Source organism: Mesorhizobium sp. LNHC221B00 (assembly GCF_000502935.1).
GTDB lineage: Bacteria > Pseudomonadota > Alphaproteobacteria > Rhizobiales > Rhizobiaceae > Mesorhizobium > Mesorhizobium opportunistum.
Genome location: NZ_AYWR01000023.1, coordinates 52,782 through 108,670, shown reverse-complemented (window position 1 = coordinate 108,670; position 55,889 = coordinate 52,782). Strand labels below are relative to the sequence as shown.

Below are 55,889 nucleotides of genomic sequence, written 5' to 3'. Positions count from 1 at the left end.
ACATATCCAGGATCGGATCGAGGATCATGATGCTGCTCCCCAATAGGAAGCCGGGCTGGTCCAGTTCGGGTCGGCGCCTGAAATCTTGTAGCGGCCGATGCGGTTGTTGAGGATGCCGCCGACGAACAGAGAGCCCTTGTGCTCGCGCATCGAAGTGACCATCGGATGCGCGCCGCCGGTGAGGTCGCCCATCGCCTCGACGATGCTGCCCTTCTCCGTGAATTTCACCACGCCGCCGGTGTTGATGTTGGGAAACAGCCATTCATCCTGCGGCAGCCGGCGGGTCATGCGCTTGCGCATGTCGGGATGGCGCAGCGACAGGTCGAAGCTCGGCGTGCGCATGCCGAGCCACGCCATCCAGTAATTGCCGTCCGAGGCGCGGTTGATGTTGTCGGGATATCCAGGCATGTCGCGAATGACGCATTCGGCGGTGCCGGCCTTCGGCCCCTCCAGCCAGTAGCGATGCACGCGACAGGCCCAGCTTTCGGCGAAGAACAACGACTTGCCGTCATGCGCCATGCACACACCGTTGGTATAGCGATAGCCGTCGAGCAGCGTCCTAGTCGACCCGTCCTTCGGGTCGTAGACCAGCAATCGCCCCGTAGCGCGGTTCTCGATCGAGTCCAGCGCCCAGTCATGGGCGTCGTATCGCTTCGTCGAATCCGTAAAATAGATGCGGCCGTCAGGTGCGATATCGCAGTCGTTGGGATCACGCAGCCGCGCGTCGTCGACGATCGAGGTCCACGAACGCGATGTCTCGGCCGACAGGCGTTTCACCTCGCGGTCCGGCGAGACGGAATAGAGCCCCATTGCGCCGACGCAACTGATCAAATTGCCCGATTTGTCGAAGGCGAGGCCGAGCGGAAAGCCGCCGATATGGGCAAACACTTCCGACTTGACGTAATCGGGCGCGAAAAAGCGGACGATCTCACCATGACGCGTGCCGCAGTAGAGATTGTCGTCGCGGTCGAGGATGACGTCCTCCGGCCCTTCCAACTCGTCAAGCCCGATATGGTCGGCCGCCGACAGCCGGTTGTCGAGTTCATAAGGCGTGCCGGAGCCTGGTGCTGCGGACTGCGTCTCGCCCATCTTGAGATAGACCGGCGCGACATAGACTTCGTTCAGCACCTTGTGCCGGTTCTTCAGCCAGCGGATGTCTATGGTCACCGCCACCGCCAGCATGATGCCCAGCACCATCTGGTTGGTGCCGGTGCCGTAGCCCAGCCGGATCAGACCGTTGGTCATCGTCAAGACGATGATCGCGCCCATCAGGCCCTTGATCACCGAACCACGCCCGCCGCCGAGGCTGACGCCGCCGACCACCGCAGCCGTCAGCGCCATGATCTCGAGATTGAGGCCGGTGCCCGGCCCTGCCCCGCTCAACCGGCAGGCGATGAGGAAACCGCCGATCGAGGCACAGAAACCGGAGAAGACATAGGTCATGAACACGGTGCGGCGCACGCGAATGCCGGCATTGTGCGCCGAGCGCCTGCTGCCGCCGACCGCCAGCACGTGCCAGCCCGGCCGCGAGCGCGTCAGCGCGATATGGGTGACGATGGCCAGGATGATGGCCAGCCACACCGACACGGAGAGCCCCCAGAAGGTGCTGTCGCCGATGAAATCCAGCACATCCGAGGTCGCCGTCGAAAGCTGGACGTCGGCGGCGTAAGTGGTGACCAGGATGTCGAACAGCGCCCGTCCGAAGATGAAGGTGACCAGCGTGGTGAGGAAGGCCCGCAGGCGCAGGTAGCCGACGAGATAGCCGTTGATGGCGCCGAAGACGAGTCCGGTGGCAAGCGATGCGGCCAGCGCCAGCCAGATCGACTGTTCGAGGATGAAGAAGACATAGACGGCCGAAAAACAGGACAGCGCGAAGATCGAGCCGACCGACAGATCGATGCCGCCGCCCAGCATCACCACCGTCATACCAGTGACCACCATCGAGAACTCGCCGAGCTGGCGGGTCGATTCCTGCAGCGAGGTCAGCTTGAAGAAGCCCGGAATGATCGAGCCGAAGGTCGCCAATGTCACCACCAGCGCCAGGAACGGAATGGCGTTGTCGGTCCAACGTTTGGTCAGGATCTCGCCGACCAGATGGTCGGGCACGAGATTGTAGCGCCAGGACTGGAGGCGTTCGCGAAAGGACATCGGCTCACTGCGGCAAGAGAAAGAGGTGGCCGGGCAATCCGGCCACCTCATTGACTGGTGTTTGTAAGGATCGGCTTACTTCGCCGCCGCTTCGGCCTGCAGCGCCTTCAGGTCCCAGCAGCTGTCGGGCTTCAGGTCCGCCTTGGTCGTCGCCTTCTCCAGCGTGTAGATGTAGGTGTGCGAGGTGCCGGCCGGCTGGCCGCTCTGCAGCAGGAACTTGATGATGGCGTTCATGTCACCCGACTGTCGGGCAAGGTCGGTCATCACCACGGCACCATAGGTGCCGTCGGCCAGCTTGTCGCAATCGGCCGCCTTCTCGCCGCCGCCGGTGGTGACCAAAAACACCTTGCCGTCGAGCTTGGCGTCGCGGATCGCGGCGGAAGCACCGGTGGCGTCACCATCCCAGAAATCGATGATCGAGCAGATGTCCGGGTTCTGCTGCAGCATCGTCGTCGTCACGTTGCGCGAGGTCGTCGCATCCCAGTTGGAGTCGGGCTTGGCCACCACCTTGAAGTCGGGATGCTTGTCCAGCACCTTCATGATGCCGGCATATTGATAGAGGCTGGACGAGTTCGCCTGGTCGCCCTGCACCAGTCCGATCTTCTTGGAAGAATTTTCGCCGCAGCCCTTGATCGCCGCTTCGGCCTCGAGCTGGCCAAGCCGGTCCCAGTCGCTGCCGACAAAGGCGTCGGCCGGGAAGTTGGCGGGATTGTCGACCAGAATTACATAGGTGCCGGCGGCCTGCGCCTTCTTCATCAGCTTGGAGTATGAGTTGAGGTCGGGGGCATGGATGATCAGCACGTCGGGTCTGGTGTCCGACGAAATGGCGTCGGTGATCGCCTGCGCGCCGGCATCGACGACCCAGTTCGGATCGCGCGTTTCGAACACGCCGCCCCAGGCCTCGACTTCGGTTTTCAAATAGTGCGACCAGCCTTGCGCCAGATCGAAGCCCATCGCCAGCGGCACCAGCATGACGCGCTTGCCCTTGAGCGCCTGCGCATAGGCGGCCGGACCCGGATCCTCGGCGGCAAAGGTTGGCGCCACGAAGGCGGTAACGGCAAGCGCCGTGGCCGCGGCCATCAGTGTTCTGATCAGTTTCATGTCGTCACATCCTCTGTTCGGTTTTCATTGCCGGCCGATCGTCGCGATCGCGCCGGGTACCCCTAAATGTCGCCCTGCTGGGCGGTCTGCTCGTCACGTGGATTGATGATGCCGTCGACGATGATAGCGCCGAGCAGGATCGCCGCCTTGATCAGGTTTTGGTAGAGCAGCGGAATGTCGATGATGGTCATGGCGTTCAAGAGAATGCCGATCAGCGCCGCGCCGACCAGCACGTTGCGCACCCCGCCTCGTCCGCCCGACAGGCCGATGCCGCCGATCACCGCCACCAGCACGATGTCGTAGAGCAATGTCGAATTGACGATTCGGGTGTTGATCGAATGCAGGCTGGCCGCCGTCAGCAGGCCGGCGATCAACGCCACGAATGCGGACAGCACATAACGCAGCACCAGCATCGGCCGCACTGGAATGCCGATGTTGCGCGCGGCCACCGGATTGTCGCCGGCGAAATAGATGTAGCGGCCCCATTTGGTGTAGCGCAGGAACAGGAAGAACAGGAAGGCCAGCCCCGCGAAGACGAACACCTCGATCGGAATGTCGAGGAAGCGCAGGCCGCCCAGCAATTCCACCCAATGGCCCTGCGGCACCGGCACGGCATCCTGGGTGATCAGCTGCGAGCGCACATAGCCGAAGACGAAGGAGCCGGTCGCCAGCGTGACGAAGATCGCCGGCACATCGGCATAGGCGACGAGAAAACCGTTGAGCAGTCCGATCGCCAGCACGCCGGCCAGCACATAGGCGAAGGCCAGCCCGTCCGAGGTCCCGGTGTTGAGCAATTGCAGGTACCAAGCGACCGACATCGCCATGATCGCCACCGCGGAGAGGTCGATGCCGCGGCCGATGATGACGACCGCCATGCCGAGCGCGAGGATCCCCAGCACCGATACCGAGCGGACGATGGCGACGAGGTTGTTGGGATCGATGAAGCCCGGCAGGCCGATCGCTGCGGCAACGAACAGCACCACCGCTATGGCAAAGACAATGCCTTCCTGATTCAGGCTCCTGAAGTTCGGCCAGCCGGTCGTGTTCATGTCTGCATTCGCCCCGATGGCAGCGCTGCCATCCCGAAACCAAAAGCTAATCGGCTCGGCGCCGGTTCGTCAAATGAATCCGCGTCCGGAACGAGGCCCCATGTCGATATTCGTCGAGTGGACGCATCGATTGCCTAAGCTGGCGCAATGCATGGAAAAGCCTGCATTTTTTGGCAATTGATTGCGCCGTGTCAGCTGTTCGCGAAAGTGCTGGATCAAGGCGAAAGGACAAGACGGAATTTATCTCCGCGCCGGGCGGAAAAATTCGATTTTCAGTTCGTCGGCGTGTGGCCGGAAACCTCGGCGCCGGCGCCGGGCGGCAGCACCAGAAATCGCAGCGCGGCCACCAGTCCGATGACGCCGATCGCCAGGAAGGCGATTCGGAAGTCGACGAGGTCGAGCGCCGGCTGTGCCCTGGCGATCTGCGACAGATTGAGGATGGCCGCCGCCACCGCGACGCCGAACAGCATCGCCACCTGCTGCAGCATGGACGACAGCGTCGCCGCCGAACTGCGCTGCGCCGCTTCGATATCGGCGAAGGCCAGCGTGTTGAGCGCCGTGAACTGCATCGAACGCGACAGGCCGGCGACCAGCATCAGCGCCACCACCAGCGCCTGTGGTGTCTGCGGCGAAATCGCCCCGCAGGCCATGATCGAGGCCGATGCGATCAGGCCGTTGACGACCATCACCGATCGGAAGCCGAAACGCCGCAAAGTCGGCGTCGTCACTGTCTTCATGCCGAGATTGCCAAGGAAATAGGCCAGGATCATCATGCCGGCATCGACGGGGCTGAGGCCGAAGCCGACCTGGAACAAAAGCGGCAGCAGGAACGGCGTGGCGTTGATTGCCACCCGGAAAATGGTGCCAGCGGCGAGCGTCGAGATGGCGAAAGTCAGTACCTTGAACGAGGAGAGATCGAGCAGCGGATGCGGCGCGCGCCGGAGATGCCGCGCCGCCAGCCAGCTGATGACGATGCCCGCCGCGATCAAAAGCACCGTCGGCAGCACGCCGTCCTCGGGATGGGCGATGCGCTCGAGGCCGTAGAGCAGCAGCGCGAGCCCCGCCGATGTCAGGAAAAACCCCGGCCAGTCCAAAGGCTTCGGGTCGGCCTCGCGGTCGCCGGGAATGAAGCGCGCGACCAGCGCCAGCCCGATCGCGCCCAGCGGTATGTTGATGAAGAAATTCCAGTGCCAGGACAGATAGGTGGTGATGAAACCGCCGAGCACCGGCCCGACCACCGGCGCGAACAGCGCCGGCCAGGTGATCAGCGCCGTGGCATTGAGCAGCTCGGATTTCGACGCGTTGCGCAGGACGAGAATGCGCCCGACCGGCGTCATCAGCGCGCTGCCCAGCCCCTGCACCGCGCGGGCGGCGACAAACTCGGTCAGGTTTTGCGAGAAGCCGCAGGCGAGCGATGCCAAAGTGAACAGCGCGATCGCCACCAGGAAGATGTTGCGCGCGCCGAAGCGGTCGGCGAGCCAGCCCGACAATGGCACGAACACCGCCATGGTCAGCATGTAGATGGTGATGCCGATGCTCATCGCCACTGCCGGCACACCGAAGGAGGCACCCATCTGCGGCAGCGACGTCGAGATGATCGTCGAATCCAGCAGTTGCATGAAGAACGCGATGGCAACGATCAGCGCCACGCGCCGCGCATTCGTGGCCGTTTCGGACAAGGCTTCAGTCTCGGGAATGGCAGTCATGACGGATCGGTTTGAACAGCATTTGGCAAGCTGCGTCCATAGATAGCGCAACAAACTTTCGTGTCGCGCCGTGGCCTGCTATGGGATGAGCGGGGCAATCGAGGAAAGTGCACGCATCGACATGAAGGCGATCTATATCGACTACCTCAATGCCCTCGACATCGATGCGCTTGCCATGACCGATGGCGAAATCATTGCCGCCGTCGAGGCCGGCCTTGTCGCCCAGGGCAAGGGCCAGACGGTGATCGAACCACGTGTTCATCTCGAACCGGATCCATCCTTCCACGGCCATTTCAATGTCTTGCGCGGCTACGTCGCGCCACTCGATACAGCGGGTGTGAAAATCGTCGGCGACTACGTCGACAACTACCTGCACGGCCTGCCCTCGGAATTCGGCATCCTCAATTTGTTCGATCCGCGCACCGGCGCGCCGCGCGCCATTCTCGACGCCACCGTCATCACCGACATGCGCACGGGCGCCGTCACCGCCATCGGCGCCAAACATCTGGCGCGCAAGAATTCCAAGGTGCTGGCCCATATCGGCGCACGCGGCACCGCCTACTGGAACGTACGCCTGCTCGATCATCTCTTCGACTTTGACGAAATCCGCGTCCATTCGCGCCGCCCGGAGAGCCGCGACGGCTTTGCCGCCAAGCTCTCCGCCGATCTCGGCAAGAAGTTCACGGCCGTGGCCGACTGGAAGAGCTGCGTCGAAGGCGCCGACATCGTCGTCGAGGCTTCGCGCCTGCCGGAGCCGCAACCGCTGCTCAAGACCGAATGGATCAAGCCCGGAGCTCTGGTCGTGCCCTACGGCACGATGAGCGCGGTCGAGCTGTCGCTGACCGACATCATGCAGAAGATGGTCGTCGACGATTGGGGCCAGTGCAAGGGCGGCAAGTTCGGCTCGCTGCGCGCCCATGTCGAAACCGGCCGGCTGAGCGAAAAGACGCTGCATGCCGAACTTGGCCAGATCGCCGCCGGCCTCAAGCCCGGGCGCCAGAGCGACGACGAAACCATCCTGTTCTGGCATCGCGGCCTGTCGCTTTCAGACATCGCGCTGGGCAAGGCGATGCTGGCCAAGGCAGGGGAAAAAGGCATCGGCCAGAGGCTGCGCTTCGCATGAGCGCGCTCGTCCTTACCGGAACTGGTGTCAGCGTCGGCGATGTCGCCACCGTCGCTCGCGAGGCGCGCAAGGTAGAGATCGGACCCGATGTCGTCGGCAGGCTGGAGAAAGCGCGAAAGGTGCTCGACCAGGCTGCCGCCTCCGGCCAGCAGATCTATGGCCTGAACACCGGGCTCGGCGCCAATCTCGGCACGACAGTCCAGGGTGATGCCAGTGCCTTCCAGCGCCAGTTGCTGGAAGGGCGCAGCGCCGCGGTCGGCGAAGCGCTGCCGGTCGAAGCCGTGCGAGCAACCATGGTCGCCCGCGCGGCGATGCTGTCCACCGGCGGCTCCGGCCTTTCGCCCGCCGTGTTTGTCGCTCTGGTCGACGCACTCAACGCCGGCGTCCATCCGGTGATGCCGTCGCTCGGCTCCATCGGTGCCGGCGACCTGGTGCTGATGACCGCACTTGCCCGCCTGTTGATCGGCGAAGGCGAGGCCGACTATCAGGGCCGTCGCATGCCGGCCGCCAAGGCGCTGATGATGGCGCGTCTCGGGCCGATCAGCCTGGCGCCCAAGGACGGACTGTCGCTGATCAACGCCTCGGCGGTTTCGGTGGGCAGCGGCGCGCTTGCGGTGACCGATGCGCTATCGGCGCTGACCCAGCAGCAGCACGCAGGCGCACTGACGATGGAAGGGTTTGGCGCCAACCGCACCATCCTCGATCCGCGCCTGCACATGGCCCGCCCGGCCGCCGGACAAGCTGAAGCCGCCAAGGCGCTGCACGATCTCCTCGCCCGTGACGAGGCACCAGCCCCGACAACCATACAGGACCCGCTGTCGATCCGCTGCATGCCGTCGATCCACGGCGCGCTGATCGAGGCGATCGGTCAGGCAAAGCGTGCCGTCGAGATCGAACTCAACGCCGCCGCCGACAACCCGCTGGTGCTCGGTGACGACGAACTGGTGTTGTCGACCGGCAATTTCCATACGGCCGCGCTTTCGCTCGCCTTCGAGACGCTTGGCCTGGCGATCGCGCAAAGTGCGGCCGCCTGCGCGGCCCGCTTCATCCAGCTCACCGGCCCGGGCCGCAACGGCTTGCCGAAATATCTGTCGCCGGTCGGCGGCGCCTCGGCCGGCTTCGTGCCGTTGCAGAAGACGGTGACATCGATCCTGGCCAGCATCCGCCACAAGGCCAATCCGGTGATGCTCGATTTCCTGCCCGTGTCGGAAGGCGTCGAGGATCATGCCACGCAGACGCCGCTGGCGGTTTCGAAATGCGCCGCCATGATCGCGCTGTGGCGGCGGCTGATCGCCTTCGAACTGATGGCCGCCGCGCAGGCGGTCGACCTCCGCGAGGGGGTGGTGCTGGCGCCGCGCACGGACGCGATCCATGCGGCGGTGCGCGCGCTCATCCCTGCCCTCAGGGAAGACCGGCCGCTCGGCGTCGAGGCCGAAGCGCTCCATGCCGCGCTTGCCGGCGGGAATTGGACCTTAACCCCGGCCAACCTTGTCGAGAAACAGCTTTAGCTCGGCCGGATCCATGTGCACGATGTGCCTGTCCTCGGGATAGGCGCCACTGTTGACGTCGGCGACATATTCGGAAAATGCCGCCACCCGCTCCGCCTGCAGCCGGTCATATTCGGCGGCGAAGTTGCGGTAGACCTTGGAATGGCGGGGCATGTGGGCCCGGTTCTGGCCAAGAATGTCGTCGGCGAACAGATATTGCGCGTCACAACCGGTGCCCGCCCCCATCGACAGCATGATCAGCGAGGTGCGCTCCGAGATCGCCTTGGCCACCTCGACCGGCACCACTTCGATCTCCGCGCCGATGGCGCCCGCGGCCTCCAGTTGCTTCACCGCCTCGAACACCTGGATGGCGGTCTCGGCGGTCTTGCCGACCGCCTTGAAGCCGCCGGTCCAGGTCGCGCGGGAAGGAATGAGGCCGACATGGCCGATGACGGGGATGGCGTCATCAGCCATCCGCTTGATCGTGGCATAGCCGGCGCTGCAATAGACCGCGTCGGCGCTTGCCTTGTAGAGCCTGAAGGCCCAGCGGACGAAGTCATCCGCCGTACCGATCTCGAAGAAATTCTCGCCCGGCATGGTGAACAGGCTGGGTGCTGCATCGCGGTATTGAGGGTTGAGCACCAGTTCGGGTGGCACCGAGACGATGTCGACCCCTGCCCGCTCGGCGGCCTCCGCCTCGTCCAGGTTGAGCACGCGCAGCATGGTCAGCTGGCGCTTGCCCTTCATGGCGCGCAGGTCGGCGACGGTCGGTCTCTTTCGGCTCATTTAGATGTCCCCTCTGTGATGCTGGATCGGTTGCCACACGTCAAATCTGGATCATCACCTTACCGGCCTCGATCTTCACCGGATAGGTCGCGAGATTGACGCAGACCGGCGCGCCCTTGGCCTGGCCGGTCTTGTAGTTGAACCGGCCATTGTGCTTGGGGCATTCGATGATGTCGTCCATCACCAGCCCGTCCGCCAGATGCGCCTTCTCATGCGTGCAATAGCCGTCGGTGGCGAAGAACTCATTATCGGGCGAGCGGTAGATCGCAAAGGTGCGGCCGCCATGATCGAAGCGGATGACATCCTCTTCCTCGATGTCATCAACCGCGCACGCTTCAACCCAATCAGTCATTTCGGTCTCCTGCAATCATTCGCGATCGCTATTCGGCCGCCGCCGACATATCGACCTCGTGGAATTCGCCGCGATAGGGTCTCGCCGTCGGCGGCAATTCGCGCTTGAGGTAATAATCCTCATATTTCAGCTGCCTGAGCAGGACGGGCCAGACCTCGCGATAGGCATGCCACATCGAAGGGTTCGGCTCGGGCAGGTCGTGCTTGATCAACTCGTGCAGCCTGGGCAGCGCGTGATAGGGCACCATCGGGAACATGTGGTGCTCCACATGGTAATTCATGTTCCAGTAGATGAACCGGCTGATCGGGTTCATGTAGACCGTGCGGGTGTTGAGCCGGTGGTCGACGACATTGTCGGCGAGGCCGATATGCTGCAGCAGGCCGGTCGTCACCATGTGCCAGGTGCCATAGAGGCGCGGCAGGCCGATCAGCACCAGCGGCAGCCATGATCCCAGCGCGATCGCGAAAGCGATCGTCGCAACGTACACCGCCACGTGCCAGCGAGCGACGACCACCGCCTTGTGCTGCTCCATCTCGGGAATGTAGCTCTTCTCGTCGTCGGACAACGTGCCAAAGGCCTGGCGCACCAGGGTCGGCAGCGAATAACGGAAATCGAGAATCCCGGTGAACGCCAGCGCCGCCTTCAACAGGTCCGGCGGACGCATGACGGCGATCTCGGCGTCGCGGCCGACAATGATGGTGTCGGTGTGGTGGCGGGCATGGCTCCAGCGCCATTGCACCGGATTGCGCATCAGCATGAAAGAGGCGATGTGGTAGACGACATCGTTCATCCAGCGCGTGCGGAAAGCCGTGCCGTGGCCGCATTCGTGCCAGCGCGAGTCGCTCGACGAGCCGTAGAGCACGCCGTAGACGAACAGGAACGGGACCACCCACCACGAGCCCCAGAACCAGACGATGCCGGCGGCGGAGCCCAGTATGACGGCGAGCCAGATCACCGTGTCGCGGATCGCCGGACCGTCGGAGCGTTGCATCAGCTCCTTCATCGGCTTGCGCGGCACGTCGGTGTGGTACCACTCGGCCGAGGCCAGGCCGGTCTCGATCGCAAGCCGCGTGCTTTCGCCGACCAGGCTGTAGTCGCGTTTTTTGCCCATCACGCCGGCCTCCGGTTTCCGGCCCGCCAGCCGGAGCATTCATGTCGCATCATGCCCTCAATCTCGCAAAATTTCCCGACGGTTGCGGATAATCCTGCCGCGGCTGCCTGGCGATAGAGGTAATCCTGCTTTCGGCCGCGGCAATCTCGCGGGCGCCATCGAGGACGCGAAACACCGCATCGTAGCTCCGGCTTTCGCCATGCTCCAGCCAGATCATCTCGCCGCGTTCGCGCGCGGCGAGATCGCCGAGCACATGATGGGTCGAGGGCTCTATGCCCAGCGCATACTGCCCGGCCTGGAAATTCTGCCATTGATAGGCGCAAGGCAATTGGTCCTTGCGCGTCACCACTTCGAAGCCGAGACCGAGCCGGTCGTTGACCACCGCCACCGGCACCTCGCCATTGGCATCGGCCGTCATCTCGTGCTGCCAGACCTGTTCGCTGAAACCGAGCTGCGGCGGCGGCACCGTGCGGTAGCCGACCTTCTGCGCTTCGTAATGCTCGCCGGCATGGCCGGCCCATACAATTTCGCGGATCGGCGCCAGATAGCGCGACCCTTCGTCGAGCAAGGGGTGGCTGACATTGACGTGGTAGAAATACATATGCGGCGTGAGGTTGAAGCCGTGATTGACGACACGGTCGGACAGCCGGATCTCGTTGCCGCCGACATCGGCCTCGATGCGCCGGATCAGATGCAGATCCTCGCCGAACACCGCCGATTGCTGGACGACACCTTCGGCCCACAGCACGCAGCGGTCGCCATCCCAGCGCTCGCCATAGCCGGTCAGCCGCGCCGGGATCGTGCCGACACGGCCATGCAGCGAATGGACCGTGGTCTTCTTGCCGGGGTAGTTGTAAGTGTCGACAGGTACTTCTTCCCGGCCCAGTATGTGGTCGAGCCCGCAGGTGACGAGCAGGCCGGAAAAGGAGCGCGCCCAGGCGAGCCCTCTCTCCCCCTCATACTCGTGCAAGCCCGGATGGCGAAAACCGCTCGGCGAATGCCAGCCGATCGCCTGGCCCCTATAGTCGCAGTCGGCGATGTCGAGCGCACGATCGACCAGCGCGGTGAAGCGCAGGCCCGAACCGGTTCGGAACTCCAGCATGCGGATGCCGCGCTCCACCCCGTCGCCAAGCGTCATCAGCCGCACGCCGGCGAATTGCGACAGCATGCCGGACCGCTCGGCGACTTGCCTTCGCGACAGCGTCTTGCCGTAAAGCTCTACCATGCGACGCCCTTCACTTTGCCCTCGCCTCCTTGAGCAAGGCCGACATGTCGGCGCCGGTGATGATGCTTTCCACGGTCAAGAGGTCGGTGTCGGCGACCGTCTGTTCGGCGACGATCTCGCCACGCCGCATGACGATGATGCGATCGGCGACCTGGAACACGTGGTGGATGTTGTGGGTGATGAGCAGCACCGAATGGCCGGCGTCGCGCACCTCCTTGACGAAGCGCAGCACACCGTGGGTTTCCTCGACGCCGAGATTGTTGGTCGGCTCGTCGAGGATGATCACCTTGGCGGCAAACTGCATGGCGCGCGAGATGGCGATCGACTGGCGTTCGCCGCCCGACAGTGTCGAGACCAGCGCATCGGCATCCAGCTTCTTCGAGATGCCGACGCGCTTGAGCAGCTCGGAAGCGGCCTTGCGCAGCTTGGCCAGATCGAGCGGCGCGAACACGCCGAGCCAGCCGAAACTGACCGGCTCGCGTCCGAGGAAAAGGTTGCGCGCGATGCTGAGATCCGGCGCCAGCGAGGTATCCTGGTGGATGGTTTCGATGCCCAAGTCCATCGCATCGCGGGTCGAGCGGATCGAGACCTTCTCACCGCGCACGAAGATGTCGCCACGGTCGACGGGAAACACGCCCGAGATCGCCTTGATCAGCGTCGATTTGCCGGCGCCATTGTCGCCGAGCAGCGCCACCACCTCGCCCTCCCGTAATGACAGCGAGGCATTCTTCAGCGCGCGCACGCTGCCGAAGGATTTTTGCAAATTCTGCAGCCGAAGCACTTCCATCGTCAGCCCCTTGCGGCGTTCTTCTGCAGCAGAGCGTGCAGGATGAGCATGGCGAGGATGATGAGGCCGACGAAGATGTTGTAGGCGAGCCCCGGTACGCCGATCAGCACGATGCCGTTGCGGATGGCGCGCAGCATCAGCGCGCCGACGATGGTGCCCAGGATGGTGCCGCGCCCGCCGGTCAGCGCCGTGCCGCCGACCACCACCATGGCGATCACTTCCAGCTCGTAGCCGGTGCCGGCCACCGGCGAGGCGGCGGAGATGCGAAAGGCGCTGATCATGCCGGCAAGCCCGGCCAGCACCGAGGTTGCGATGAACAGCCAGATCTTGACGGCGTCCGCCGGCACGCCGCGCGCCACCGCCGCGTTGCGGTTCGAACCGATGGCGCTGATCCAGTTGCCGAGCTTGGCGTAGCGCAGGATGTAGATCGCCATCAGCGACAGGCCGATGAACCACCACAGCGAGGTGTAGAAGCGGAACGAGCCGATGTTGAAGCTGCCGGCGAGCAGCGTCACGAAGAAGCCGGGCTGGTCCCAGGATTTCAGCGGAAATCCCTGCGTGATGTAGAGCGCCGCCCCGCGCACGACGAGCAGCATCGACAGCGTCACCAGGAAGGACGAGATGCCGATCTTGGTGACGATCAGCCCGTTGATCGCGCCGATGGCGATGCACAGGAGAAGCCCGGCCAGAAGGGCGATGCCGATATCCACCCCACCGTTTTGCACCAAAAGCATGACCACGACCGGCGCCAGCCCGAACACCGCGCCGACGGACAGGTCGAACTCGCCCGCCGTCAGGAGCAGCGTCATGCCGAGCGCGATGATGCCGAGTTCGGGCAGGAACGCCATCATGTTGGAAATGTTGAGCGGCGACAGGAAATTGGCGTCCGCGATGGCGAACGCCACCAGCAGGACGACGAGGATGACGAAGGAGGAGAATTGCGGCGAGCGCAGCAGGTTCGATCTGCCCTTCGCTCCCGGCGCGTCATCTTCTGCGGCGATTGTCATGACTGCTTGGACCATGCTTTGGAAGGCGCCCGCCGCTTTTCCGGCGGGCGTCGGTTTCTCACTTCTTGTCGTAGAGCTTCAGGATCGGGTCGACGCTGGAGGCGTCGTAGAGACCGAAGGTGTGGATGTCGTAGCCGATCGGCTCACCCGAGGCGGCGAGCCCGAGCAGCGCCACCGGCATGAAGCCCTGCGCCGACGGGTACTGCCAGGCGGCGGCGTTGACGAAGCCGTCCTTGACCGCCTGCGCCGTCTCCTTGGAATTGCCCCAGCCGACGACCGGGATCTTGCCGGCCGGCACACCCGCGCCGTCGAACACCCGCTTGACGCTGGCCGCCACGGAATCGCCGAGCGCGATGATCGCCGGCGGATTGTTGGCCACCATGTAGTCGGTCATCTTGGCGATGATGCCGGCCGGATCGGTGCCGCAATCGACCACATCGTATTTGATCCCCAGCGGATCGAACACGCTGGCGATGCCCTCGGTTTCAAGCTGCTGGTAGCTGGCGCCGGGAACCTCGACCGGCAGGAACACCTTGTCGCCCTGCTTCACCATCTTGTGGTCGACGAGATATTTGGCCCAGATCGCGCCGGCTTCCTTGAGGTCGGCCCCGACATAGGCCTGGCGCCCCGTCGCCGGATCGTCGGTGTTGAAGAACACGATCGGGATGCCGGCTGCCTTGGCCGCCTTGACCTCCTCGGTCCACAGGCCCGGCTGCGCCGAGGTCGTGGCGATGCCATCAGGCTTGGCGGCGAGCGCCGAGTTGAAGGCCTCCTTCTGCGCCGCCATGTCGCCGCCGCTGAAGGAGATCTTGCAGGTCACCTTGAGCTGGTCGCAGGCCTTGGTCGCGCCGGCATTCCAGTCGATCCAGAACGCGTCCGACGGGCCGCCATGCGACAGGAGATAAAACGTCTTCTGCCCGTCCTGCGCCTGCGCCGTCGATCCGAACGCGACGCCGGCAAGCACTGTGGCGGCGGCCGCCAATTTCCAAGCGAATTTCAACATTCTTTCCTCCCTTGTTTGGAGCCGCGCCGCCATGCACCGGCGGCGCGACTGGCCATCACAGGCCGTTGGCGCGGAACTTCCCGTCCAGGAATGTCTTGGCGCGCGGCACGTCGTCTTCCGACAGATGCTCGATGATCACCGGGATGTTCGGGTGCTTTTCCGCCAGCCGCTTGAGATAGAGGTCGTAGTTCAGCGAGCCGAGGCCGGGCGCCGGCAGCTCGATCTCGCCGACGCCGCGGAAAGTATGGCTTTCCATCGCATCGGCGTCGCCGATATCGGCGTGCTTCTCCGACTTGTCGTCGCCCGAGCGCTTGACGTCCTTGGCGTGCGCAATCTTGATCTTGTCGGTCAGCGTATCGAACACCTGGTTCAGGATTTGGTCCATCCGGTCGATGTTGTGCGTCTCGAAATAGTTGGTCGGATCCATCAGCAGGCCAAGGCCGGGATGGTCGACCTGCGCGAACATCCTGACCGTCTCCTCGACCGAGCCGACGACGTTGTTGACGTAGGTTTCGAGCAGGAAGACCGCGCCGTGGTCATAGGCTGTCTGCGCGAGGTCGGCGATCACCTTGCGGCATTCCTCGAAACCCTCCTCGGTCTTGTTCTTGGGGTGATGCACCCAGTCGGATTCGGTGTTGTAGGTACCGGTTTCCGAGATCACGAAAGGCGAGCCGAAATGGCGGGCGTTGCGGATGATCTCCTTGAGGTAACCGACACGCTTGTCGCGCTCGGCCTTGTCCGGATGGATGATGTTGGTGTAGCCCGACACGCAGCAGACAGGCAGATTGTGGTCACGGAAGACGTCGCGCACCTTCTTCGCCTTGTCCTTGGTGATCTGGCCTGCCGACAGGTCGACATCCCTGAAATGCAGGTCGAGCTGCACCGTGTTGAAACCGAGCCCGCGGATCTTCTTCGCCGTCTCTTCGAGGCCGTACGGGAAATAACCCGTGAAAATACCTGCCTGCATCATGATCTTGAATTCCTCCCTGTAAGCGATTCAGTTGTCTGGTGTTTCAGTGGCGGTGATCAGGTAGCGATCTCGGAAAGCTTGACCGTGCGGCCCTCGTCGATCGAGCGGTAGCCCGCCTCGACCAGCGCCATGGTCTTGACGTTGTCGGCGACCGACAGCGCCGGCGGCGTGCCTGTCTTCACCGCATGTTGCAGCTGCTCCATCACGCCGATGAAGGCATGCGGGAACCACATCGTCTCCCAGCTTGGGCTCACCCATTCGCCGCCGGTGGTCTCGGTCGAAGCGTAGGTCAGGGTCGAGGCAGCGCCTGTCGGCCAGCCAATCGTGCCCTTGGCGACGCCCTTGGTGCCGTCGACGCGCCAGTTGATATGCTGGTCGTCCTTGTAGCCTTCCTGGCGCGGGCCGGACCAGACATCCTCCAGCGACACGGCGAGCACCCCGGACGGGAAGCGCAGTGTGGACACGGTGATGCCGTCGGAGTGATCGAACTTCGTGCGCGGATCCTTGCGCGTCAGCGTGGTGATCTCATCGGGATCGCCGAACAGGAAGCGCAGCACGTCGAGATGATGCACGCTCATATTGGCGAGCGTCAGCCGGTCGTAATCTTCAAGAAACGTCTGCCAGTGCGGGATAGCGTGCATGTCGATCTGCGCGAACACGATGTCGCCGAGCGCGCCGCTGTCCATGATCTGCTTCAGCACGCGCATCGACTGGTCGTAGCGCATGTTCTGGTTGACCGAGAGGATCTTGCCGGCCTTCGCCGCCTCGTCGCGCAGCTTGACCGCCTCCTCGACCGAAAGCGCCAACGGCTTCTGCGCCAGGATCGCCTTGATGTGCTTCTGCTTCAGCGCATGGCGGATCAGCGCCGGCTGCTGGTCGGGTGGAAAGGCAAGGTCGATGATCTCGACATCAGCGTCCTCGATCAACCGCTCCGGCGTATCGTGGACGGTCGGGATGTCCCAGCGTTTCGCCACCTTCTCGGCACTTGCCTTGGTGCGTGAAGCGATCGCCACCACCGGAAACCCGGCCTCCTTGTAGGCAGCCAGATGGCACTCGGCCATGATCATGCCGGCGCCGACGCAGCCGATCTTGTATTCTTTCGTGCGGACCCTCACGTCCGGCTCGAAATCCTTGCCTGCCATATTTTCCTCCCGAAATTCTCTCTTCGCAGCGGCAATCATCTCGCCAACGCGCCTCCGCTCTGTCCGAAATAATGCACGCGGGCCGGCTCGCAGGATATCGCCACCATCGCATCGGGCCTGATGTTGGGCTGGCCGCGCAAGAGTGCCTTCAGCCGCGCCTGCCCGGCAGCGAGCGTCACCACGGTATAGCCGCCCAGCGGCTCGACCTCGAACACTCGTGCCGGGCGGCCTGGGCCCCCATCCGCCCACGGTCGAACCTTAATATCTTCCGGCCTGAGCCCAATCTCGACAACATCAATCGGAACAGCCTTGTCGACAATCTCGATCGTGCCTTCAGCCGCCTCGATGCCGCCCTCGCCGCGCGCCGCTTTCAGGATGTTCATGACAGGCGAACCGAGCAGCCGCGCCACATAGGTGCTGGCCGGGCGGTCGTAGATCTCGGCCGGCGCACCGATCTGCCTGATCGTGCCATTGTCCAGTATGGCGATGCGGTCGGCGATCGACATCGCCTCTTCCTGGTCGTGGGTGACGTAGATCAGCGTCTTGCCGAGCTCCCGCTGGATGCGCTTCAGCTCGACACGCGTCTCCTCGCGCAGCCTGGCATCGAGCGCCGAGATCGGGTCGTCCATCAGATAGGCATTGGGGTCGCGCACCAGCGCGCGCGCGATCGCCACGCGCTGCCGCTCGCCGCCCGAAAGCTGCGCCGGCGGCTTGTGCAGGATGTGGCCGATATGCAGCTTGGCGGCGACATCGGCGACGCGCTTTTCGATCTGGGTCTCGGCGACCCGGCGCTCGACCAGCGGGAAGCGGACATTGTCCAGCGCGCTCATATGCGGGAACAGCGCCAGGTTCTGGAACACCATCGCCACATTGCGCTCGGCCGGCGATACCGTATTGACCGGTCTGCCGCCGATCAGGATTTCGCCGGCATCCGGCATTTCAAGCCCGAGCACCAGGCGCAGGATTGTCGACTTGCCCGACAGCGGCGGCCCGAAGAAGCAGAAGAACTCGTTGTCGTTGACGGTGAACGAGGCGTCGTCGACGGCGATCGTAGCACCATAGCGTTTCGTGACATTGCGAAAGATGATGTCGGCCATGGCTCAGCCCGCCCCCATCGCAAGGCCGCTGGCGGCGTCGAAGACACGTACCGACGAAGCCGCGGGCGCGACGACAGCCGTCTGCCCGATCGACAGCCCGACATCATTGTCGAATACCGCCTTCACGGCGCCCTCGCCTTCGCCGAGATGGACGATGGTGCGCGCGCCGATCCGCTCGACGAAGGTGATAGGCATGGCGAGCCCGCGCACGTCCTGCGCCAACGCCACCTGCTCCGGCCGAAAACCGTAGAGCACGTCGCCGCGTGCGCCGCGCAAGGTGGCTGCCAGATCGTCCGGCAGTGGCGGCGTCACACCCAGCGGCCCGAGATCGACGACAAGGCCCCGGTCGCTTTCCGCCGGCTTGCCTTTGAGCAGGTTCATGCCCGGTGCGCCGATGAAGCGGGCGACGAAGACATTGGCCGGATTGTTGTAGACCTCGAGCGGCGTGCCGACCTGCTGCAGCACGCCATGGTCCATCACGGCAATGCGGTCGGCCATGGTCATGGCCTCGAGCTGGTCATGGGTGACGTAGACCATGGTCTGCCTGAATTGGCGCTGCAATTGCTTCAGCTCAGTGCGCATCACCGCCCGGAAGGCGGCGTCGACATTGGACAGTGGCTCGTCGAGCAAGAAGATGGCCGGCTCCATGATCGCCGAGCGGCCGATCGCGACGCGCTGCAAGATGTTGACCGACAGCCGGTCGGCCTTGCGGTCGAGCAGCGGCGCCAGTTGCAGCAGCTCGGCAATAGCGCCGACGCGGCGGTCGATCTCGGCTTTGTCCGCGCCGCGCATCCTCGGGCCATAGGCAAGGTTCTGGCGCACCGTCATGTGGGTGAAGATGGCGTAGTTCTGGAAGACGAAGCCGACGCCGCGCCGGCCCATCGGCACGCCGGCCATGTCGCGCTCGCCAAACAGGATCTTGCCGCTGGTCGGTTCTTCCATGCCGGCGATCATGTTCATCGTCGTCGACTTGCCGCAGCCCGAGGGTCCGAGCAGCGCCATGAACTCGCCATCTGATATTTCGAGGTCCATGGTCTTCAGCGCGGTGAAATCGCCGAATGCCTTGGTGAGGTTACGCAGCTGGATCGTGCTCATGCCGGCACCTGCCTTGCCCGCGCCATCCGCTTCATGGCGAACACGGCAATGATGGAAAGCACGATCAGTATGGCGAGCGCGATAGCCGCCACATAGCCCCAGATCAGATCCTGCGTGGTAACCTTGTATATGTAGACCGAGATCGTTTCCGTGGCGACGCCGGGGCCGCCGCCGGTCATGATGTAGAGCGTGTCGAAGATCTTGAAGTTCTCGATCACCCGGATCGCCAGCGCGATGATGATGATCGTCTTCATCTTCGGCAGCACGATGGTGACGAAGCGCTGCCACGGATTGGCGCCGAGCAGTGTCGCCGCCTTGATCTGGTCCTCCGGCACGCCGACCAGGCCGGCAAGCAGGATGAGGAACATCAGCGGCGTCCACTGCCAGATATCGGCGATCATCACCGCGATCAGCGCCAGCGTCGGGTCCGAAAGCCAGGCGATGGTGACGCGTGTGCCCGTGACGGTGGACAGGATGTCGTTCACCGGGCCGCCCGACTGGAACAGCATGAAGAACATGTAGCCGGCCACCGCTGGCACCACCATCATCGGCATCAGCAGGATCGAATAGAAGATGCGCTTGCCCGGAAAATCGTCGGCGAACAGCGTCGCCAATGCGAGACCGAGCAGGAACTCGGCCGGCACGCAGACGACCATGACGATCGCCGTGCGCCTCAGCGCGCTCCAGAAACGGGCATCGGCGGCAAGNGCACGCAGACGACCATGACGATCGCCGTGCGCCTCAGCGCGCTCCAGAAACGGGCATCGGCGGCAAGGTCGGTGTAGTTGGCAAAACTGTTCCACATCTCCCAGGCATTCCACCAGCCGATGCCCGAGAGCGGCGACCAGTCGGTGACGCTGATATAGAGCTGCATCAAGAGCGGAAAGACGGAGATGAACAGGACCAGGATCTGCGCCGGCAGGGTCAGCCGGAATCCCAGCCGCGCGCCCTCGTCCCGCAGGGCCGGCTTCGCACGCGCGGCGCCCATTTCGTCCTCCGAAACAGTTACTGTCACCGCGCTCATTGCTTGAGCGCCCCAAAAGTCAGCCCACGCACCAGATGGCGCTGGATGGCGATGCCCATGATGACAGGCGGGACGGCGGCGATGAGGCCAAGCGCTGCCTTGGCGCCATAGAGCTGGCCGGTCATCGAGGACGACAGCGAGGCCATGTACACGGGGATCGTCACCCATTCGCGCGTCGTCAGAAGCAGCGCGATCAGATAGTCCGACCAGTTGAGGATGAAGACGAACAATGCCGCACTTGCAAGTGGCGCGCGCATCATCGGCAGCGTGATGCGGGTGAAGACGCGCAGCCGCGAACAGCCCTCGACCAGGGCGGCCTCCTCGATCTCGCGAGGCATGTCGTCGAAGAAGGTCTTCATCAGCCAGAAGGCGAACGGCAAGGTCACGATGCCGTAGATCAGCGCCAGGCCCCACCAGCTGTCGGTGAAATTCAGGAACGCCCACATGATCATCACCGGGATCATCACCGCCATCGGCGGAAACAGCCTGAGCTGGATCAGCGCCAGCGGCAGGTTCTGTCCCGAGCCGAAGCGCGACAGCCCATAGGCCGCCGCCGTGCCCGCCGACATGGCGATCGCGGTGCCGAACACAGCCGACAGCAGCGACGACAGGATCGGCTTCAGCGCGGTGCGGTCGAGCGCCACGATGAGGCTGTTGGTGGACTCGCCGAACACGAACTGGAAATTGCTGAGCGTCGGGTTCTTCGGCCACCACGTCAGGTCGGCACCAGTCGCCGACCATTCGGCGATCGGCTTGAAGGCCATCGACACCATCCACAGGATCGGCACCAGCGTCACCGCCATTGCCGCCAGGATCGCGGCGTAGCGGAATATCTCGAAAGGAACGGAACGCTTCATCTGGCTGCTTTTGCTGGTGGCGTTGATTGCGGAGGGGAAGAGCTTTCGCCCTTCCCCTCCGGTCTGATCCAGGGAGACGGATCAGCTGATCGGATCGAGAACGGTCGGCCATGCCTCCTTGTTGGTCCTGATGGCTTCCAGCAACTTGTCCTCGCCAATGCGCCGGGCGATCTTCTTCCACTCGGCTTCGGTATCGGCCATCGCCTGCTCCGCGGTCTTGGCCTTGGTCAGCGAGGCCATGAGGTTTTCGTCCAGTGCGTTGTGGAAGGCGGTGGCGCCGGGATAGTTGATGGTCGGCACCGTGCGGGCGACCGTCTCGCGCACCACATCCATGTGGTAGGCGTGATAGGTCTGGCGCACCAGCGGATCGGAGAAATCCGAAAGCCGGAATGGATCGAGATAGCCGCCGGGGTTGGCGCTCATCCAGGCGTAGATGCGGGCCGAGCCCAGCCATTGCAGCAGGAGATAGGCGACTTCCTGGTTCTTCGACTGCGACGAGACCATGCCGGTCAGTGAGAACCACAGCACGGAGCGGCTGATCAGCTTGCCGTCGATCTCGCGGCCGGGCGGCAGCATCGTGCCGATCTTGCCGGTGACGGCCGAATCCTTGTTGCCGGCATTGTCGAGGAATTTCGGCAGGTTGGAGAAGGCGCAGGTCATCGCCGCGCCGCCCTTGGCGAAATTGCCATACTGCTCCGGCCAGCCCCACGAGATCGCATCCGGCGAGTGATGGGCGAGCGATTCGACATATTCGTTGGTGGCGGCGATGCCATGCTCGGAATTGATCAGCGGCTTGCCGTCGTCGCCGAACAGGAACTGGTTGGGCGAGGCCATCGAGACATAGCGCTGGTACCAGTTGGTGTAGCCCCAGCCCTGGTTGCGCAGGTCGGTCGAGCCGAACAGGCCCTTGTCCGGACGCTGGAAGAAGGCGGCGATATCGCCGTGCTGCTTCCAGGTTTTCGGCGGCGCCAGATCGTAGCCGTATTTGTCCTTGAACGCCTTCTGCTCGGCGGCGTCGCCGAACAGGTCGGAGCGGTAGACCCAGGTCTGGAAGTCGCCGTCCAGCGACACGCCGTAGTTCGAGCCACGATATTTGTTGAGCAGCGACACGCCCTTGGCGCCGTCGACATAGCCGGTCTTGGGGTCGTCCCATTCAGGCTTGTACTGGGCGACGAAGTCGTCGAGCTTGGCGATGCCGCCGGTCTCGGCGAGATCGCCGAGGCGGTTCCATTCGGTGGAATAGATGTCATAGGCTCCACCCTTGGTGGAGATGTCCTGCATCGTCTTGGTGAATTCCTGGCCGTTCGGCAGGCCGACGATCTCGATCGGAATGCCGGTTTCCTTTTCCCACAGCTCCTTGATCGACGGCGCGCCGGCCGGGAAAGGCTGCGTAAGCTGGCCGATGGAGCCGTCCGACAGGCCGAGCACGATCTTGGCCGGCGCCTTGCCGGCGCCCTTCAGCGCCTTGGCCGCCTCGATGGCACGGCCTTCCGGCGTGTCGGCGCCATACTGGTAGCGCTCGGCGCCCTCGAAACCGGTCGGGCCACCGATCATGCCCGGTGCCAGCGCGTCCGCCGCATAGGCACGGCCGGGACGGATAAATTGGGGTGCGATACCTGCCGCGGCTACGAACACCGCCGCCTTTCCTCCGGACGCCAGCAATCGGCGTCGCGACATGCGGATCAGATCAGACATTGGAATTCCTCCCTCGGGCCCAATGTTTCCTCCACGAGCCCATGAGGGATATTGACGGCAGGATCGGAAGGCTGTCAACATCATAAATAATCAAAATACCTCACAACATCGCAATGGGGCGAGGAAATGCGTCACACGAAGGTCCTTACAACGCTCTCCATGCCTCGATTTGATGGGAAATATATCTTCCCGCCCCGGTATGGCCGTGCCGGGCGACTTGATTTAGCGCGACGACTTGCGCATCGGCCAAGGCCGGATACATCATTTCCCATCAGAATCGCGGATAGCGAGGAGCCGTTGCCATCAGGCCGGCCGCGGACAATGCGTGATCCTGATGCGTCGAGGAGATGAAAGACGGTGCGTTCCACCCTGACTGACATAGCCCGGGAAGCCGGCGTCTCCGCGGCCACCGTCGACCGCGTGCTCAACAATCGGCCCGGCGTGCGGGCGCGCACCCGCGAAATCGTGCTCGAAATGGCGCAACGCCTAGGCTACATCGCCGAAGGCCCAAACGGGGCAGCGCCACGCCCCTCGCCGGGCGAGATCATCCGGCTCGACTTCGCGCTGCCGGCCGGCACCAATTCCTTCATCAAGATGCTGCACCGCCACATCGAGGCGCAGGCTCTGGCGCGACCCGATCTCGACGTCCACATCGCCACCATAGAGGGCTTCAATCCCGATCGGCTCGCCCGTCTGCTGCAGGATCTGCGCGGACAGACGCAAGGCGTCGGCGTCATCGCGCTCGACCATCCGACGGTGCGCGAGGCGATCCGCTCGCTGTCGGCCAACGACGTCAAGGTGGTGACCATCGCCTCCGACATCCTGCATGTGCCAAGGGTCGCCTATATCGGCATCGACAACCGCGCCGCCGGCCGGCTGGCCGGCTATCTGCTCAACCGCTTCATGGGGTCGGAACGTCCCGGCAAGGTGGCACTGTTCGCCGGCTCGCTCTCCTATCGCGGCCATGAGGAACGCGAGATGGGATTCCGGCACATATTGACCGAGGAGTCTCCCAATCTCGAGATCGTCGAAATGCGTGAAATGCTGGACGATCGCGAAAAGGCCTATTCGGAAGCATCAGCGCTTCTGGAACGGCACCCCGACCTTGCCGCGATCTACAATGTCGGCGCCGGCAACACCGGCATCGCGCGCGCGCTCAAGGAGCGCGGCCGCGCGCAATCCATGGTCTTCCTCGGCCATGAGGTGACGGACGGCACCAAGGAGCTGCTGCTCGACGGCACGCTCGACGCGGTCATCGACCAAAACCCGCGCGTCGAGGCCCGCGAGGCGCTCAACACCTTGACCCATGCGGTCCGGGGACTGGCCTACGAATTGCACCAGCCGAGGCTGCAGGTGATCTTCAAGGAAAACATCCCGGAGATTTGAGCTAGCTTTCCGTCTTAATCCCTATGATCGCCCGGCCGTCCGCGCCAGCGCCGATCACTATCCTGTCGCCGGCGACGATGCCGGAAATATCACACACCACCAACGGCATGCGTATCCCATAGAGAAACTCGGCGACGATGGCGCCCACGGCCAGGATCGGGTCCGGCCGCTCCAGAAGAATGCCGGCCGGCGCCGTGCCCTTGCGGATCGCCTCGGCCAGCACCGAGGACGAGGACGACGAGCCGCGCCCGCTCGGCATGACCAGGATCTTGCCGGCGACATTCTGGCCGAGCCCCGGATGCGAATGGTCTGTTATGTCGCCGGTCTCCGCATCGATCCCGCCCCAGAAACTGAGCGGCTGCGAAAACACCAGCGCCCGACCTTCGGCCTCACCGGCCAGCTGAAAGATGCCTGCTCTTTCAAACGCTTCCACCGGTTGTGTCATGTGCCGCTCCGCACGACATGGCCGACCGCGGCGGAACGGATGCAATCCTTCATGTCGGCGAAGGCGACGGTCACGCCGATATTGCCCGGCGCGTAATGCGCCCATTTGCCGGAATTGGTCATCACCACGCCGTCGAGCCGTTCCATGATCGAGGTGACATAGGTGCAGGTGTCGGCAACCGGAACCAGGCCGAACGCTTCCATCCCAGCCAGGGCGCCCTCTTCCTGCAGCCGTGTCAGTGTCGCGCGGCCTGTGTTGACATAGATCGGGATGCCCCGGCTAGGCGCTGCCTCGCGCAGCAGCGGCAACAGGCGCATCCATTCCTCATGGGAAAAATGCGGCGTACCCAGCGAGACAGCGGCGAGCCGCGAGCCATCCGGCACCGCCGATAGCCTGGCCAGCGCCTGATCGATGTCGGAACGGGTAATGCGGATCGTCTCCTCCGGCGCGTGGCCGCGGAACGCCTCGTCGAGGCTTCCGGCCTCCGGCGTGATGCCGACCGCATGGAACAGCGCCACAGCACCCGTCGTTGCCGCCGCAGCACCGAGTGCCTTCAACTGGTCTTCATCGCGCGGCTGCGGCAGGCCGGCAATGACCGGAATTCGATCGCCGCTGGCTTGTCCGATGATCAGCCCAACGCCGACGAACAGGCTGTCGCTCGGCTCCGGATCAGGAACGTCCAATTCGAACAGGATGCGGCCGCGCCGGTTTTCGCTGAGATGCAGGCCCCAAGCCGGCGCGCGTCCAGTCATGGCGCAGCACAGGTCGATGAAATCGCCATAGCGGTTGGTGCGCGCCCCGATCACCGAATTGGCGAAGACGATGGCGTTGGATTCGCCCCAGGCGATCTGCTGACCGAATTCAGGCCGGAACCGTGTCTGGTAGGGCGCGCAGGTGAACGTCGCCTGGCAGCCAAGTTCCATATGCGCCTTCATCAGCCGCCGCGCCGGCACCTCCTCCGCTGCCGGCATCTTCACCATGCCCGGATGGATGAGGTCGAACGAGCCGACGTTGAGCGTCGTCGGCACCTTGACACGCCCGCCGCCCTCGGCGAGCCGTTCGACGAAATCGAGGCCGGCCTTGCCGTGGTAGAGGCATCCATCGATGTGGGCGCTGGTAATGTCGAGCAGGCCGTCCGCCCCGACGGCGTTGGAGAAGGCGACGAGAATCTTCATGGCGGCAGCCGCGGATGGGCCTTGCTCGCCATCGAGCATGGATCGGTCGCGCGTGCTCAGTTGCAGGGTCATTGTAGCTCCGGGCTCGCAATCAGAAAGGACGGAGGGACAGCACCCCCCTCTGCCTTGCCAGGCATCTCCCCCGCAAGGGGGGAGATTGGCAGGCCTCACCGCTTTCGCAAATTTTCGACGTTGGAGAAAGGGCAGCGACGCTGGAACCGCCAATCTCCCCCTTGCGGGGAGATGTCCGGCAGGACAGAGGGGGGTGCGAAGGAACGCCACAGTCCCAGTTATCGAACCGCGCGGCCTAACCCGCCGCGATCAGCACCGTACTCTCCGGCGACCAGCGCAGCACCACATCTTGCCCTTCCGCCAACCTGTCCGCGCCGGTGTTCTGCACGATAACTTTCAACGTCTGGCCGGCGCGCTCGACGAAGTAGGTGCAGTTGTTGCCGGCGAAAATACGCTTGGAGACCCGGCCCTTCAGGCTATTGGCATCGCCGTCCGAAATGCCTGCATCCGTGGCAATCCGAATGCGCTCGGGCCGAACGGCGCAGCTGGCCTTGGCGCCGGCCGCAAGCGTCGCGCCCGCGCCGGCGGCGATCGCCGTGCCATCCGGCAGCCGGATGCCGTTCCCGGTCGAATCGCCGCGGAAAATGTTGGCGTCGCCGAGGAAGGTGGCGGCGAATTCGCTTTTCGGCCGGTCGTATATCTCCTCTGGCGGCCCTTCCTGCACCAGCCTGCCGTCGCGCAAGATGCCGATCCGGTCGCTCATCGTCAGCGCTTCTTCCTGGTCGTGGGTGACGAAGATGGTGGTGATGCCGATCTCGCGCTGGATGCGCTTCAGTTCGATCTGCATGTCGACGCGCAGCGCCTTGTCGAGCGCGCCGAGCGGCTCGTCGAGCAAAAGCACGCGCGGCTTGGTGACGATGGCGCGCGCAAGCGCCACGCGCTGGCGCTGGCCGCCGGAGAGCTGATGCGGCCGGCGGCCGCCAAGCTTGCCCAATTGCACGAGATCGAGCGCGCGCTGCACTTCGGTGGCAATCACAGCCTTGGCCTCGCCGCGCACCGACAGGCCGAAGGCGACATTGTCGGCGACGCTCATATTGGGAAACAGCGCGTAGTTCTGGAACACCATGCCGATGCGGCGCTTCTCGACCGGCACCCGTTCGACGCTCTCGCCACCAATGGCGATGCGGCCGGAGTCGGGAAAATCGAAGCCGGCGATCTGGCGCAGCAGCGTGGTCTTGCCGCTGCCCGACGGCCCGAGCAACGCATAGAAACCGCCATCGGCGAAATCGATGGAGACATCGTCCAGCGCCTTGTGCGCGCCAAAGCTGCGCGAGATGTTCGATACCTGCACGCCGGCCATTATTTCTCTCCGCCGAATTTGAAGAACCGCGCCGTCAGCAACATCAGCGCCATCGACACGACGATGATGATCGTCGAGACCGCGTTGATCTCGGGGGTAAAACCCTTGCGGATTGCGGCGTAGATTTCGACCGGCAGCGTCGTCTGGCCAGGCGTCGCCAGAAAATAGGAGACGACGAACTGGTCGAACGACACCGCGAAGGCAAACAGCCCGCCGGCGATGACGCCAGGCATGATCCAGGGCAGCGTGACGCGGTTGGTCACCTGCCACTGGTTGGCGCCGAGCGAACGCGCCGCCTCTTCCAGTTCGGGCGCGAAGGTCTGCAGCCGCGCCGAGACGACGACGATGACATAGGGCAGCGCCAGCGCGACATGGCCAAGCAGGATGGCGAACAGGCCGCGCCCGATGCCGACGCCGAAGAAGAAGATCAGCATCGCTGTTCCCGTGATCAGCCAAGGAATGGCGATCGGCGGAAACAGCAGCGCCTGCAGGAACTTCTTGCCCCGGAATTCATAGCGGTAGAGCGCCAGCGACGCCGCCGATCCCAGCACCACGCTGATGATGGTGGTGATGACGGCGATCTCAAGGCTGTTCCAGGTGGCCGAGATCAGCTGGTCGTTCTGCCACAGTGAGGCATACCACTCGGTCGTCCATTCGAACGGCAGCTGGTAGAAGGGCGAGACGTTGAACGACATCAGCGCCATGATGATGATCGGCAAATAGAGGAAGGCGAGCAGCAGCCCGACATAGAGGCGGCCAAGTCCTTCGAGGATGCGGGTGGTCATCATCACGCGGCCCTCCGCAACACCGGAGAGGCAACCGCCAGGATGACCAGCACGACGGCCAGCAGGATGAAGGAGAGTGCCGCGCCCAGCGGCCAATTGAACACGGCGACGAACTGGTCCTCGATCACCGTGCCGTAAAAGGTTCCGGTGCGGCCGCCCAGAATGCGCGGCTCCATGAACGAGCCGACGACCGGCACGAAGATGAGCGCCGCGCCCGCCACCAGTCCCGGCATCGACAGCGGGATGATCACCCGCTTCAGCACCTGCAGCCGTGAGGCGCCGAGCGAGCGCCCGGCCTCGATCAGCGAATCGTCGATCGCCTGCAGGGTGAGATAGCAAGTCAGCACCATGTAGGGCACGTAGGAGTGCACCAGCCCGATGATGACGGCTGGATAGGAATACATGAGATCGATGTTGATCTTGAACGGCAGCACCGCGTTGAGCGCCGTATCGAGGATGCCGCCCTCGCGCAGCACCATCGCCCAGGAGAAGATGCGCACCAGCCCATTCGACCAGAACGGCAGGATGACGAGCAGGAAGATCGCCTCGCGGCTGCGGCCCTTCAGCACCTTGGCCAGCACATAGGCCGCGGGATAGCCGATGACGATGCACCACAGCGTCACTTCGAGGCCGAGGCGCAGCGACGCCAGCAGCAGCGTCAAATAGAGGCTTTGCGAGAAGAAGGCGGCATAGTTGCCAAGGGTGAAAGCCCACGGCTTTCCCGACAGCGGCAGGTCGGTCATGAAGGAGAAGAAGACCATGGCCGAGAGCGGCAGGAAGATCGCCACCGTCAGCCAGAGATAGGCTGGCGCCAGCAGCGGCAGCGCCGATTTCAACCCACTGCGCGACGCGGCCGCACCTGCCATCATGCACTCCTCCCAGGGCTGAAGAACCGGTCGGCGAAGATCGCCGGCCGGCCCGGACGTCTGCTCTTACTTCACGTCGACTTTGAGCTGCTGCCACAGCGCCAGATAGGCTTCGCGCTGTTTGTCGGTGATGGGCGCCTGGAACTGGATGCGCTTGGCGACCTCGGGATCGCCCATCACCTTGCGGTTGAAGGCATCCTCGGGCAGCGCGTCCACCGCCTTGGTGTTGGCCGACACGGGCGCACCGACCTTGGTAACCCATTCGACGTAAAACTTCGGGTCGATCATGTAGTTGATGAAGGCCTCAGCGCCCGCGACATTCTTGGAGCCGACCGGAATGGAGAAGGCATCGAGCCAGGCGACGGCGCCTTCCTGCGGAATGACCAGCGAGACCGGCAGCTTGAAGTGGGTCTTGGCGCGATCGGCCGAGCCGCTCCAATAGGTACCGATGTCGATCTGATTGGAGGCGACCATCTGGTTCCAGTCGTTTTCCGAACTCCAGAAAGTCTTGATCTGCGGCATCAGCGAGGTGAGCTTCGTCTTCACCGCGTCCATGTCCTTGATGTCGTTGATGTTCTGGCCGGTGGCGATGGCGCCGAACTGAACCGCCTCGACGGCGTCGTCGCGGATGACGACGCGGCCCTTGTGCGCGGGATCCCACATTTCGGCGATCGACGTCGGCGGTTTGTCGAAGGACTTCTCGTTGATGGCGAGCGCCGTCAGCCCCCACACCCACGGCACGCCGTAGACCTTGCCGTCATGGTCGAGCATCGGCGAACCCGCCTTGTCCTTGCTGATGTCGGCATAGTTCGGCAGCTTCGAGATATCGATCGGCTGGATCAGCTTTTCCGCCATCGCCTGGTCGTTGAAGGCGGCGTTGATCATGACCACGTCATAGAGGCCCGGATTGGTCCGGATCTTGGTCAACATTTCCTGTTCGGAATTGAAGAAGTCGTTGACGACCTTGTTGCCGGTCGCCTTTTCGAAGGCCTCGACGGCCCACGGCTCGTCAGCGCCATAGCCCTTCCAGTTGAGCACATGCACTTCGGCGGCACTGGCGGCCAGCCCTGAGGTGATGACGGCGGTCGCCGCCAGGAAAGCAGTCAGTCTGGGCATGCGCATGTTCGTTCCTCTCATTGTTTACCCGCTTGGCGGGTTTTGTTTAGGCCTCTTGCTTCCGGCCAGGCGCGGTCACCGAATAACCGTCACGGCTTAGGAATTCCTGGATCTCGTGATCGTTTGGCGCCGACGAGCCGCCATGGCGGGTAACCGAAATGGCGGCCGCCGCATTAGCGTAGCGCGCTGCCTCAAAGGGGTGCGCGCCGCGCGACAGCGCACTGACGAAAGCACCGATATGGGTGTCGCCGGCGCCGTTGGTGTCGATGGCATCCACTTTGAAGCCGGCAACGGTCCGTGTCGTGCCGTCGGCCAGCCTGATATGGCAGCCCTTGGCCGCGGAACGAATGACGACGCCGGCGGCATGCCGGCAATGGTCGGCAAGAAGCCGCGCCGCGACGGCTTCGACATCGCCCTGGCCGGCGATCTCGACGGCTTCCGTCACGTTGCAGCTCAGCCACGTGGCCCGGGCAAGCACCCGTGCCAGGATGGGCCTCGGAATGTCTGAAATGATCGGCGTCGGGTCAAAGACAAACGAGGTTTGCGCCGGCAACGCCTCGATCCAGTCGGCAAGCGCATCGCGGCTGCCCTTGTAGCTCAGCGTATAGCCTGACGTGAACACCCAGTCCTCAGGCACGACGGCCACGGGCGCCATCATGTCGAGGCTGAGCACGCTCTCGGCACCTGGCCATGACACGAACGTGCGTTCGGCGTCGCTCGAAATCATGGCGACGCAATTGCCGCTGTCCATGACCGGCGATGGCGGTGTCAGCGTCTCGATGCCCTCAGTGGCGAAGGCCGCGCGTAAAAAGTCGCCATTCGGTCCGCTGCCGAGCTGCCCGCCGAACACCACCTTCATGCCTGTGCGGCTGGCCGCGACCATCATGTTGAAACCGCCGCCGGCGACCTGCGCATAGCTCGACGCCGTCTTCTCGGTGCCTGGTGCCGGCAAGGCATCGATACGGTAGACATGATCGACCACCGCGCTGCCGATATGGACCAGACGCCCGCTCATGCCGCGGCGTCCTTGCCGGAGCCAGTCTTCTGCGCACCGCTCCTAGCCACCCTCGCCGCGACAAGGTCGGCGGCCAGCGCCCGAACGTCCGCCATGTCGATGCCCTTGAGGCCAGCGACACGGTGCGGTGGCAATCGCGAGAATCCGGCACAGGCACCCGCCATGCCGGCGGAGATGGCGCCGATCGTGTCGGTATCGCCACCGAGATTGGCACTGATGACCGCCGCCTGCCAGGGATCACCGCCCGCGACTTCCAGAACAGCGAAGGCTGCCGGAACCGATTCCTGGCTGGCGACGCCGGTGCCGACCAGATCGATGATCAGCCGGATCGCATCCCTTTTCGCCTTGCCGCGCACGATATCCTGCGCCCAGACGATGCGAGCGGCGATGTCGCCACCGGTCACCCAATGGCCGAGCGTTGCGCCTCGCCTCGCCGCCGCGACGGCGCTGTCTGATGCGGCGCGCCAATCGCCACCGGCGATGCCACGGCTGACGGCGGCCGCAACGGCGGCGGCCGAGGCAATGGCGATCGACGTGTTATGCGTTGCGCGGCAGGTTTCGGCTACCTTGGCAACGAACGCGTCGAGCGGCTCCAGCGGCATCATGATGCCGACCGGGGCGATGCGCATGGCCGCGCCATTGGTATCGCCACTGCGCCCCGCCTCTTCCGCCGGCACGCCATTGTTGATGGCGTCGATGGCGCGCTTGGTCGACGGGCCCAAGAGATCGTAGCTGCCGCGCGCCTTGACGTCGCGCTCCCAGTCGAGCAGCGCGTTGACCCAACGCGCATGGTCGAAGCGCTCGCCCGATTCGACGAGGATGCGGCCGAGCAACAGCGCCTGTTCGGTATCGTCGGTGATGGTCCCGGCCAGAAGTCCCTTCGACACCGGATGGTCGGCGAAAGGCTCGATGAAATCCTCGACATGGCCGTGGAGTTCGGCAATCCGGGCCGGCGACAGAAGCTGCGTCGGCATGCCGAGTGCGTCGCCCAGCGCTCCGCCGACAAGCGCGCCCATCGCCCGATCGAGTGTCGTGCTATCCGGCATCGCTCAGAACCTCATATGCAGCGCGAAATGCGCCGGGTTGAGCAGGCTGATGACATATTCGATCGGCCGGTCATCGGCCGCGCGGGTCAATCGGCGGCCGCGCAGGAAAGGCGTACCTTGCGGGCAGCCGAGGATGGCGGCGTCGTCGGCATTGAGCATCTCGATGCCCACCCATTCCTCGCCATGATCGGGAATGAGGCCGGCGGCGCGCAGCGTCTGGTGCAGTGAGCCTTCGCGCAGGCCGCGAAGCGGCACGTCTTCCAGCTCGGGCGATAACGGCAGGCGACTGCGCTCGATGGAGATTGCATGGCCGTCGCTGGCATTGGTGCGCACCCGGTCCACGGCAATGAAGAACGGGCTTTCGATCTCCAGCATGGCAGCCAGATCGGCGTCCTCGATAACCTCCAGCCGCAGCGTCCGCGTCTCGGCATTGGCGCCGGCATTGGCCAGCGCCCGCGACCAGCCGATGGCATCGTCGACCGGCTTGCCATCGAAAGTGACGAAGGAGCCGACGCCGACCTTTGTGGTGATCAGCCCGCGGCTGGACAGCTCCTCGAGACCCTTGCGGACCGTGTTGCGGCTGACGGAGAAGCGCTGGACGAGCTCGTTCTCGCTTTGCAGCCGGTCGCCGAAGCCGAGCACGCCGGAGCGGATTTCATGTTCGAGAACGGTGGCGATCTGCTCGGGCTTGCCCGTGCCGGGAGACAATTGAACCGCGCGCCGCTTCATATGCGTACCTGTCCAGTAAACCTGTGTAGTCCTGTTCAATAACTTGACACGCCAGTTCTGTCAACGATCGACAGGTGAGCGATGGATGGATGGCCCTCATCTCAACCGGACAACCTTGACGCGTGGGCTGAGAATCAATTGGCACGACAAAAGAAAGCCCGCTCCGGGATACCGGGGCGGGCCTTGGAGGAGGATGTGGGGTGGGACCCTTTCCTCTTGTTTCCACGGGGGGTGTGGACCGCAATCAAGCTACAAGAATCCGGCGAACCGCGGGATCACAAGCTGGCCTGCTTCCATCACATTCCGGTGCACGCCAGCACGGGCTTGCTCACGAGATTGCGAACCCTGCGGCCGAGAACCGGCTAAATGCGCCCGAGCACGACAAGGATGATGACGATGAGCAACACAAGTCCGAGACCACCACCACCGTAATAACCGGTTCCGTAGAATGGGCCACCGCCCAGACCGCTGAAGCCGCCGAGCAACGCGAGGATTAGAATAATGATAAGTATCGTTCCGAGACCCATGGCCTTCCCTGCTCCTGATTGCGCTTTCTGCGTCGGTTCAACATCGCGCCATTCGGATGCTGCAAGGTATGAACGTTTTAGCGGCTCTGGCGTTCCGCCGGAGCCTTCGCGGCCGCGGCGCACTCAGCCCACCAGGCAGAAAGCCCGTCTCAGAGGCGGGCTTTCCCGACCGGCCGAGCAAGGAGGGTGCGGTCGGCTGGCTCCGCATTTCCGATCCCGGCGCTCTTGGTCTTAGCGGCGCGCGATCAGCAGGCAGAGTTGACGCAGGTCACGATCGTAAGCGCCTTCGCTGCCGAGCACGTCGACGCACCGCTTCTTCATGCGCATCACCTGTGTGTCGGACATCTGGGCCACGACGCCCGGCAGGCTCGTACGACTGAGGTTCAAACGGTTGCTTGGGTTGGACGGATTTGACGGATTGGTGCCGACGCCGATACCCGCCCCCACGTTGGCGCCGATGCCGCTTGTGCCGTCAACATTGGCGCCAAGCCCGGCGGCGACGCCGTTGCTGCCGCCGATGGACGCGCCGAGCCCGGCGTTGACGCCGCTCGACCCGCCGACGGATGCACCAAGTCCGGCGTTGACGCCGCTGGAGCCACCGACAGAAGCACCGACGCCGGCGTTGACGCCGCCACCGCCAACCGACGCGCCAACGCCGAGCCCTGCCGCATTTGCCGGCATGGAAAGAACCAAGACCATTGCACTACCCGCCAACACACTGGCGACTGTCTTGATGGTGGAAGCCATAACACTCTCCTGTTGTCGTTGCGCTAAGGCAGTCGGCTCACGGCCGATTGCAAAACCAACTACGTCGGGAGTGATTTTTCAGTTTCAAAATCGCCTTCTAAAATATATACGGTGGTTTTTATTGAAGAAACGAAATATATTTAATAGTATTAAAATGATAACATAAGTTTCTAAAAAAAGCAGATAACATTGCGTATATGTACCGATATTTTCCGGTCATACAGCATTAAGTCGATTTTATGAAGCTGAGATTATACTGAGGTCTACCGATACACGGCACGGGACATCGCTTCAACAGTCGCTCTGGCCGACATCGTCGTTCGAGAACCGAAACATGGTGAGCGCTATGTCCTTAGCGCGGAAAACGCTTTCCAATGCCGGCCAGGATAAAACATTCCAAACGGCCTCAGCCAGTCCGAACCAGTTGGCCTTCCGCTTGGGGCGGGAACTGTCAGGCGATGCCGTAGAACAGCCTGTAGCGCACGCGGCTCATGTAGTCGCGGTATTCCGGCAACGCCGCCAGCAGGGCCTCTTCACGCAGGATTCGATAAAGCTGAAGGTAGGTTATCACGGCGTAGACAGCGAGATTGTAGAAGGAAAAGGCCGACAGCAGGAACAGGATATGGCCGGCAAGGTAGCCGGCATAGATTGGATGCCGCACCAGGCGGTAGGCACCGCCGGTCATCACGCCGCGATTGCCGGGCAGCAAGGCAAACGAACGCCCCAGCGATGCTTTCCCCCAGATGACAAACGACACCGCCAGTATCTGCAGCGGGGCTGCGACATACACCGGAATGATGGCCGCTCCCGGTTCCAGCGTGATGAAGCCGGCGCCAAAACTGGCAATCATGGTGACAATCACGGTGAGAGGGTTCCAGTCGCGTGTCATCGGGCGCCGCGACAGCATCAGCCATGTGAAGGTGAGCACCTCGGAGATTGCCAGCAACGCAATGTTGAGTCGGGTCGGATCCTCGATGAGATGGGATACGCCGCGGTAGACGAATATGCCAGCAAAGGCCAACGCACACACACGAAAGAAGCCTTCGCGCAGGTCGATCAGGATTTCGCGCTTTCGTGCCGCGGACAGAATCCCGCTCTCATTGGCGCTCGAAAGGGTTTCACTTTTAGACATGAGCAAGCCAAGCACCCCAATGATCCCTCCGGGTGACCTTTGCACGCAACCATTGCCGGGCCGTTAACCGAGAAGCCCAGATCGGCACTAAATAGGGCTTCCGAAAGGCATGCGAGCCCCTAGGAAGTGCCTATCGTCTCAGCCGTATTGCAATTTATGCTTGCATTTTTGGAACAAATAAAGAACAATAAGTCGATTGTCATTGAAACGATCAGGTTTTCGGGGGGAGGACCGGTGAAATGGTGAGCTGGAAGGCTGCGGGGCTGGTCGCCGCCGCGATCGGATCGCGCTTGCTGGCGAGAGCTTTGCGCCGAGGGTGGCCGGCAGGCCTTGCCGCTTTTCTCGCGCTGAACACGGCCGCGCTCGCCGCCGGCAAGGACTACGCCGTCTGCTTCAGCGACGGCAAGGTCGATGCCGACCAACTCATTGCCGCCTGCACGCCGATTGCCGAGGACAAGACGGAGCCGTCGCGGAACCGCGTTATCGCCTATTTCAACCGCGGGACTGCCTGGTACAACAAGGGGGAAAACGACCGCGCCATTGCTGACTTCAACGTCACCATCAGTCTCGAGCCGGACTCCAGCGATGCCTACTACAGCCGTGGCCTGGCCTTCTTCCGCAAAGGCAAGACCGACGCGGCCATTATCGATTTCGAACAGGCGATCGCGGCCGATCCGAACTATGGCAAAGCGCACAACAATCTTGGCGTGGTCTGGCAGCAAAAGGGCGACCATGACCGGGCGATCACCGAATATGGCGAGGCGATCCGGAGCGATCCGCAGGATGTCCAGGCGTATGTCAACCGCGGCATAGCCCGCGCTTCCAGGGGCGACTACGACCTTGCCATCGCCGATTTCGACGCGGCCACGGGCTTCGATCCCGAGAGCGTGGACGCCTATACCAATCGCAGTGCCGCCTGGATCGCCAAGGGCGACTGGGGTCGCGCCTTCGCAGACGCCGATCGGGCGGTTGGGCTCGATTCCACCAGCATCGACGGCCACTACAACAGAGCCGTCGCCTTGACCAACAGCGGCGACGACGACCGCGCCATCGCTGATTTCGACAAGGTGATCGCCCTCAAACCGACGGACGCCGACGCCTATTTCGGCCGTTCGCTCACGCGGGCACGTAGCGGCGACACGGTCGGTGCAGTCGCCGATTGCCGAAAGGCCATCGAACGCGATCAGAAGAAGGCAGGTCTTTGTGACACAGGACAGGTCGGCACGAAGGCGCCGGCTCTGTCACAATCGCCCGACCCTGGCGCATCCCCCCTGTACGAACCGCTACAACTGTATCCCAAAGAGGATCACTCCGAACTCGTTGCCTGGAACCTCGAACGGGGGCTGGAGCAGCAGGTGCAAGGCGACGTCGCAGGCGCGATAGAGTCATTCAGCTTCGCGATCCAGCTGGATCCTTACAACGCCGAAGCTTTTTACGACCGGGCGTTCGCCGAAGCGTCGCAAGGAAACCACGCCATTGCCGCCAGCGACTGTCGGCGCGCCATCGAACTCGACCCGACGCGCGCAGGCTCTTGCAGCCAACGCGCTCCTGGCGAAACAGCTCCGCTGCCTGTCACGGAGACAAGAAACCCGGCAGCCGCAAAAGCCTTGCTTGAACGCGCCGAAACGCGGCTTGCAAAGTATAGTATCGAAGGCGCACTTCTCGATTTCGATAAGGCGATCAGCCTCGATCCGGAGAGCGCTGAAACCTATTTCAGCCGGGCCGCCGCCAGGACACTGAAGGGCGATACGGCCGGTGCGGCGGAGGATTGCCGTCGCGCCGCCGAACTCGATCCAAAATGGGCGGCAGGCTGCAGTGAACGGGTTGCGGGCAACGAGAGCAAGTCGGCTCCGCCGCCGGACACACAACAGCCGAAGCCGCGAGCCGTCGTTCCGAATATTACGGCCACACAAGACACGCTGGCCGCGAGGGCCATGGAGGCGACCGATCCGCAAACCCTGGAAGCGGTCCTTGGCGGCGATGCCTTCCTGGACATGGGCAAGTACGACCAGGCGATCGGCGCCTACAACCAGGTGATCTCGCTCGATCCGAACGACCGGTTTGCCTATTTCGGCCGCGGCAAGGCCTGGGCTGCCAAACGCGCTTACAAGCAGGCGATCGCAGACTACGACAAGGTCATCGAACTCGCCCCGAATTTTGCCGCGGCGCATCTTCGCCGGGGTCTCGCCAAGGTTACGTCAGGCGATGCCGAGGGCGCGCTTGCCGATTGCAGCCGGGCTGCAACACTCGATGCAAAGGCGCGCGACGCATACTTCTGCAAGGGCATGGCATGGCAAGCGAAGGGCGACGCTGCCGGCGCGGTCGCCGCTTATTCGGCGGCGCTCGAGATCGATCCGAAGGATGACGCGAGCTATTACGGGCGCGGCATGGCGAGGGCCGGCAGGAAAGACTATGACGGCGCCATTGCCGATTTCGACAAGGCGATCGAGCTTGATCCAGGCAATGCGGACTATCTCGCCAGCCGCAGGGCAGCGGTGGCGACGAAAGCCGAGCCGCAACCCGGCGCCGAACCTGCGGTCCCGCAGGACGTCGACCATGATAGCCAGCCCGAGGCCAAGCTTTCGACCGCTGAGATGGCGAAGCTCATTCAGGCGACCGACCCGCGCGTTCTGGCCGCGGTACGGCACGGCGACAGCCTGTCGGATGCCGGCAAGTATGACCAGGCAATCAGCGCGTATGGCAAGGCGATCGCGCTCGACCCGGACAGCCCCCTCGCCTATTTCGGCCGCGGCAACGCCTGGAACGACAAGCGCGCCTATGATCGGGCGATTGACGACTATGACCGCGTGATCGAGCTCCTGCCAAATATGGTCTCTGCCTATGTTCGCCGAGGCATGGCCAAGGCCACCACCGAGGATGCCGAAGGTGCCCTCGCCGATTGCGATCGGGCCGCCGCGTTCGATCCGAAGCTGGTGGATGCCTATTTCTGCATGGGCATGGCATGGCACGTGAAGGGCGATGCCCAGCGAGCGATCACAGCCTATTCGGCGGCGATCGAGATCGATGCCAAGGATGCCCCCAGCTACTACGGGCGCGGCATAGAACGGGCCGATAGCAAGGATTACAGCGGCGCGATTGCCGACTTCGACCAGGCGATAAGGCTCTATCCGGGCAATCCGGACTACGCGGTCGTCCGCAAGGCGGCCGTGGCCGCCTTGAAGAAAGGCGGCGCCGCGCCGCTCGCCGTCGGTTCGGATCCCAGGAACCTCCAAGCCTTCATGGATCGTGGCGATGCGTTCTACGATAAGGGCAAATTCGATCGCGCCATCGCCGAATATAGCAAGGCGATTGCGCTCGACCCAAGGAAAGCCTCGGCCTATGTCGGCCGCGGTACGTCGCTCGTCGCGAAAGGCAAATATGACGCAGCCATCACGGACTACGGCAAGGTTATTGAACTCTATCCCGCTTATGTCGACGCTTACATCGGTCGCGCCGTCGCCTGGAGCAAAAAGAACGAACTGGATCGTGCCGTCGCGGACTACAGCCGCGTGATCGAACTCGACCCGCAATATGCTCCGGTTTATTTCGGGCGCGGCAGCATCTGGTTCACCAAGGGCGAGTACGACCAGGCCATTGCCGACTACGACCAGGCGCTGAAGCTCGATCCAAAGCTGGCCCTCGCCCGCAAGGGCCGCCAGATCGCCATGGCGGCGAAAGCGAACGCCTCAAAAATGCCAGGCAAAGCCGTTGGCGAGGCGCCGACCAAGCCAAGCAGCGCTTCGCCAGCCGCGCAGGCGTTCAGCAAAGGCTGGACGCTGCATGAGAAGAACGACTATGACGGCGCCATAGCCCTGTACGGCAAGGCGATTGCATTCTTTCCGGCGTTCCACGACGCCTATCTGGCCCGAGCAATGGCCTGGGAGGCCAAGCGGGACTACGCTCATGCCGTCGCTGACTACAGCCAGGCGATCGCGTTCAATCCGAATCGTGCCGAGACCTACTACGACCGCGGCCAGAATCTCGGTTTCCAGGGAGATTACGACGGTGCGCTTGCGGACTACGACAAGGCCATCAGTCTCAATACCAGGGACGCAAAGGTCTATGCCGATCGGGGCCTCATATGGATGGGCAGACATGAGGACGCCGCAGCGCTGCGCGATTTCGAAAAGGCGCTCGGCCTCGACCGCAAGAACCCCTTCGCCTATTTGGGCCGGGGCGTGATCCGGATCAGCAAGGCGGGTTATGACGGGGCCATCGCCGATTTGAGCCAGACGATAAAGCTCAAACCAGATTTCGCCACCGCCTACAAAGTGCGCAGCAAGGCGTGGGACGCCAAGGGCAACCACAAGCGTGCCGAGGCCGACCGCAATAAAGCGTTGAGCCTCGGCGCGAAATAGACAGTTTAGGGAGGGTCGGCGATGGCGCGTTGGAGAGGCTTGGGCGTGACGGCGGTCGCCGCTTTGTCTTTCGTTGCGGTAAAGATATTGCCTTGGGCGCTCGGCTTTGCCGGCGGCAAATATCTCTACCAGACAGTGGCGGGCTCGCCCGATTCGCAGACCCTGACCACAGCTCAGGTGAGCGAACAGATTCAGAGCCAGGGAAGCCAGATATTCATGGCAATCCAGCAGGAGTTTCCAGACGACTATGACGCCGTCGTGGAAAAGATCACTGCCGTGGCCAGACTTGGAAACGTGGAGCAAGTGCGAAACACGAGCAGGATCGCGGTCGCCAGCCTCAGGCAAAAATATGCATCCCTGCTGTCTTCGTCCCCAGACAGCAATGCCGCCGAGGCGCTGCGTGCACAATTGGCCATGCTCAACCATGTCATGGCGCGGGAAACCGCAATCACTTGCAACAACTACCTTCGCAACGGGCCGGACGCGCTCAGCATGCCGGATCAGGACTTTCTGACCGACATGGACAAGATCGGAGCCACCCTGTTCCACGCCTTCGGCGCGGCGAAGAAGAGCGGTCTGGCTGCCGCTTCAGCCAGCGATGAGGACTGGTCACTGCTGGCCGACGCTTTCATCAACGCTGGCGGCACTCCCACCGACATGAATGCCATTGCCAATGTCAGCCCGGAATTCGAAGGTCTCTGCCCGGCAGTCGCGAAACTATATACATCCGCTCTTTCGCTGCAGGGCGAGCCCGGGCGGCACGTCTATGAGATCGCCCGGAATTAGCCAAGGTCTGCGCATCCGCGCGATTGATGAGGACGACCCATCAGTTCCGAGAGCCGGATTGGCCTCCCCTAGCCCAAAGTTGAATTGCTGAAATACTTCGTGAAATCAGGGCGTTGCGTCAGAACCTTGCCATCGGCGTCGCGCAGAATGCCCGCAGCGAAAAGATAGTCGCCGATCGCATCCATCTTGGCCGGATCCATCGTGCCGGTGGCGCCGTTTTCCGCGCGCAGATAGTGCCCGTCGATCAGCACCTTCAGCGAGGCCTCGATCAGCGCCGGATTGGTCAGCGCATCCTTGTTGGCGGCGATGAGCAACGCGGCCGCTTCATCGGGATGCTCGACGGCGAACCGGTAGCCGCGCTGCGTCGCCTCGATGAAGGCCTCCGCAAGCTTAGGGTTCGCTGACAGATACGCCTCGCTTGACGAGATCAGCGTCGTGTGCTCGTCGGGCACGCCATAGTCGGCATAGACGAAGCTGCGCTGATGGACGCCTTTGAGTTCGGCCTCGACGCCCTCCCAGGTCAAAACCTCCAGCGTGAAGTCGACGGTGCCGTTGGCAAGGGCTTCGTAGGCGGAGGTGCCGAGCGTCACCGTTTCGAAATTGCCCTTGCCGCCATCGTGGCGGATGATGGTCGAGATCAGCGCGTTTTCCCAGGCGCTGCCGAAACCGCCATAGGTCAGGCCGTCAAGGTCCTTCGGGCTCTTGATGTCGCTGCGCGCGGCATTGAACACCAGCCGGCCGGTTTCAGACTGCACTACCGCGTAGACAGCTTTCAAGTCAGCTCCAGCGGTTTTCTGGCTGAACAGGCTAATGGTGCCGTTGATGCCGAAATCGGCGACACGGTTGGCGACCAGCGTGCCGGCGCCGGTATCGCTGTATGGCAGAATGTCGACCTCGAGGCCGGCGCCGGAATAAAACCCTTTGTCGCGGGCGACGAACAGCCCGATGTGGTTGGTGTTGACCGTCCAGTCCAAAGCGACGGTGATTTTCTGCATCGCCGCGAAAGAGCGGCCCGGTCCGGCGATCAGCGGAAGACCGCTGGCGAGGGTAAGCAGCAAGGCCTGCCGGCGCGTCAGATCAGTCATGTTCATGTCCTTTGGAGGGTTGAGGGTTGAGCAAAATGTCGAGGATCTCGGCCTCGAGTGCGATGGCCTGGCGCGCGGCGGCACCGGTCGGGTCGCGCGGACGCGGCAACGGCACCCTGATCTCGCGCAGCACACGGGCCGGGCGCGTCGACAGCACATAGATGCGGTCGGACAGGTATACGGCTTCGCGCACATCGTGGGTAACGAGCAGTGCCGTCCAGCGATGATGCCGCCACATCTGCTCGAGCCAGCGCTGCATGGCGGCGCGGGTCAGTGCGTCGAGCGCGCCGAACGGCTCGTCGAGCAAAAGCATGTCGCGCTCCTGCACAACGGTGCGCAACAGCGCCGCGCGCTGGCGCATGCCGCCCGAAAGCTGCGCCGGAAAGTGCCGCTCGAAACCGGCAAGCCCGAATTCGGCGAACAGCGGCGCGACCCGCGCCCGTGCTGCCTTGCGCTTGATGCCTTGCACTTCGGGCCCGAGTGTCGCGTTGTCGAGGATGCGTCGCCACGGCATCAACGCATCGCGCTGTGGCATGAAGGCAAAATGCCGGCCATGATCGTCGAGCGGCGCGCCGTCGAACAACATCTCGCCTCCGCCATGTTCAGCGCCGGTCAGAAGCTGGAACAGCGTCGACTTGCCGGCGCCCGAAGGCCCGAGGATCGAGACGAATTCGCCGGCACCGACGTTGAGCGAAATGTCGGCAAGCACGTCGAGCCCGCCAAACGCCTTGCGCACATGTCGCAATTCGAGCCGGCTCATCTTCGCGCCGCCTTTGCCGCGGCTTGCTTGCCCGCGGCCCGTTCCCAGGGCATGGCAAAGCGCTGCAGCAGCACCGTCAATCCGAACAGGATGAGAGTAAGCGCGGCGCTGACGCCGACGGCGGCCAGCACCAGGTCGGGGCGAAAATTGTTCTTGGCGTTGAGCATGTAGATGCCCAGCCCTTTGGCGGCACCCGCATATTCGGCAAAGATGGCGCCGACAACGGCATAGGTGATGGAGATTCGCAGGCCAGCGAAGAAATATGGCAGTGCCGAAGGCAGCCGCGCCAGAACGAAGACGCGCCAGCGCCCTGCCCCCATGGCGCGTAGCATCTGGCCGATCTCGGGCTCGGTTGCCTCGTAGCCCTCGACCAGCGCCACCAGCATCGGGAAGAAGGTGACCAGCGCCACCAGCATGATCTTGGGCGCCAGCCCGAAGCCGAACCACAGCACCACCAGCGGCGCGATCGCAACCAGCGGCAAGGTCTGGCTGACGATGAAGACGGGAAAAAGCGCGCGCCGCAGCGGTTGGAAGAAGTCGACCAGCATCGACAGCGCGAAAGCGGCGCTGAGTGAAAAGACGAAACCGATGAGCGTGGCGCGGATAGTGGGAACTGCGTTGTCGACCAGCGCGTCACGATTGAGCATCGCCTGCTCAAAGACACGTGAGGGCGCCGGCAGCGTCGTCGGCTTGATGCCGGAATAGGTAGCGTAGAGTTCCCAGGCCACGAGCAGCAGCCCGACCGACATTATGGCCGGCACTGCCTTGGCGAGGATGCCCGCGAGGTGACGCGGCCGGTTGAATGACGATGAGACCACGAGAGGACAACCTTGACGGTCGCGCATCGGCGCGAGCGGTTCAGACAGCGGTGGGGCTGTTGGCGGAAACCGTGACGTCGAGGGTTACATGGCCGGCACCCGGCCCGAAGCGGCAGAAAGCTTCGTTGAGCGCCGAAAAGATCGCGCCCGTATCGCCGCGCAGTTTGGTGCAGAAATTCTTGGAGCGATCGTAGACGCCGGACTGTTTCAAGAAATCGATGCAACCATAGATCTCGTCCATGTGGTCGCCGGTACCCATCACATAAAGCGAGAATTGCGCCGCCGCCGGCTGGCCGGTGGCGACCGCGCCATGCACGGCTGCGATGGCGGCTTCCTTGCGCGGGCCGAGCGGCCCGACAGGCCCGCCGAAGGCCTCGGAGCGGCAGATCGGATCGTCCGGCTCGCCTGGGCAGCCACGCGAAATGGCGGCTGACAAAACGCAATGCTTGCCGCTGCGCGCGGCCTCCACGAACAGGTCGCGCAGAGCCGGGAACAGCACTTCGGGCGGCCCGACCAGCAAGGTCGAGATGTCGTCGGTCTCGATCCTGAGCCGGTCACGATAGGGATCGAGCGCACCGAGCGCGCCCAAAATGACGCCGACGAAATCATCGGCCATGGGATATAGGGAAATCTGTGCGCCTGAAAACATAGCCCGCCTCGCTCCGCTGGTATTACCCAGATCAGCTTCTAGGGTCTGTGGGCTTGCCGCCCCCGTCTCAGCCCCGACCGTACGGAGCACCCCTGTGGATGGGCGCGTTAAAGCACCATTCGACCGATTGGGGAAGCCGTTTTTTTCAGCGAACTGCGCCAAAAGCATTGCGCCAGAGCGGGAGCGGTTGGCTCTGCCGGCGCGAGAATTTATCGGGAACCTTCACCAGACCGAGCGGTTGTCCTACCAGTCGCGACGCGACGAGTTCACAGAAAATGGAGACAAACCATGTTCATGAGAATCCTCGCAGCTTCGACGCTCACCATCGGCCTGGCCACATCGGCCATGGCGCAGAGCAATGGCACAAGCGGCACCGACGGAGCCGGTAGCGGCAGATCGGTCACGGTCGATCCTAATACGCCAGCTTCGCCGAACACGGTCGACCCGTCGGTGACCAACAGCACGACTGGCACGCTGGATGATATGAATTCCAACGCGGATCGGAATTGCCCTGCCCATCCACAGGGCGCGCAGCCCGATGCCAATGGCACGTCGCCGGGCACCACAGCGCCGACGGTTAACGACAACCATTGCGGCAAGTAGGATTTGCAATGAGAAGAAGCCGCGGAGCGCTCGCTCCGCGGCTTCTCAAATCCTGTCGCATGGCTGAATCCATGGCACCGCTTTTTCTCGAACCGGCAGCTTCCAGCCTGGCCTGACGAAATGGCAGGTGTAGCCGTTGGGATATTTCTCCAGATAATCCTGATGCTCCGGCTCGGCCTCCCAGAAGGCACCAGCCGGCGCGACTTCGGTGACGACCTTGCCGGGCCACAGCCCAGAGGCATCCACGTCGGCGATGGTGTCCTGTGCGACGTTCTTTTGCTCGTCGCTGGTATAGTAGATCGCCGAACGGTAACTCATCCCGACATCGTTGCCCTGTCGGTTGCGTGTCGTCGGATCGTGGATCTGGAAAAAACGCTCCAGCAGCGTCCGATAGCTAATCACGGCCGGATCGAAATTGATCTCGATCGCCTCGGCGTGCGTGCCATGATTGCGATAGGTGGCGTTTGGCACATCGCCGCCCGAGTAGCCGACACGAGTCGAGATGACGCCGGGATAGCGCCGTATCAGATCCTGCATGCCCCAGAAACAGCCGCCGGCAAGCACTGCGCGTTCGGTCGAAGTCGCCATGTCACCTCTCCTCAAAAAGCAATTCACAGAAAACGGACCGCGGTTCCGTCTTGAATTGCACGACAACAAATTGGATTTCCCATAAATGGGCATTGTCGGCGACTTCGTCCAGTCGCCCGAACGCGGCGCCGGCAGTGCGTGCGGCCATGCACCGACGAAATAGCACGACGCGGAATGGAATCGTGGACTTCAGCTGTGCGGTTGTCCAGTCGGGCCGTCGACAGCAACCGGCAGGCGCGCGCCGGGCGGGATGGCGGCAAAACTGATCGCCACCGGCGGCGCCTCTTGCGACCAGTTGAAAAGGACGGTCTTGACCTGAATGTTGTCCAGCCATGCGTGCAGCTGCGGTGGCACGCGACTGCCCGGCCAAACCATCAGCATGCCGTGGTCGTGCAACCGCTTCGGTGTGATCCAGGGTGCGAACCGCATATCGAGGTCGGTGAAAATCGACGGCTTGTCATAGGCATTGAGACCCGCCAGCATCGCCAGATTGGTGTCGCCGCCGACGATGTCGAGTCGGCCGGGCACAGCCGCGTGCCAGACCGCCTCGGCCTCGTCTGAGATCGGTCGTGCCGGCCAGCAAACGGCGTCCATGCGCCCGCGCACATTGCAGTCCGTCCAGCGGATGGCCGCATAGGCGCCTGACATGCCGATGATGCAGATGAATGCGCAGATCGTCAGTTTTCGCATCTCTGTGGCGCCAAGCCGATGGCTCAAGAACGCGAGCGCGACGACGCCGACAAGATTGTACATCGGCGCGCCCCAGGCTTCGCCGGTGCCGGTAAACAGCGAGGCGACCATGACCAGCGCCGCGGGCCCAAGGCCCATCCACATGAGATAAACACGCGAGCCGCGCTCGACGGGCTCTTGCGGAGCCGGCGAGTGCCGCAGCAGCCCTGATATCGCCAGCACCAGCAAAAAGCCGGAGAGCCCGGCCATCTGGACACCGGCATAATAAAGGCGCGCTCGGTGTTCGGTCACCCATTCGTCACGACCGGCGAAATAGGTCAGCGGCAGGAAATCGATACGGTAGAGCTCGACGGCCAACGGCGTGGCGACGGCGAGAAAGACGGCAAGGCCAAGCCACGGCCAAGGTGTCGCCAGCCGGCTGCGCGCGCGCGCATCGGACAACAGCCACAGAGCGCCGAAGGCAAGCAGCAGGCCGGTGGAGAATTTGGCATAAAGCCCGACGCCCGAGACCAGCCCGAGCGCGAGCCACCAGCCCGGCCCGCCACCACGGCCCGCGCGCCAAAGCAGCCAGCAGATCGCCGCCCAGAACGGCATCTGCGCATAGTCATGATTGAATTGCGGGGTCGGCCAGCCAAAGAAATAGACCGACGGCATCAAAAGTACGGCAGCCAGCGCCCGGCTTTGGCCCAGCATGTCGCGGGCCAGCAGATAGACCAGGATGAAGGTCGCGGAGATGGTCAGCTGGGCGAGCAGATATTGCGGCCAGCGGAACGATCCGGTCAGAAGATGGCTGGTCTCGAGCAGCCAACCAGGGAGCTGCGGGTGCTTGTAGGTCAAAAGCACCCATTCGCGGCCCCACATGAAGCCCTCCACGACATCGCCGGGCGGCGCGGGATCGACGAGCGCTGGCACCACCGTCCAGCACAAGATCTGCGCCAGGCACAAAAGCGCCAGCAAATGCCAGGGTTGGCGAAGCAGGCCGGACCAGACAGATAACGAACTCAAACCCGGGGCAGGCAGCCCCGCCGGCACCCAGCGATCCAAGGAGTCATCGATCCCCACCATGCGGCGCTTAAACCACATCGTCCGGTTTGCCGAACAGCCCAAACACCAAAGCTTACAAAAATGTATACTTGCGTGCCATTGCGACACCAAAATTGAACTGGAATTTCAACGCTCTGCAGCCCCCGCCTTCTCAAGGCACATGGCCTGAAGGCCCTGCCTGAACATCCGGATTCCAGATGCGCCATCAACATGCCGTCATTCACTACCGTGCGCTCGACTTCTGGCTGGCGCGCGCAGCGGTTCTCGTCATCATCTGCCTGCAGCTTCTGGTCATCAACAATCTCTCATTCGGTCCGCGCTGGCTGGCGCCGGGACTGGAAGCGGCCCTGCTCGTGCCGTTGTCGGTGGCGACGGCATGGACACAGGTCGTCACCAGAAAAGCGGTCGAGGACCACGAATGGCATGCGATCGGCCAGTTTCGCGCCATGATCCGCCGAACCGCCCTGGCCATGACCGCTGTCATCAGCGTCATGAATTGCGGCTCGCTGGTCTTGCTGGTGCATGCCTTACTGGAGGGACATGCCGGCAGCAGCGGCACGACACTGCTGATCGACGCTCTCAACATCTGGGTGACAAACGTCATCGTCTTCGCCTTGTGGTTCTGGAGCACCGACCGCGGCGGCCCCCCGACCTGCGGCCTCGTCAAGCTTGCGCAGGCCGATTTCCTGTTTGCGCAGATGACGCTGAACGACCGTGAGCTTAGCCAATGGCTGCCGGGCTTCGTCGACTACTTCTTCCTCGCCTTCACCAATGCGACGGCGTTTTCGCCGACCGACACCTTGCCGCTCTCCCAGCGCGCCAAGCTGCTGATGATGGCGGAAGCCATGATTTCACTGCTGACGATCGCGCTGGTCGCGGCCCGCGCGGTCAACATTCTCGCCTAGGGTAAAAACGCGAAATAGCCCGCTCCGGCGAACCGGAGCGGGCTGTTTCGTCGTCTTCGATGGTCGCGATGCTGCGCTTGCTCAGCCTGTTGCCGCCGCCCTCAATCCGCGCCGAGGTCGCGTTCGAAGACCACCTGGTCGCGCAGCGGAATGCCATTTACGAGCAAGCCTTCGGGATAGCCGCTCGACGGCCCGAACGCATCCTGCACGATGCGGCACATCCGAAAACCCTGTCTCTGGTAAAAGCGCAAATTGCCGATATCGGCCGTAGCGGTCGAGACGATCAGGCGTTGGCCGTTGCGCTCGCGGCAGCGGGTAATTGCCGCTGTGACAAGGGCCCGCCCCAATCCCTCGCTCTGCCTTGCCGGACGGACCGCAAGGCTCTTGAGTTCGAAGACACCGCCCTCGCCCGTCTCGATGATCTGCACATGGCCGACGATCCGGCCGCCCTCGCGAGCGACCATCACCTCGCCCCGACCGATATAGCCGGAAATCTGCATGGGAGAATCGTCTGCGAGGGCAAACAGAGGCCGCAAAGCCTCGCGGTTTCCATCGTATCGTTCAATAAGCATTCACAAGTCCGGACTGGATCAACGCCACCGCGAGTTCGGCATTCCTGCGCTGGATATAGCAGCGGCTGGCCATGAGCCACAAATGCAAAAAGCCCGCCCCGGCGCGAGCCGAGGTGGGCTTTGGCTTGATCAAGTTGTCAAATGCGAGTTTCTAAACGCCCGGCAAAGTTACTCCTCCGGTGCCGGCTTGAACTTGCGCACGATCACCTCGAACAAGATATCCGATAGCCCGTCCAGTTGGTTGATGGAGACATCGAAATCCTTGGGCAGCACCGAAAGCACGATCTTCAGATATTGGTCCGGCTTGTCGGCCCGCACCTCGGCGATGACGCCGGCGCCATGGGTTCGGAAATCGGCGCGCACGGCGGTGAGAAAGTCGTCGCCCAGCGTCTTCTTCGCCCGCTTCGGGCGGGGCTTTTGGACAATCGCCGGGCTGGCGGCAGGTTTACGCCTTGCCGGCCTCGCCTTGCGCCGCGCCGGGACGGCATCGGCCTGGTCAGTCATCGGCGTGCCCCACGGTGTTGGCGTCGCCGGAGGAAACCGCCGCCTTCGGCAGCGCCGGTCTGGCCCGCCTCGCCGGCTTTTTCGAGCGGGCGATTTTCTTCCTGGCCTTCCTGGCGCGCTTCGGCCTTGCGGCCTCGGCAGGCTTCGCCGCCCGGGCCGGTTTTGCAACACTGGCCTGTGCCTTGAGCCTCGCCATGGCGAGCCCGACAGCGCGGCCATCGACGCCAGCTTGCGCGAAACAAAAGCCGCCGGCCGCATCCCGCACCATGCCGACCAGCACGCCGGGCGCGACCTGCTCGACCCGGCCCAGCCGCGCCTGCGGCGCCGCGCCCTCGAATTCCCCGATGGCGCTGACAACCTCGCGGCCGTCGTCGCCGATGATGNCCCCCTCTGTCCTGCCGGACATCTCCCCCTCAAGGGGGGAGATTGGCAGCTTCGAGCGCCCGCTCCCTTGCGACGTCGAAAGGTCAGCGTGGCCGTGACTAGATCCGATCTCCCCCCTTGAGGGGGAGATGGCCGGCAGGCCAGAGGGGGGCACTGTCCCGCCAGCGTTCAAAATCGGCAACCAGAATCAAAAACCCGCCTCGCGGCGGGTCGTTGGCGCAAATCAGCACCATGGACAAATATGTAGCATAGCTGCCCTCACCCGGTCAACGATTTTCTGAGAAAAAATTCCTATTTCATTTTCCCCGGCAGCGTTGCCCTCAAGGCCCTCCAGTCGCCCGCCCCGTTGCCTAATGCATCCGTTGATGGGAAGCTGCGCGGGAGGATGGAGGACGCGCCGTGAGCAACGTCACCACGCACTACGGCAGCGACGGCATAGTCGAGCGCATATTGGCCGCCGTCCCCGATGCCAAAATCGACGCTCTCGATGCCAGGCAACTCTATCCGTTCGACCAGCTCCACGGCCGCGAACTGATAGCCACGCAGGACCATGCCGCCCGTCTGGCGCCTTCATCTTCCGACCGCATCCTGGATATCGGCAGCGGCATCGGCGGTCCGGCGCGGTTCCTGGCCTCCACCTATGGCTGCGCCGTCGACGGCGTTGACCTGACAAGGGCTTTTGTCGACGCGTCCGCCCAACTGACCAAGCTCAGCGGGTTGAGCGAGAAGGTCCGCTTCCACGAGGCGGACGCGACCAGACTGCCTTTCGCCGGCGATACGTTCGATGCGGCGATCTGTTTTTATGTCGGCATGAACATCGCCGACAAGCCCGCGGTCATCGGCCAGGCTTTTCGCGTGCTCAAGCCCGGAGGCAAGTTGATCTGGACCGAAGCGGTGCTTGCTGGCGGAGAGCCGTATTATCCCTTGCCCTGGGCGGTCTCACCGGCGACGAGCCACCTCGTCGATCGCAGTGCCCTGAAAACCCTGTTCGTGGACGCCGGCTTCCGGATCGACGAAATCATCGACGAAACTGGCGAACACGTCGAACTGGCGCTCAAAAGGGCCAATTCCGGCATCTTGCCCTCGCCCGCCCAGCAGCAGGCCAATGAGATCGTGCTCGGCGCCGAATTCGTGCAGCGACGCAAGAACTACATTCGCAGCCTGAGTGAGGGCAAGCTCGTATCGCTGGCCGTGATCGTCTCAAAGACTGGCTGACCGGAACCGATCCGCCAGAGGACCCAGAAGGTCGTCTCCAGAATCAAAAACCCGCCTCGGCGGCGGGTCGTTGGCGCAAATCAGCACCATGGACAAATATGTAGCATAGCTGCCCTCAGCTGGTCAACGACTTTTTGAGAAAAAATTCCTATTCTGTTCCTTCGGCGCGGCCCCGAAGAGGGAGCGGTATCGCATCATGCGAAGGCTGGAAACACAAAAACCCGCCTCGGCGGCGGGTCATCGGCGCAAATCAGCACCACACCGAAATCATAGCATAACCGCCCTCACCCGACAAACGGGCCAAGCGGCCACCGAAGCCCGCCTTTGCCAGCCGGCTTTTCATCGGCCGGCACCTGTGAAATCATTAGGGGAAGCTCATGGAATGATTCGCGTCACGGCCTTTGTGGGAGAGGACGTTTGGACAGACCAGCCATGGCATCCGTCTTCAGGGTGCGACATGCTCCGGCAACGGTTTCCGGCGTGCGCAGCACCGGCCAGGGCCAGGCCGACCCTGTGATCCGGGTGCACTCGCTTGGCGAAGCGGTCCGCTTCGTCGCCAACGCTTTTGCCAATTACGACATCAGCGCCGTCGCCATCACCTGCGGCGATCCCTCGATCCCGCGCCTCGGCAGCCTGGAGGTCAAGGCGCTGTGGCGCGAATATGGCGAGCGCCTGACGCAGGAATAGACCCTACCCGCCGCCGATCCGCCCTGCGGATCGGAAATGCCGCTGGTGCGTTTCAACTTCGGTCAATGGAGGGAAAAAGCGCCATGAACGTCGCCAATCTGCAACTCGAGGGCCTGCTGATGGCCGTCGCATCAATCAACCATGTGCTGGTTCGAAAGGGCGTGCTGACATCGGAGGAGATCGACATCGCCTTGCGCAAGGCCGAGGCCGGCGAAACCGGTGAGGAACGGTCCGGCGGGATGTCGGCGTCGAGCCGCGACGCCGTCAACTTTCCGATCCGGCTGCTGGAACTCGCCAATCAATGCCAGCCGGAGGCGGACATGCCGTCCTTTTCGAAACTGGCTCGTATGGTCGGCCAGATGAAGGAGCCCTACAACGACCAGATGTGAGGCCACGACCGAAGTCCGGTTGGCTCACGCCCTGCCCGGCCATCCCAGGTTCAGCGCCAGCGCCGTGCCCGGCCCATGCACCGCCGCGAACAGCAGCCCGGCCACGAAGGAAAAATGGTCGACGAAGAAGCCGAACTCGGCCTGGTTGCCGGCCCAGTGGCTCGGCCCGTGGAAGGCGAAGGCCAGGAACAGCACATAGGCGGCGGCGACAAGGGCTGCCTGCGTGAAGAAGGCGCCGCTCAGGAAACACAGCACCAGCGCGACCTCCAGTATCGCCGCGCACCAGGCGAGGAAGAGCGGGAACGGAAAGCCGGCGGCGGCGATGTAGCCGGCCGTGGCCTCCATGCCCATGAATTTGAAGGTTACCGCCATCAGGAAGACGGCGGCGAAGATCAGGCGGGCGACGAGAAGGGCCGCTGTCTGCCAGGACGATTGGGTGATTTGCGAGGGCATGGGTTGGTCTCCAGTTTCATTCGCCCAAAGGACGCGCCGCCTGGCGCCGATCCGACATGGCATGTGAAGTTTTTTCCAAAGTCTGCCATCGGATGTCGCAAAACCCCGCATAAACCGATTTCGGTCCATCGCTGCCAACACGCTCGCTCCAAGCCGCGAAACTTGTTCGTAACCATGATCGTGCTAATATTAAGATGGGCTAATGCACTGGTGTCCAGTGCAGCGATTTCGGGTGGGTTCAAAGTGGGCGTGGGTATCAAGTTAGGGGCAAAATCTTATCTGGTCCGGTCACCGGTTCTGGAGTGTATTGGCTGCGGCGGCACCGGGCAGGTGTTCCAATGCCCCCGCTGGACGAGTTCAAACGGCCTTTGCTGCCCGGCCGGCACGCACCAGCGCGGCTGTCCTGGCGCCAGCACGGGTTGCGCCGAATGCGGCGACGCCGGCAGCCACGACGCCGAACCGGTCCGCCCCTCGGCCTGAACCGGCGGCTTGCGCTCCGCGCCGGGCGGGGCCTTGTGCACGCGTCCGCCGCATGTCATGGAACCAGCAGCGCCGATCGCTGTTATGTCTGACCGCGGCATCGCTTGCCGAACCACGGTGGTTCGATGTCCGCGCGACCATGCGGCTGACAGAAAGTGAGGCCCGGCATGCCCGACGATAAATCCAAGACCAAGCAGGACCGCAAGCTGGTTTCCAGCGAAGACACCTATGAGGTTGCCGCCTTCGCGCGCAAATACGGGATCCCGCAGAGCGAGGCCCAGACCATCATCAAGCGCTATGGCCCATCGAGGAAGAAGCTCGACAACCACATGGCCGCGCGCGGATAGGGCTCGTCGGTACGGTGAACTGCCAGACTGACGAGGCCAGGCAGGCGGGCGAAGCCGGACTGGCGAGAACGGAGGCTGCAACCATGTCCGACACCATACGCAGGACCGGCAGCTGCCTGTGCGGCGGCGTGCATTTCGTCGTCAGCGGCCAGCCGTCACGGACTGGCCTTTGCCATTGCAAGGACTGCCGCAAGGCGGGCGGCTCGGTCTATTCGGCCTTTGCCATCTGGCCGCGCGCGGCCTTCGAGACATCGGGCGTCGTCGCCACTTACGGCACCCGCAGTTTCTGCCCGACCTGTGGCAGCCGGGTCGCGTGGGTCACCGACGACGAGGCCGAGGTGATGCTCGGCAGCCTGGATGTCGCGCCGACCGACCTCGCGCCCGAATATGAATTGTGGATCAGCCGGCGCGAAACCTGGCTGCATGCCTTGCCTGGCACTGAGCAGTTCGACCATGACAGGCCGCAGGCGCAGGACGCCGATCTGCCGCCGCCGAGGCCTCTGTCGGACGCCATCGCGCGCGATTGAAACGCGATTGAAAATTGATCTTTCGGGCTTGGAACCCTCCCTTGTCGGCGACGTTATCCGGCGCCCCTTTCGTGGCGGCATGCACCAGTCACGGAGACGACCGTTGAACGACAAGATCTTCCCCCGACCGGTCCACCTCAAATTTGCCCCCGAGCGGGTGCGCGTGGTGCGCAGCGCCTGGGAGGGCCTCGAATGCCTCGGCGACTGGCCGTTCGGCCACGGCCGGCGATACCGGGCGGCATTGCGCAGCTGTCGAGATGCCCTGGATGGCTGGGCGCCGCCGGCAAAGGCAATGCGGGCGATGATCGACGCCGCACGCGAAGCGCATATCCTACAATAGCCCCCAACATCGCGAACCGATTCAGGTGCGCGCTTTAGAACTTTTGTTTTTATGCGTTCTATCAAAACCAAAGCCACTTTTGGGCGACAGGAATCGGCCTGTTTGTGCGGCAAAGCCGTGATTACCGGGCCTGCGGATCGCCATTCACAATCGGGTGGGAAGCCTCGAACCCGGAGCTCTTCGGCGCCATCAGCATCAGGGCGATGACAATGGCGATCGAGGCGATAATCATGGCGGTGCTGGCGACATCTTTCACGACCGTCTCCTAAAATTAGCAGTTGCGAAAGAAACGTTTCGCCGACAGTCGAGTTCCGCCGCGCCACCTGTATACCGGCTTTGCCGCGTCACTTTGCCGGCGGTTGGGCCGGTACCTCGCCCGGCTTGATTACCGGCGTCTTGCCCTCGTCCGGAGCCGGAGCGGCCATGCCCTGGTCGCCGGTTGCCGGCGGCTTCAGCACCCCGCCGCAGTCGTCAAGCTTCTCCGTCAAATTGCCGTTTCCGGCCTGCTGCTTGGCGCCCGGATCCGTCTGGGCCCGGCATTTGTCGGTCTGCTGGGCAGGGTCCTGCTGCTGATTTGTCTGTGCTGCCGCCGGCACGGCCAGCATCAGGGCACATGATGTGATGACGAGAGATTTCATCTCGGTCTCCTTCTCTTCGGGCCGCCTGCCGCGGCCTTCCCTTCGCAAGGACAACGCCTTTCAGCGAAAAAGGTTGGCTGCCAAAAGAGCTGGCATGGCCCCGCAACCAAATCAGGCTTCCGCCGTTGCGCGTGGCGGAGGCACCGCCATGTTCGATGATTTTCAAAGCACGAAGGTCGAGGTCGGCGAAGCCAGCCTGTTTGTCCGGCATGCCGGCAGTGGCCCGGCGGTTTTGCTCCTGCACGGCTTTCCGCAAACACAATTGATGTGGCGCGACGTGGCGCCAGGGCTGACCGACCGCTTCACCGTCGTCTGCGCTGATTTGCGTGGCTACGGCGCCAGTTCCTGCCCCGTCTCGGACACGGACCACGCCCCCTATGCCAAGCGCGCCATGGCCGCCGATATGGTGGCAATGATGAGGAAGCTCGGATTTGCCAGCTTCATGGTCGCCGGCCATGATCGCGGCGGGCGCGTCGCCTACCGCATGGCGCTCGATCATCCAGACAGCGTCGACAAGCTGACCGTGCTTGACATCGTCCCCACGGCCGACGCCTGGGACCGGGCCGACGCCCGGCTGGCGCTCGGCTATTGGCCCTGGTCCCTGCTGGCGCAGCCCGAGCCTTTGCCGGAAAAGATCCTGGCGGCAGCCGCCGAAGCGATCGTCGACAATGCGCTGGGCGGCTGGGGCTCCTCGCCTGCGGTATTTCCGGCCGATGTTCGTCAGGCCTATGTCGATGCCTTGCGCGACCCCGCCCATAGCCACGCGATCTGCGAGGAATACCGGGCAGCAGCCACGCTCGACCGCAAGCACGATCACGCCGACAAGGCTGCGGGCCGAACGATCCGTTGTCCTGTGCTGGCGTTGTGGAGCGAACAAGGGGCACTCGCCGAGTGGTATTCCGATGAGGGCGGCCCGCTGGCCCTTTGGCGGGGGTGGGCCGACGACGTACGTGGCCAGGCAATGCCCGGCGGCCACTTCTTTCCCGAAGAGGCACCGGCGCAAACCGCGCAGGCATTGGCAGCCTTCTTCGGCTGACAGGATCCAGGCTCCTAGCTCATCCGCACCCCCTGGCGGGGGCGCTGTCCGTCGGAATCGCCTTGTCCTGCTTGCCCCCTTGTCCTGCTTGCCCCCCTTGTCACGCTTGCCCCCCTTGTCATGCTTGCCCCCTTGTCATGCTTGAAAGCATGTTTGACCCTCAGCGAGGTTTTCCCTCATCGTCGGTGGGCCGCTCGGCAGCCTCATCGGTCCTTTGCGGGCAATCGTCATAGCGGTGGTCGCGGCCGCCGCAGAAAGAACAGCACATGGCTTCGCGGCGCTCGTTTCCGGGCCACCATTGCGGCGTCTCGTAAGGCTTCCTGTTTTGCATTCCCAGCAATGCGCGACGCATCATTTGGTTGCGCAAGCCTGCGCCCCGCCTCAAGGAAGAAACTGTCGCGGAACCGCCGGACAGGATAGTGGTTTGTGGGAACATGCATGCCTGCCGGATGAAGACGCCAAATTGCGTCAAACAAAGAGAAGCCCTCATGTCTATTCGTATCGTGTTGATGGCTGTGGCGACGCTGCTCGCGACGACCGCTCTCGCCGATGCCCGCCCCGACAGCCGCCGCCTGAGCTGCGACGAGATCCGCGCCATGGTCCAGAGCCATCGCGCCGTGGTTCTGACCACCGGCCCGAACACCTATGACCGCTATGTCAGGCAGTTCGGCAACGAGTGCGACTGGCCGGAAGTGCCGATGTCGGCCTATATCCCGTCCCGCGACGGTCACTGCCCGGTCTATCGCTGCGAAGACCCGCCAGACGATATCCCGAATTGACGGCCCACCGTACCGGCGTCATAACGGTCCGACTTCTCCCGCTTCGTCTAATGGTAGGACAGCGCCCTTTGAAGGCGTCAATCGTGGTTCGAGCCCATGAGCGGGAACCAGCCCTTCAGCCAGGCAGCGTCATGTTTTCAAACCGT

At 63.4% G+C, this 55,889-nt stretch carries 56 protein-coding genes, 1 tRNA gene, 2 pseudogenes and 1 riboswitch (1 of these 60 only partly in view); of the genes and pseudogenes, 16 read left to right on the top strand and 43 right to left on the bottom strand.

The window, feature by feature from the left end; all coding sequences use genetic code 11:
* The 5 genes and pseudogenes from X741_RS1000000171700 to X741_RS142545 form a co-directional block, all read right to left on the bottom strand.
* Positions 1-28: pseudogene (locus X741_RS1000000171700) on the bottom strand (hypothetical protein); its annotated part reaches 785 nt to the left of the window's first position; the annotation flags it as partial.
* The gene (locus tag X741_RS142530; protein ID WP_023779821.1) at positions 25-2,148 is read right to left on the bottom strand and encodes an SMP-30/gluconolactonase/LRE family protein; all 2,124 of its coding nucleotides are present in this window, start codon (positions 2,146-2,148) and stop codon (positions 25-27) included. The pseudogene X741_RS1000000171700 and the gene X741_RS142530, both read right to left, overlap by 4 nt.
* Positions 2,149-2,223: 75 nt before the next feature.
* A complete protein-coding gene (locus X741_RS142535; protein ID WP_023779820.1) occupies positions 2,224-3,249 on the bottom strand; it encodes a sugar ABC transporter substrate-binding protein in 1,026 nt (341 codons plus the stop codon).
* Positions 3,250-3,311: 62 nt separating this feature from the next.
* Positions 3,312-4,298, bottom strand: a complete 987-nt coding sequence (locus tag X741_RS142540) for an ABC transporter permease (protein WP_023779819.1) — start codon at positions 4,296-4,298, stop codon at positions 3,312-3,314.
* A gap of 272 nt (positions 4,299-4,570) precedes the next feature.
* Entirely contained in the window at positions 4,571-6,004 is a 1,434-nt protein-coding gene (locus tag X741_RS142545; RefSeq protein WP_023779818.1) for a DHA2 family efflux MFS transporter permease subunit, read from the bottom strand.
* Positions 6,005-6,125: 121 nt separating this feature from the next.
* On the opposite strand from X741_RS142545, the gene X741_RS142550 reads away from it, so the two are divergent.
* Both X741_RS142550 and hutH read left to right on the top strand, forming a co-directional pair.
* Positions 6,126-7,127 (top strand): ornithine cyclodeaminase family protein, encoded by a 1,002-nt coding sequence (locus tag X741_RS142550; protein ID WP_023779817.1) that lies wholly within the window; start codon positions 6,126-6,128, stop codon positions 7,125-7,127.
* Entirely contained in the window at positions 7,124-8,635 is a 1,512-nt protein-coding gene (gene hutH / locus X741_RS142555) for a histidine ammonia-lyase (RefSeq protein ID WP_023779816.1), read from the top strand. Before X741_RS142550 ends, hutH begins: the two co-directional genes overlap by 4 nt.
* Here hutH and X741_RS142560 read toward each other — a convergent pair.
* The 14 genes and pseudogenes from X741_RS142560 to X741_RS142620 form a co-directional block, all read right to left on the bottom strand.
* Positions 8,600-9,400, bottom strand: a complete 801-nt coding sequence (locus X741_RS142560) for a 3-methyl-2-oxobutanoate hydroxymethyltransferase (protein WP_023779815.1) — start codon at positions 9,398-9,400, stop codon at positions 8,600-8,602. The two genes, hutH and X741_RS142560, sit on opposite strands and share 36 nt — an antisense overlap.
* Before the next feature lie 40 nt (positions 9,401-9,440).
* Complete coding sequence (locus X741_RS142565) at positions 9,441-9,752, bottom strand: MocE family 2Fe-2S type ferredoxin (protein ID WP_023768294.1); 312 nt, start codon at positions 9,750-9,752, stop codon at positions 9,441-9,443.
* A gap of 28 nt (positions 9,753-9,780) precedes the next feature.
* Positions 9,781-10,863, bottom strand: coding sequence for a fatty acid desaturase family protein (locus tag X741_RS142570; RefSeq protein WP_031250402.1), 1,083 nt, complete (start codon positions 10,861-10,863; stop codon positions 9,781-9,783).
* Between the two features lie 49 nt (positions 10,864-10,912).
* The gene (locus X741_RS142575; protein ID WP_023779813.1) at positions 10,913-12,088 is read right to left on the bottom strand and encodes an aldose 1-epimerase family protein; all 1,176 of its coding nucleotides are present in this window, start codon (positions 12,086-12,088) and stop codon (positions 10,913-10,915) included.
* Between the two features lie 10 nt (positions 12,089-12,098).
* A complete protein-coding gene (locus X741_RS142580) occupies positions 12,099-12,875 on the bottom strand; it encodes an ATP-binding cassette domain-containing protein (RefSeq protein ID WP_031250401.1) in 777 nt (258 codons plus the stop codon).
* A gap of 2 nt (positions 12,876-12,877) precedes the next feature.
* Complete coding sequence (locus X741_RS142585; protein WP_051410507.1) at positions 12,878-13,882, bottom strand: ABC transporter permease; 1,005 nt, start codon at positions 13,880-13,882, stop codon at positions 12,878-12,880.
* Positions 13,883-13,940: 58 nt separating this feature from the next.
* The gene (locus X741_RS142590) at positions 13,941-14,885 is read right to left on the bottom strand and encodes a substrate-binding domain-containing protein (protein WP_023779810.1); all 945 of its coding nucleotides are present in this window, start codon (positions 14,883-14,885) and stop codon (positions 13,941-13,943) included.
* Between the two features lie 55 nt (positions 14,886-14,940).
* Entirely contained in the window at positions 14,941-15,855 is a 915-nt protein-coding gene (locus tag X741_RS142595; protein ID WP_023779809.1) for a sugar phosphate isomerase/epimerase, read from the bottom strand.
* 56 nt (positions 15,856-15,911) lie between these two features.
* A complete protein-coding gene (locus X741_RS142600; protein WP_023779808.1) occupies positions 15,912-16,997 on the bottom strand; it encodes a Gfo/Idh/MocA family oxidoreductase in 1,086 nt (361 codons plus the stop codon).
* 35 nt (positions 16,998-17,032) lie between these two features.
* Positions 17,033-18,094, bottom strand: coding sequence for an ABC transporter ATP-binding protein (locus tag X741_RS142605; RefSeq protein WP_023779807.1), 1,062 nt, complete (start codon positions 18,092-18,094; stop codon positions 17,033-17,035).
* A 3-nt stretch (positions 18,095-18,097) separates the two neighbouring features.
* Positions 18,098-19,189, bottom strand: a complete 1,092-nt coding sequence (locus X741_RS142610) for an ABC transporter ATP-binding protein (RefSeq protein WP_023779806.1) — start codon at positions 19,187-19,189, stop codon at positions 18,098-18,100.
* Positions 19,186-20,213, bottom strand: a pseudogene (locus X741_RS01000000167140) (sugar ABC transporter permease). The gene X741_RS142610 and the pseudogene X741_RS01000000167140 overlap by 4 nt, the downstream one beginning before the upstream one ends.
* Entirely contained in the window at positions 20,210-21,070 is an 861-nt protein-coding gene (locus X741_RS142615) for a carbohydrate ABC transporter permease (protein WP_023779805.1), read from the bottom strand. Before X741_RS142615 ends, X741_RS01000000167140 begins: the two are co-directional and overlap by 4 nt.
* Before the next feature lie 81 nt (positions 21,071-21,151).
* Positions 21,152-22,765 (bottom strand): extracellular solute-binding protein, encoded by a 1,614-nt coding sequence (locus tag X741_RS142620; protein WP_023779804.1) that lies wholly within the window; start codon positions 22,763-22,765, stop codon positions 21,152-21,154.
* Positions 22,766-23,122: 357 nt separating this feature from the next.
* Between X741_RS142620 and X741_RS142625 the strand changes: the two genes are divergently transcribed.
* On the top strand, positions 23,123-24,151 hold the full coding sequence (locus tag X741_RS142625; RefSeq protein WP_023779803.1) for a LacI family DNA-binding transcriptional regulator: 1,029 nt from the start codon (positions 23,123-23,125) through the stop codon (positions 24,149-24,151).
* A 1-nt stretch (position 24,152) separates the two neighbouring features.
* Here X741_RS142625 and X741_RS142630 read toward each other — a convergent pair whose 3' ends face one another.
* The 12 genes from X741_RS142630 to X741_RS142680 all read right to left on the bottom strand — a co-directional run bounded on the left by X741_RS142630 (position 24,153) and on the right by X741_RS142680 (position 35,151).
* Positions 24,153-24,596, bottom strand: a complete 444-nt coding sequence (locus X741_RS142630) for a DUF126 domain-containing protein (protein WP_023779802.1) — start codon at positions 24,594-24,596, stop codon at positions 24,153-24,155.
* A complete protein-coding gene (locus tag X741_RS142635) occupies positions 24,593-25,843 on the bottom strand; it encodes an aconitase X (protein ID WP_023779801.1) in 1,251 nt (416 codons plus the stop codon). Before X741_RS142635 ends, X741_RS142630 begins: the two co-directional genes overlap by 4 nt.
* Positions 25,844-26,078: 235 nt before the next feature.
* Complete coding sequence (locus X741_RS142640; RefSeq protein WP_023779800.1) at positions 26,079-27,143, bottom strand: ABC transporter ATP-binding protein; 1,065 nt, start codon at positions 27,141-27,143, stop codon at positions 26,079-26,081.
* A complete protein-coding gene (locus tag X741_RS142645) occupies positions 27,143-27,931 on the bottom strand; it encodes an ABC transporter permease (RefSeq protein ID WP_031250399.1) in 789 nt (262 codons plus the stop codon). The genes X741_RS142640 and X741_RS142645 overlap by 1 nt, the downstream gene beginning before the upstream one ends.
* Positions 27,931-28,794, bottom strand: coding sequence for an ABC transporter permease (locus X741_RS142650; protein ID WP_023779798.1), 864 nt, complete (start codon positions 28,792-28,794; stop codon positions 27,931-27,933). Before X741_RS142650 ends, X741_RS142645 begins: the two co-directional genes overlap by 1 nt.
* A 66-nt stretch (positions 28,795-28,860) precedes the next feature.
* Positions 28,861-29,916 carry an ABC transporter substrate-binding protein gene (locus X741_RS142655; RefSeq protein WP_023779797.1) on the bottom strand — a complete coding sequence of 352 codons (1,056 nt, stop codon included), beginning with the start codon at positions 29,914-29,916 and terminating at the stop codon, positions 28,861-28,863.
* Between the two features lie 40 nt (positions 29,917-29,956).
* Positions 29,957-30,925, bottom strand: coding sequence for a PfkB family carbohydrate kinase (locus X741_RS142660; RefSeq protein ID WP_023779796.1), 969 nt, complete (start codon positions 30,923-30,925; stop codon positions 29,957-29,959).
* Positions 30,922-31,971 carry an ADP-ribosylglycohydrolase family protein gene (locus tag X741_RS142665; protein WP_023779795.1) on the bottom strand — a complete coding sequence of 350 codons (1,050 nt, stop codon included), beginning with the start codon at positions 31,969-31,971 and terminating at the stop codon, positions 30,922-30,924. The genes X741_RS142660 and X741_RS142665 overlap by 4 nt, the downstream gene beginning before the upstream one ends.
* A gap of 3 nt (positions 31,972-31,974) precedes the next feature.
* Positions 31,975-32,700: a GntR family transcriptional regulator gene (locus tag X741_RS142670; RefSeq protein ID WP_023779794.1), complete on the bottom strand. Its 726-nt coding sequence runs from the start codon at positions 32,698-32,700 to the stop codon at positions 31,975-31,977.
* A gap of 362 nt (positions 32,701-33,062) precedes the next feature.
* Positions 33,063-33,227: a DUF3309 family protein gene (locus X741_RS1000000168995; protein ID WP_023768317.1), complete on the bottom strand. Its 165-nt coding sequence runs from the start codon at positions 33,225-33,227 to the stop codon at positions 33,063-33,065.
* Positions 33,228-33,458: 231 nt separating this feature from the next.
* Complete coding sequence (locus X741_RS142675; protein WP_023779793.1) at positions 33,459-33,974, bottom strand: hypothetical protein; 516 nt, start codon at positions 33,972-33,974, stop codon at positions 33,459-33,461.
* A 451-nt stretch (positions 33,975-34,425) separates the two neighbouring features.
* Positions 34,426-35,151 (bottom strand): isoprenylcysteine carboxylmethyltransferase family protein, encoded by a 726-nt coding sequence (locus X741_RS142680; RefSeq protein ID WP_245272778.1) that lies wholly within the window; start codon positions 35,149-35,151, stop codon positions 34,426-34,428.
* 194 nt (positions 35,152-35,345) lie between these two features.
* Between X741_RS142680 and X741_RS142685 the strand changes: the two genes are divergently transcribed.
* Both X741_RS142685 and X741_RS142690 read left to right on the top strand, forming a co-directional pair.
* Positions 35,346-39,464: a tetratricopeptide repeat protein gene (locus tag X741_RS142685; RefSeq protein ID WP_023779791.1), complete on the top strand. Its 4,119-nt coding sequence runs from the start codon at positions 35,346-35,348 to the stop codon at positions 39,462-39,464.
* Between the two features lie 45 nt (positions 39,465-39,509).
* Positions 39,510-40,250: a hypothetical protein gene (locus X741_RS142690; protein WP_245272777.1), complete on the top strand. Its 741-nt coding sequence runs from the start codon at positions 39,510-39,512 to the stop codon at positions 40,248-40,250.
* A gap of 68 nt (positions 40,251-40,318) precedes the next feature.
* Here X741_RS142690 and X741_RS142695 read toward each other — a convergent pair whose 3' ends face one another.
* The 4 genes from X741_RS142695 to X741_RS142710 form a co-directional block, all read right to left on the bottom strand.
* Positions 40,319-41,335 (bottom strand): ABC transporter substrate-binding protein, encoded by a 1,017-nt coding sequence (locus X741_RS142695; RefSeq protein WP_023779789.1) that lies wholly within the window; start codon positions 41,333-41,335, stop codon positions 40,319-40,321.
* The gene (locus X741_RS142700) at positions 41,328-42,095 is read right to left on the bottom strand and encodes an ABC transporter ATP-binding protein (protein WP_023779788.1); all 768 of its coding nucleotides are present in this window, start codon (positions 42,093-42,095) and stop codon (positions 41,328-41,330) included. The genes X741_RS142695 and X741_RS142700 overlap by 8 nt, the downstream gene beginning before the upstream one ends.
* Positions 42,092-42,844 (bottom strand): ABC transporter permease, encoded by a 753-nt coding sequence (locus tag X741_RS142705; RefSeq protein WP_023768324.1) that lies wholly within the window; start codon positions 42,842-42,844, stop codon positions 42,092-42,094. The genes X741_RS142700 and X741_RS142705 overlap by 4 nt, the downstream gene beginning before the upstream one ends.
* Positions 42,845-42,953: 109 nt before the next feature.
* Positions 42,954-43,562 carry a YkoF family thiamine/hydroxymethylpyrimidine-binding protein gene (locus X741_RS142710; protein ID WP_023779786.1) on the bottom strand — a complete coding sequence of 203 codons (609 nt, stop codon included), beginning with the start codon at positions 43,560-43,562 and terminating at the stop codon, positions 42,954-42,956.
* A riboswitch (TPP riboswitch) is annotated at positions 43,553-43,666 on the bottom strand. It overlaps the preceding gene by 10 nt.
* Before the next feature lie 184 nt (positions 43,667-43,850).
* Here X741_RS142710 and X741_RS142715 point away from each other — a divergent pair.
* Positions 43,851-44,165 carry a hypothetical protein gene (locus tag X741_RS142715; RefSeq protein WP_023779785.1) on the top strand — a complete coding sequence of 105 codons (315 nt, stop codon included), beginning with the start codon at positions 43,851-43,853 and terminating at the stop codon, positions 44,163-44,165.
* Between the two features lie 45 nt (positions 44,166-44,210).
* Here X741_RS142715 and msrA read toward each other — a convergent pair whose 3' ends face one another.
* Positions 44,211-44,753 (bottom strand): peptide-methionine (S)-S-oxide reductase MsrA, encoded by a 543-nt coding sequence (msrA, locus tag X741_RS142720; RefSeq protein WP_023779784.1) that lies wholly within the window; start codon positions 44,751-44,753, stop codon positions 44,211-44,213.
* 189 nt (positions 44,754-44,942) lie between these two features.
* Positions 44,943-46,487 carry a glycosyltransferase family 39 protein gene (locus X741_RS142725; RefSeq protein WP_023779782.1) on the bottom strand — a complete coding sequence of 515 codons (1,545 nt, stop codon included), beginning with the start codon at positions 46,485-46,487 and terminating at the stop codon, positions 44,943-44,945.
* Positions 46,488-46,684: 197 nt separating this feature from the next.
* Here X741_RS142725 and X741_RS142730 point away from each other — a divergent pair, with 197 nt between their 5' ends.
* Positions 46,685-47,392 carry a hypothetical protein gene (locus tag X741_RS142730; RefSeq protein WP_023779781.1) on the top strand — a complete coding sequence of 236 codons (708 nt, stop codon included), beginning with the start codon at positions 46,685-46,687 and terminating at the stop codon, positions 47,390-47,392.
* 101 nt (positions 47,393-47,493) lie between these two features.
* On the opposite strand, the gene X741_RS142735 is transcribed toward X741_RS142730, so the two are convergent.
* The 3 genes from X741_RS142735 to X741_RS142740 all read right to left on the bottom strand — a co-directional run bounded on the left by X741_RS142735 (position 47,494) and on the right by X741_RS142740 (position 48,874).
* Positions 47,494-47,892, bottom strand: coding sequence for a GNAT family N-acetyltransferase (locus X741_RS142735; RefSeq protein ID WP_245272776.1), 399 nt, complete (start codon positions 47,890-47,892; stop codon positions 47,494-47,496).
* A 240-nt stretch (positions 47,893-48,132) separates the two neighbouring features.
* Complete coding sequence (locus X741_RS0135710) at positions 48,133-48,468, bottom strand: hypothetical protein (RefSeq protein ID WP_031250394.1); 336 nt, start codon at positions 48,466-48,468, stop codon at positions 48,133-48,135.
* Entirely contained in the window at positions 48,461-48,874 is a 414-nt protein-coding gene (locus X741_RS142740; protein ID WP_023779777.1) for a hypothetical protein, read from the bottom strand. The genes X741_RS0135710 and X741_RS142740 overlap by 8 nt, the downstream gene beginning before the upstream one ends.
* Positions 48,875-49,251: 377 nt before the next feature.
* On the opposite strand from X741_RS142740, the gene X741_RS142745 reads away from it, so the two are divergent.
* The 3 genes from X741_RS142745 (at position 49,252) to X741_RS142755 (ending at position 51,143) form a co-directional block, all read left to right on the top strand.
* Positions 49,252-50,067, top strand: coding sequence for a class I SAM-dependent methyltransferase (locus X741_RS142745; RefSeq protein ID WP_023779776.1), 816 nt, complete (start codon positions 49,252-49,254; stop codon positions 50,065-50,067).
* A gap of 432 nt (positions 50,068-50,499) precedes the next feature.
* Entirely contained in the window at positions 50,500-50,754 is a 255-nt protein-coding gene (locus X741_RS142750; RefSeq protein ID WP_224685290.1) for a hypothetical protein, read from the top strand.
* Between the two features lie 83 nt (positions 50,755-50,837).
* A complete protein-coding gene (locus X741_RS142755) occupies positions 50,838-51,143 on the top strand; it encodes a hypothetical protein (protein ID WP_013894492.1) in 306 nt (101 codons plus the stop codon).
* 24 nt (positions 51,144-51,167) lie between these two features.
* Here X741_RS142755 and X741_RS142760 read toward each other — a convergent pair whose 3' ends face one another.
* Positions 51,168-51,596 carry a DoxX family protein gene (locus tag X741_RS142760; RefSeq protein WP_023779775.1) on the bottom strand — a complete coding sequence of 143 codons (429 nt, stop codon included), beginning with the start codon at positions 51,594-51,596 and terminating at the stop codon, positions 51,168-51,170.
* 647 nt (positions 51,597-52,243) lie between these two features.
* On the opposite strand from X741_RS142760, the gene X741_RS142765 reads away from it, so the two are divergent.
* From X741_RS142765 to X741_RS142775, 3 genes are all read left to right on the top strand, one after another.
* Entirely contained in the window at positions 52,244-52,423 is a 180-nt protein-coding gene (locus X741_RS142765) for a DUF3606 domain-containing protein (RefSeq protein WP_013894490.1), read from the top strand.
* An 83-nt stretch (positions 52,424-52,506) separates the two neighbouring features.
* On the top strand, positions 52,507-52,950 hold the full coding sequence (locus X741_RS142770) for a GFA family protein (RefSeq protein WP_023779774.1): 444 nt from the start codon (positions 52,507-52,509) through the stop codon (positions 52,948-52,950).
* Between the two features lie 103 nt (positions 52,951-53,053).
* Positions 53,054-53,290 (top strand): DUF982 domain-containing protein, encoded by a 237-nt coding sequence (locus X741_RS142775; protein ID WP_013894488.1) that lies wholly within the window; start codon positions 53,054-53,056, stop codon positions 53,288-53,290.
* Positions 53,291-53,411: 121 nt separating this feature from the next.
* On the opposite strand, the gene X741_RS1000000171570 is transcribed toward X741_RS142775, so the two are convergent.
* Positions 53,412-53,546 carry a hypothetical protein gene (locus tag X741_RS1000000171570; protein ID WP_023768191.1) on the bottom strand — a complete coding sequence of 45 codons (135 nt, stop codon included), beginning with the start codon at positions 53,544-53,546 and terminating at the stop codon, positions 53,412-53,414.
* A gap of 88 nt (positions 53,547-53,634) precedes the next feature.
* A complete protein-coding gene (locus tag X741_RS142780) occupies positions 53,635-53,928 on the bottom strand; it encodes a hypothetical protein (RefSeq protein ID WP_023779773.1) in 294 nt (97 codons plus the stop codon).
* A 148-nt stretch (positions 53,929-54,076) separates the two neighbouring features.
* Between X741_RS142780 and X741_RS142785 the strand changes: the two genes are divergently transcribed.
* The 3 genes from X741_RS142785 to X741_RS142795 all read left to right on the top strand — a co-directional run bounded on the left by X741_RS142785 (position 54,077) and on the right by X741_RS142795 (position 55,853).
* Entirely contained in the window at positions 54,077-54,964 is an 888-nt protein-coding gene (locus X741_RS142785; RefSeq protein ID WP_023779772.1) for an alpha/beta hydrolase, read from the top strand.
* A 488-nt stretch (positions 54,965-55,452) separates the two neighbouring features.
* A complete protein-coding gene (locus tag X741_RS142790; RefSeq protein ID WP_023779771.1) occupies positions 55,453-55,743 on the top strand; it encodes a hypothetical protein in 291 nt (96 codons plus the stop codon).
* Positions 55,744-55,779: 36 nt separating this feature from the next.
* Positions 55,780-55,853: transfer RNA gene (locus tag X741_RS142795), tRNA-Gln, on the top strand.
* Positions 55,854-55,889: the final 36 nt, after the last annotated feature.

Bases quoted from the DNA above. Each gene is read 5' to 3' on its own strand.
- X741_RS142785 (WP_023779772.1), top strand. From the start codon at position 54,077: ATGTTCGATGATTTTCAAAGCACGAAGGTCGAGGTCGGCGAAGCCAGC.
- X741_RS142765 (WP_013894490.1), top strand. From the start codon at position 52,244: ATGCCCGACGATAAATCCAAGACCAAGCAGGACCGCAAGCTGGTTTCC.
- X741_RS142650 (WP_023779798.1), bottom strand. From the start codon at position 28,794: ATGGCAGGTGCGGCCGCGTCGCGCAGTGGGTTGAAATCGGCGCTGCCG.
- X741_RS142595 (WP_023779809.1), bottom strand. From the start codon at position 15,855: ATGATGCAGGCAGGTATTTTCACGGGTTATTTCCCGTACGGCCTCGAA.
- X741_RS142660 (WP_023779796.1), bottom strand. From the start codon at position 30,925: ATGAGCGGGCGTCTGGTCCATATCGGCAGCGCGGTGGTCGATCATGTC.
- X741_RS142645 (WP_031250399.1), bottom strand. From the start codon at position 27,931: ATGATGACCACCCGCATCCTCGAAGGACTTGGCCGCCTCTATGTCGGG.
- X741_RS142695 (WP_023779789.1), bottom strand. From the start codon at position 41,335: ATGACTGATCTGACGCGCCGGCAGGCCTTGCTGCTTACCCTCGCCAGC.
- X741_RS142615 (WP_023779805.1), bottom strand. From the start codon at position 21,070: ATGAAGCGTTCCGTTCCTTTCGAGATATTCCGCTACGCCGCGATCCTG.
- X741_RS142685 (WP_023779791.1), top strand. From the start codon at position 35,346: ATGGTGAGCTGGAAGGCTGCGGGGCTGGTCGCCGCCGCGATCGGATCG.
- X741_RS142750 (WP_224685290.1), top strand. From the start codon at position 50,500: ATGGCATCCGTCTTCAGGGTGCGACATGCTCCGGCAACGGTTTCCGGC.
- X741_RS142530 (WP_023779821.1), bottom strand. From the start codon at position 2,148: ATGTCCTTTCGCGAACGCCTCCAGTCCTGGCGCTACAATCTCGTGCCC.
- X741_RS1000000168995 (WP_023768317.1), bottom strand. From the start codon at position 33,227: ATGGGTCTCGGAACGATACTTATCATTATTCTAATCCTCGCGTTGCTC.
- X741_RS142780 (WP_023779773.1), bottom strand. From the start codon at position 53,928: ATGAAATCTCTCGTCATCACATCATGTGCCCTGATGCTGGCCGTGCCG.
- X741_RS142535 (WP_023779820.1), bottom strand. From the start codon at position 3,249: ATGAAACTGATCAGAACACTGATGGCCGCGGCCACGGCGCTTGCCGTT.
- X741_RS142770 (WP_023779774.1), top strand. From the start codon at position 52,507: ATGTCCGACACCATACGCAGGACCGGCAGCTGCCTGTGCGGCGGCGTG.
- X741_RS142790 (WP_023779771.1), top strand. From the start codon at position 55,453: ATGTCTATTCGTATCGTGTTGATGGCTGTGGCGACGCTGCTCGCGACG.
- X741_RS142600 (WP_023779808.1), bottom strand. From the start codon at position 16,997: ATGGCAGGCAAGGATTTCGAGCCGGACGTGAGGGTCCGCACGAAAGAA.
- X741_RS142605 (WP_023779807.1), bottom strand. From the start codon at position 18,094: ATGGCCGACATCATCTTTCGCAATGTCACGAAACGCTATGGTGCTACG.
- X741_RS142735 (WP_245272776.1), bottom strand. From the start codon at position 47,892: ATGCAGATTTCCGGCTATATCGGTCGGGGCGAGGTGATGGTCGCTCGC.
- X741_RS142545 (WP_023779818.1), bottom strand. From the start codon at position 6,004: ATGACTGCCATTCCCGAGACTGAAGCCTTGTCCGAAACGGCCACGAAT.
- hutH (WP_023779816.1), top strand. From the start codon at position 7,124: ATGAGCGCGCTCGTCCTTACCGGAACTGGTGTCAGCGTCGGCGATGTC.
- X741_RS142715 (WP_023779785.1), top strand. From the start codon at position 43,851: ATGTTCATGAGAATCCTCGCAGCTTCGACGCTCACCATCGGCCTGGCC.
- X741_RS142655 (WP_023779797.1), bottom strand. From the start codon at position 29,916: ATGCGCATGCCCAGACTGACTGCTTTCCTGGCGGCGACCGCCGTCATC.
- X741_RS142580 (WP_031250401.1), bottom strand. From the start codon at position 12,875: ATGGAAGTGCTTCGGCTGCAGAATTTGCAAAAATCCTTCGGCAGCGTG.
- X741_RS142570 (WP_031250402.1), bottom strand. From the start codon at position 10,863: ATGGGCAAAAAACGCGACTACAGCCTGGTCGGCGAAAGCACGCGGCTT.
- X741_RS142565 (WP_023768294.1), bottom strand. From the start codon at position 9,752: ATGACTGATTGGGTTGAAGCGTGCGCGGTTGATGACATCGAGGAAGAG.
- X741_RS0135710 (WP_031250394.1), bottom strand. From the start codon at position 48,468: ATGACTGACCAGGCCGATGCCGTCCCGGCGCGGCGCAAGGCGAGGCCG.
- X741_RS142635 (WP_023779801.1), bottom strand. From the start codon at position 25,843: ATGACCCTGCAACTGAGCACGCGCGACCGATCCATGCTCGATGGCGAG.
- msrA (WP_023779784.1), bottom strand. From the start codon at position 44,753: ATGGCGACTTCGACCGAACGCGCAGTGCTTGCCGGCGGCTGTTTCTGG.
- X741_RS142705 (WP_023768324.1), bottom strand. From the start codon at position 42,844: ATGTCGGTCGGGCTGCTGCTCGTGGCCTGGGAACTCTACGCTACCTAT.
- X741_RS142700 (WP_023779788.1), bottom strand. From the start codon at position 42,095: ATGAGCCGGCTCGAATTGCGACATGTGCGCAAGGCGTTTGGCGGGCTC.
- X741_RS142550 (WP_023779817.1), top strand. From the start codon at position 6,126: ATGAAGGCGATCTATATCGACTACCTCAATGCCCTCGACATCGATGCG.
- X741_RS142540 (WP_023779819.1), bottom strand. From the start codon at position 4,298: ATGAACACGACCGGCTGGCCGAACTTCAGGAGCCTGAATCAGGAAGGC.
- X741_RS142640 (WP_023779800.1), bottom strand. From the start codon at position 27,143: ATGGCCGGCGTGCAGGTATCGAACATCTCGCGCAGCTTTGGCGCGCAC.
- X741_RS142755 (WP_013894492.1), top strand. From the start codon at position 50,838: ATGAACGTCGCCAATCTGCAACTCGAGGGCCTGCTGATGGCCGTCGCA.
- X741_RS142710 (WP_023779786.1), bottom strand. From the start codon at position 43,562: ATGTTTTCAGGCGCACAGATTTCCCTATATCCCATGGCCGATGATTTC.
- X741_RS142575 (WP_023779813.1), bottom strand. From the start codon at position 12,088: ATGGTAGAGCTTTACGGCAAGACGCTGTCGCGAAGGCAAGTCGCCGAG.
- X741_RS142585 (WP_051410507.1), bottom strand. From the start codon at position 13,882: ATGACAATCGCCGCAGAAGATGACGCGCCGGGAGCGAAGGGCAGATCG.
- X741_RS142630 (WP_023779802.1), bottom strand. From the start codon at position 24,596: ATGACACAACCGGTGGAAGCGTTTGAAAGAGCAGGCATCTTTCAGCTG.
- X741_RS142610 (WP_023779806.1), bottom strand. From the start codon at position 19,189: ATGAGCACGATCCAGCTGCGTAACCTCACCAAGGCATTCGGCGATTTC.
- X741_RS142730 (WP_023779781.1), top strand. From the start codon at position 46,685: ATGCGCCATCAACATGCCGTCATTCACTACCGTGCGCTCGACTTCTGG.
- X741_RS142670 (WP_023779794.1), bottom strand. From the start codon at position 32,700: ATGAAGCGGCGCGCGGTTCAATTGTCTCCCGGCACGGGCAAGCCCGAG.
- X741_RS142665 (WP_023779795.1), bottom strand. From the start codon at position 31,971: ATGCCGGATAGCACGACACTCGATCGGGCGATGGGCGCGCTTGTCGGC.
- X741_RS142590 (WP_023779810.1), bottom strand. From the start codon at position 14,885: ATGTTGAAATTCGCTTGGAAATTGGCGGCCGCCGCCACAGTGCTTGCC.
- X741_RS142620 (WP_023779804.1), bottom strand. From the start codon at position 22,765: ATGTCTGATCTGATCCGCATGTCGCGACGCCGATTGCTGGCGTCCGGA.
- X741_RS142760 (WP_023779775.1), bottom strand. From the start codon at position 51,596: ATGCCCTCGCAAATCACCCAATCGTCCTGGCAGACAGCGGCCCTTCTC.
- X741_RS142560 (WP_023779815.1), bottom strand. From the start codon at position 9,400: ATGAGCCGAAAGAGACCGACCGTCGCCGACCTGCGCGCCATGAAGGGC.
- X741_RS142675 (WP_023779793.1), bottom strand. From the start codon at position 33,974: ATGGCTTCCACCATCAAGACAGTCGCCAGTGTGTTGGCGGGTAGTGCA.